At 55.9% G+C, this 50,255-nt stretch carries 45 protein-coding genes and 1 pseudogene (1 of these 46 running past the window's edge); 32 read left to right on the forward strand and 14 right to left on the reverse strand.

Features of this window, described 5'->3' with window-relative positions:
- The 7 genes in view from FHC51_RS06935 to FHC51_RS06965 are tightly spaced (at most 2 nt apart) and all read left to right on the forward strand, a layout consistent with a single transcriptional unit that may run on beyond the window.
- Positions 1-1,397, forward strand: the 3' portion of a protein-coding gene (locus FHC51_RS06935; protein ID WP_220435173.1) for a polysaccharide biosynthesis tyrosine autokinase. The gene continues 730 nt to the left of window position 1, outside the view; 1,397 of the gene's 2,127 nt are visible here — the last part of the coding sequence; the start codon falls outside the window, past its left edge; the stop codon is at positions 1,395-1,397.
- Entirely contained in the window at positions 1,394-2,605 is a 1,212-nt protein-coding gene (locus FHC51_RS06940) for a lipopolysaccharide biosynthesis protein (RefSeq protein WP_220435174.1), read from the forward strand. The genes FHC51_RS06935 and FHC51_RS06940 overlap by 4 nt, the downstream gene beginning before the upstream one ends.
- Complete coding sequence (locus FHC51_RS06945; protein ID WP_220435175.1) at positions 2,602-3,978, forward strand: capsular biosynthesis protein; 1,377 nt, start codon at positions 2,602-2,604, stop codon at positions 3,976-3,978. The genes FHC51_RS06940 and FHC51_RS06945 overlap by 4 nt, the downstream gene beginning before the upstream one ends.
- Entirely contained in the window at positions 3,975-4,973 is a 999-nt protein-coding gene (locus tag FHC51_RS06950; RefSeq protein WP_220435176.1) for a glycosyltransferase family 2 protein, read from the forward strand. Before FHC51_RS06945 ends, FHC51_RS06950 begins: the two co-directional genes overlap by 4 nt.
- Positions 4,973-6,184 carry a glycosyltransferase family 4 protein gene (locus FHC51_RS06955; RefSeq protein ID WP_220435177.1) on the forward strand — a complete coding sequence of 404 codons (1,212 nt, stop codon included), beginning with the start codon at positions 4,973-4,975 and terminating at the stop codon, positions 6,182-6,184. Before FHC51_RS06950 ends, FHC51_RS06955 begins: the two co-directional genes overlap by 1 nt.
- Position 6,185: 1 nt before the next feature.
- Positions 6,186-7,298, forward strand: a complete 1,113-nt coding sequence (locus FHC51_RS06960; RefSeq protein WP_103825459.1) for a glycosyltransferase family 4 protein — start codon at positions 6,186-6,188, stop codon at positions 7,296-7,298.
- Positions 7,299-7,300: 2 nt separating this feature from the next.
- Complete coding sequence (locus tag FHC51_RS06965) at positions 7,301-7,708, forward strand: hypothetical protein (RefSeq protein ID WP_220435178.1); 408 nt, start codon at positions 7,301-7,303, stop codon at positions 7,706-7,708.
- Positions 7,709-7,747: 39 nt separating this feature from the next.
- On the opposite strand, the gene galE is transcribed toward FHC51_RS06965, so the two are convergent.
- The gene (galE, locus tag FHC51_RS06970) at positions 7,748-8,764 is read right to left on the reverse strand and encodes a UDP-glucose 4-epimerase GalE (protein ID WP_220435179.1); all 1,017 of its coding nucleotides are present in this window, start codon (positions 8,762-8,764) and stop codon (positions 7,748-7,750) included.
- A 121-nt stretch (positions 8,765-8,885) separates the two neighbouring features.
- On the reverse strand, positions 8,886-9,812 hold the full coding sequence (locus tag FHC51_RS06975; protein WP_103177927.1) for a hypothetical protein: 927 nt from the start codon (positions 9,810-9,812) through the stop codon (positions 8,886-8,888).
- Positions 9,813-10,048: 236 nt separating this feature from the next.
- On the opposite strand from FHC51_RS06975, the gene FHC51_RS06980 reads away from it, so the two are divergent.
- Positions 10,049-11,467 carry a DUF4832 domain-containing protein gene (locus FHC51_RS06980; protein ID WP_375373816.1) on the forward strand — a complete coding sequence of 473 codons (1,419 nt, stop codon included), beginning with the start codon at positions 10,049-10,051 and terminating at the stop codon, positions 11,465-11,467.
- A gap of 395 nt (positions 11,468-11,862) precedes the next feature.
- Positions 11,863-11,961 (forward strand): annotated as a pseudogene (locus tag FHC51_RS06985) (IS1 family transposase); the annotation flags it as partial.
- Here the strand turns inward: FHC51_RS06985 and FHC51_RS06990 are convergent.
- The 3 genes from FHC51_RS06990 to rtcR all read right to left on the reverse strand — a co-directional run bounded on the left by FHC51_RS06990 (position 11,955) and on the right by rtcR (position 14,895).
- On the reverse strand, positions 11,955-12,197 hold the full coding sequence (locus FHC51_RS06990; protein ID WP_220435181.1) for a DUF3811 domain-containing protein: 243 nt from the start codon (positions 12,195-12,197) through the stop codon (positions 11,955-11,957). The pseudogene FHC51_RS06985 and the gene FHC51_RS06990 sit on opposite strands and share 7 nt — an antisense overlap.
- Before the next feature lie 62 nt (positions 12,198-12,259).
- Positions 12,260-13,204, reverse strand: a complete 945-nt coding sequence (panS, locus tag FHC51_RS06995; protein ID WP_220435182.1) for a ketopantoate/pantoate/pantothenate transporter PanS — start codon at positions 13,202-13,204, stop codon at positions 12,260-12,262.
- Positions 13,205-13,314: 110 nt separating this feature from the next.
- Positions 13,315-14,895, reverse strand: a complete 1,581-nt coding sequence (gene rtcR / locus FHC51_RS07000) for an RNA repair transcriptional activator RtcR (RefSeq protein WP_220435183.1) — start codon at positions 14,893-14,895, stop codon at positions 13,315-13,317.
- Positions 14,896-15,083: 188 nt separating this feature from the next.
- Here rtcR and FHC51_RS07005 point away from each other — a divergent pair, with 188 nt between their 5' ends.
- On the forward strand, positions 15,084-16,310 hold the full coding sequence (locus tag FHC51_RS07005) for an RtcB family protein (RefSeq protein WP_220435184.1): 1,227 nt from the start codon (positions 15,084-15,086) through the stop codon (positions 16,308-16,310).
- A 31-nt stretch (positions 16,311-16,341) separates the two neighbouring features.
- Here FHC51_RS07005 and lysC read toward each other — a convergent pair whose 3' ends face one another.
- The gene (gene lysC, locus FHC51_RS07010) at positions 16,342-17,691 is read right to left on the reverse strand and encodes a lysine-sensitive aspartokinase 3 (RefSeq protein WP_220435185.1); all 1,350 of its coding nucleotides are present in this window, start codon (positions 17,689-17,691) and stop codon (positions 16,342-16,344) included.
- A 304-nt stretch (positions 17,692-17,995) separates the two neighbouring features.
- Here lysC and pgi point away from each other — a divergent pair, with 304 nt between their 5' ends.
- Together pgi and psiE are read left to right on the forward strand one after the other, a co-directional pair.
- A complete protein-coding gene (gene pgi / locus FHC51_RS07015) occupies positions 17,996-19,645 on the forward strand; it encodes a glucose-6-phosphate isomerase (protein WP_114388198.1) in 1,650 nt (549 codons plus the stop codon).
- Positions 19,646-19,821: 176 nt separating this feature from the next.
- The gene (psiE, locus tag FHC51_RS07020) at positions 19,822-20,232 is read left to right on the forward strand and encodes a phosphate-starvation-inducible protein PsiE (protein WP_114316161.1); all 411 of its coding nucleotides are present in this window, start codon (positions 19,822-19,824) and stop codon (positions 20,230-20,232) included.
- Positions 20,233-20,326: 94 nt separating this feature from the next.
- Here psiE and malG read toward each other — a convergent pair whose 3' ends face one another.
- The 3 genes from malG to malE form a co-directional block, all read right to left on the reverse strand.
- Entirely contained in the window at positions 20,327-21,217 is an 891-nt protein-coding gene (gene malG, locus FHC51_RS07025) for a maltose ABC transporter permease MalG (protein WP_032615951.1), read from the reverse strand.
- A 14-nt stretch (positions 21,218-21,231) separates the two neighbouring features.
- Complete coding sequence (malF, locus tag FHC51_RS07030) at positions 21,232-22,776, reverse strand: maltose ABC transporter permease MalF (RefSeq protein WP_220435186.1); 1,545 nt, start codon at positions 22,774-22,776, stop codon at positions 21,232-21,234.
- 117 nt (positions 22,777-22,893) lie between these two features.
- The gene (gene malE / locus FHC51_RS07035; RefSeq protein WP_139157118.1) at positions 22,894-24,084 is read right to left on the reverse strand and encodes a maltose/maltodextrin ABC transporter substrate-binding protein MalE; all 1,191 of its coding nucleotides are present in this window, start codon (positions 24,082-24,084) and stop codon (positions 22,894-22,896) included.
- Between the two features lie 370 nt (positions 24,085-24,454).
- On the opposite strand from malE, the gene malK reads away from it, so the two are divergent.
- The 5 genes from malK to ubiA all read left to right on the forward strand — a co-directional run bounded on the left by malK (position 24,455) and on the right by ubiA (position 29,616).
- Positions 24,455-25,564: a maltose/maltodextrin ABC transporter ATP-binding protein MalK gene (gene malK, locus FHC51_RS07040; RefSeq protein ID WP_103825387.1), complete on the forward strand. Its 1,110-nt coding sequence runs from the start codon at positions 24,455-24,457 to the stop codon at positions 25,562-25,564.
- Positions 25,565-25,635: 71 nt separating this feature from the next.
- A complete protein-coding gene (locus FHC51_RS07045) occupies positions 25,636-26,979 on the forward strand; it encodes a maltoporin (RefSeq protein WP_220436661.1) in 1,344 nt (447 codons plus the stop codon).
- A gap of 113 nt (positions 26,980-27,092) precedes the next feature.
- Positions 27,093-28,055, forward strand: coding sequence for a maltose operon protein MalM (gene malM / locus FHC51_RS07050; protein ID WP_220435187.1), 963 nt, complete (start codon positions 27,093-27,095; stop codon positions 28,053-28,055).
- 181 nt (positions 28,056-28,236) lie between these two features.
- Positions 28,237-28,734: a chorismate lyase gene (gene ubiC, locus FHC51_RS07055; RefSeq protein WP_103825389.1), complete on the forward strand. Its 498-nt coding sequence runs from the start codon at positions 28,237-28,239 to the stop codon at positions 28,732-28,734.
- A 12-nt stretch (positions 28,735-28,746) separates the two neighbouring features.
- A complete protein-coding gene (gene ubiA, locus FHC51_RS07060; protein ID WP_220435188.1) occupies positions 28,747-29,616 on the forward strand; it encodes a 4-hydroxybenzoate octaprenyltransferase in 870 nt (289 codons plus the stop codon).
- 93 nt (positions 29,617-29,709) lie between these two features.
- Here ubiA and plsB read toward each other — a convergent pair whose 3' ends face one another.
- Positions 29,710-32,130 (reverse strand): glycerol-3-phosphate 1-O-acyltransferase PlsB, encoded by a 2,421-nt coding sequence (plsB, locus tag FHC51_RS07065; protein ID WP_103825391.1) that lies wholly within the window; start codon positions 32,128-32,130, stop codon positions 29,710-29,712.
- 155 nt (positions 32,131-32,285) lie between these two features.
- Here plsB and FHC51_RS07070 point away from each other — a divergent pair, with 155 nt between their 5' ends.
- The 4 genes from FHC51_RS07070 (at position 32,286) to FHC51_RS07085 (ending at position 35,106) form a co-directional block, all read left to right on the forward strand.
- Positions 32,286-32,654: a diacylglycerol kinase gene (locus FHC51_RS07070; RefSeq protein WP_103825392.1), complete on the forward strand. Its 369-nt coding sequence runs from the start codon at positions 32,286-32,288 to the stop codon at positions 32,652-32,654.
- 109 nt (positions 32,655-32,763) lie between these two features.
- Complete coding sequence (lexA, locus tag FHC51_RS07075) at positions 32,764-33,372, forward strand: transcriptional repressor LexA (RefSeq protein ID WP_103825393.1); 609 nt, start codon at positions 32,764-32,766, stop codon at positions 33,370-33,372.
- A 63-nt stretch (positions 33,373-33,435) separates the two neighbouring features.
- Positions 33,436-34,755 carry an MATE family efflux transporter DinF gene (gene dinF, locus FHC51_RS07080; RefSeq protein ID WP_103825394.1) on the forward strand — a complete coding sequence of 440 codons (1,320 nt, stop codon included), beginning with the start codon at positions 33,436-33,438 and terminating at the stop codon, positions 34,753-34,755.
- Between the two features lie 141 nt (positions 34,756-34,896).
- Entirely contained in the window at positions 34,897-35,106 is a 210-nt protein-coding gene (locus tag FHC51_RS07085) for a CsbD family protein (protein WP_103177846.1), read from the forward strand.
- A 68-nt stretch (positions 35,107-35,174) separates the two neighbouring features.
- Here the strand turns inward: FHC51_RS07085 and zur are convergent, their stop codons facing one another.
- Positions 35,175-35,690 carry a zinc uptake transcriptional repressor Zur gene (zur, locus tag FHC51_RS07090; protein WP_039031935.1) on the reverse strand — a complete coding sequence of 172 codons (516 nt, stop codon included), beginning with the start codon at positions 35,688-35,690 and terminating at the stop codon, positions 35,175-35,177.
- A 112-nt stretch (positions 35,691-35,802) separates the two neighbouring features.
- Here zur and FHC51_RS07095 point away from each other — a divergent pair, with 112 nt between their 5' ends.
- The 4 genes from FHC51_RS07095 (at position 35,803) to pspG (ending at position 39,226) form a co-directional block, all read left to right on the forward strand.
- On the forward strand, positions 35,803-36,291 hold the full coding sequence (locus FHC51_RS07095) for a cupin domain-containing protein (protein ID WP_220435189.1): 489 nt from the start codon (positions 35,803-35,805) through the stop codon (positions 36,289-36,291).
- A 164-nt stretch (positions 36,292-36,455) separates the two neighbouring features.
- Complete coding sequence (locus FHC51_RS07100) at positions 36,456-37,766, forward strand: conjugal transfer protein TraF (protein WP_220435190.1); 1,311 nt, start codon at positions 36,456-36,458, stop codon at positions 37,764-37,766.
- 80 nt (positions 37,767-37,846) lie between these two features.
- Complete coding sequence (gene dusA / locus FHC51_RS07105; protein WP_220435191.1) at positions 37,847-38,842, forward strand: tRNA dihydrouridine(20/20a) synthase DusA; 996 nt, start codon at positions 37,847-37,849, stop codon at positions 38,840-38,842.
- Between the two features lie 141 nt (positions 38,843-38,983).
- Positions 38,984-39,226 carry an envelope stress response protein PspG gene (pspG, locus tag FHC51_RS07110; protein WP_039031939.1) on the forward strand — a complete coding sequence of 81 codons (243 nt, stop codon included), beginning with the start codon at positions 38,984-38,986 and terminating at the stop codon, positions 39,224-39,226.
- A gap of 188 nt (positions 39,227-39,414) precedes the next feature.
- Here the strand turns inward: pspG and FHC51_RS07115 are convergent, their stop codons facing one another.
- Complete coding sequence (locus FHC51_RS07115; protein ID WP_103825397.1) at positions 39,415-40,398, reverse strand: quinone oxidoreductase; 984 nt, start codon at positions 40,396-40,398, stop codon at positions 39,415-39,417.
- 71 nt (positions 40,399-40,469) lie between these two features.
- Between FHC51_RS07115 and dnaB the strand changes: the two genes are divergently transcribed.
- The 5 genes from dnaB to FHC51_RS07140 all read left to right on the forward strand — a co-directional run bounded on the left by dnaB (position 40,470) and on the right by FHC51_RS07140 (position 45,709).
- Entirely contained in the window at positions 40,470-41,882 is a 1,413-nt protein-coding gene (dnaB, locus tag FHC51_RS07120; protein WP_103177851.1) for a replicative DNA helicase, read from the forward strand.
- A gap of 31 nt (positions 41,883-41,913) precedes the next feature.
- The gene (gene alr / locus FHC51_RS07125; RefSeq protein WP_220435192.1) at positions 41,914-42,993 is read left to right on the forward strand and encodes an alanine racemase; all 1,080 of its coding nucleotides are present in this window, start codon (positions 41,914-41,916) and stop codon (positions 42,991-42,993) included.
- Positions 42,994-43,570: 577 nt separating this feature from the next.
- Positions 43,571-44,764 (forward strand): aromatic amino acid transaminase, encoded by a 1,194-nt coding sequence (gene tyrB, locus FHC51_RS07130; RefSeq protein ID WP_220435193.1) that lies wholly within the window; start codon positions 43,571-43,573, stop codon positions 44,762-44,764.
- 172 nt (positions 44,765-44,936) lie between these two features.
- Positions 44,937-45,353 (forward strand): secondary thiamine-phosphate synthase enzyme YjbQ, encoded by a 417-nt coding sequence (locus FHC51_RS07135; protein WP_156237519.1) that lies wholly within the window; start codon positions 44,937-44,939, stop codon positions 45,351-45,353.
- Between the two features lie 2 nt (positions 45,354-45,355).
- Entirely contained in the window at positions 45,356-45,709 is a 354-nt protein-coding gene (locus FHC51_RS07140) for an MmcQ/YjbR family DNA-binding protein (RefSeq protein WP_103825401.1), read from the forward strand.
- On the opposite strand, the gene uvrA is transcribed toward FHC51_RS07140, so the two are convergent.
- A complete protein-coding gene (gene uvrA / locus FHC51_RS07145; protein WP_103825402.1) occupies positions 45,710-48,535 on the reverse strand; it encodes an excinuclease ABC subunit UvrA in 2,826 nt (941 codons plus the stop codon).
- 251 nt (positions 48,536-48,786) lie between these two features.
- Between uvrA and ssb1 the strand changes: the two genes are divergently transcribed.
- Positions 48,787-49,311: a single-stranded DNA-binding protein SSB1 gene (ssb1, locus tag FHC51_RS07150; protein WP_114316148.1), complete on the forward strand. Its 525-nt coding sequence runs from the start codon at positions 48,787-48,789 to the stop codon at positions 49,309-49,311.
- A gap of 85 nt (positions 49,312-49,396) precedes the next feature.
- Here ssb1 and FHC51_RS07155 read toward each other — a convergent pair whose 3' ends face one another.
- A complete protein-coding gene (locus tag FHC51_RS07155; RefSeq protein ID WP_103825404.1) occupies positions 49,397-49,678 on the reverse strand; it encodes a YjcB family protein in 282 nt (93 codons plus the stop codon).
- Positions 49,679-50,078: 400 nt separating this feature from the next.
- On the opposite strand from FHC51_RS07155, the gene FHC51_RS23210 reads away from it, so the two are divergent.
- Positions 50,079-50,174, forward strand: a complete 96-nt coding sequence (locus FHC51_RS23210; protein WP_220435194.1) for an IS1 family transposase — start codon at positions 50,079-50,081, stop codon at positions 50,172-50,174.
- Positions 50,175-50,255: the final 81 nt, after the last annotated feature.

Here is a 50,255-nt window from a genome sequence, read left to right on the forward strand (position 1 = left end):
TGGCGAATGCGACCGAGCGTCGGGTAGCGGCGGAGTCTGTTTATAACGAAATCCGCTCCGGTGGCTCGCGGGGGCAAGTCATTTCGCTGCCATCCATCTCAAATCACGCCCAGATCCAGGATCTACGCATTGCCCTGATCCAGGCCAACAGCGAGCTTTCCCAACTGGAGAAATCCTACGGTCCCCAGCATGACAAAGTGATCCAGGCCCGGGCGCGTATCAGTGCCATTCAGGCGCAAACGGCGATGACGCTCAGGGAGCAGGAGGCTGGAATACGCCAGACCTACGAGGCGGCGCTGGCGGACGAAAAAAATTACCAGAAGCAGCTGGAAGAGCAGAAAGCGAACTTCCAGAAGCTCTCCCTGAAGCGTGACGGCTACAACGATCTCAAGCTGGCGCTGGATAAAACCGAAGAGATGTACAAGATGGCCTATCAGCGCACGCAGGAGCTGGCACTACCCGGCTCTTATTCCGATGCGGATGCGGAGATCTACGATCCTGCCGTGCCCGCAGCGCAGCCAGCTAAACCGAACAAGCCGCTGCTGATGCTGATGATTGTGCTGCTGGTGATGCTCTTCTACGTGATGTACATCATGGTGAAAACGGCCACGGACAAGTCGGTGAACACCCTCAGCCAGATGCAAAAACGACTGAATCTGATGCCGCTGGGTGAGATCCGCCGCTTTAAAGGCGTGGGCGGACGCAGCAAAATCCGCGATCTGATGATGAGCGATCCGCTGAACGCGGACGTTATTCACAGCATGCGCACGCAGATCATGCTCAGCAGCCATCCGCTGCAGGTGATTACCGTGACGTCGGCGGAAGGCGGCGAGGGGCGGACGCTGCTGGCGAATCTGCTGGCGAGCTCCTTCAGCTTCGACCAGAAAACGCTGCTAATCGATATGGACTTCTTTAACAGCGACGGGCTGTCGGGCGAGCTGGGTTCACCGAAGGCGCCTGGCGTGGCAGAAGTGCTGCGCGGCGACAACGCGACCGACAACGTGCTGGTGAAGATCAACGATAATCTCGATTTTCTGCCGCGCGGCAATACGCCGGTCTCTGCGCTGCTGCTGCTGTCGCCTGAACGGTTAAAACCGCTGATTGATTCGCTGCGTAGCCGCTACCAGCGCATCATTGTCGATGTCGCCGCCGTGAATCAGAGCCAGGAAGTGCAGCTGGTTAACCAGGTGGCGGACGGCCTGATCTTTGTCCTCAAAGCGGGTCTGAACACCGCCGACACCACTGGACCGGCGATTGAGAAAGCGACCCACCACCACAATGTGATTATCGGCGGCGTGCTGAACCAGGTCGTGGATAAAAATCTGGAGAGTAAAGAGGGACTGCGTTCACTTAACTACCATACGCATGAACTGATGAATAACACAGGCCGGGCATGAGTCTTCTCAAGAGCGCCTCCACGATCGCAGGGTCATCAGTTATTTCACAGCTGATTGGTGCCCTGTCGATCTGGCTCATTTCGCATAAGTACGATCTTCGCGAAGTGGGGCTCTACGCGCTCAACTACAGTATTGCCCTGATTGGGGCCCAGGTCTGCACCTTTGCCTCGCAGCTGTTGATCCCCAGACAACAGGATGACGAGCTGGCCCAGAATGTGGTGTTTTGTCTCCTGCAAAGCCTGACCATCGCCATTCCTTATGCGGTGCTGACGGGCTGGCTGTTTCACCAGAATATGCTTTTTCTTTACCTGCTCACGCTCTCGAATACCTGGGTGCTGATAGCCGAGAACCTGTCGCTGCGTACGGCAAACTTTCGCTTTCTGGTGGTGCAACGCATCTCTGTCTCGGTGGTGGTGGTGGTCTCCGTGCTGCTCACCCACCAGGTGATGGCCTTTTACTGGATGTGGGCGATCCTGATGATGGCACTGACCAGCGCCTGCATCTTGCGAGCGTTTGATATTCGCACCGTCACCCTGCATCACCTGTGGCCCTCCAGTAACCTGGCGTTCCTGAAAAAAAATATTCACCACATTACCAAAGTGGGCAGTGCCGAAGTGCTGGCGATGGCTAATAACAACCTGCCGATCATGCTCATCAACTTCTGGTTCTCGGCCTTAACGGCGGGCTACTTCTCGGTGGTGAGCCGCTTCTGCCTGGCCCCGGTGGTGATTGTCGGCAATGCGGTGCGGAACACCATTTTCTCGAAATGGTCGATTGATTTCAGAAACAACGTCTTCAACTACGAAGAGTATACGAAGGTCCGCCTGCTGCTGTTGGTGCTGGGTGTGATCTGCACGTTGGGGGTCTTCATCTTCTATCCGATTGTGATGAACCTTGGGTTCAGCGAGGAGTGGATCGCCTCCGTGCCGACCTCGCGCTACATGCTGCCCTACCTCTTCCCGGCGCTGGCGGTTTGTCCGCTGACGGTGATTGAGCTGATTTTCGGCTCCCATCGCTATTTTCTGCGGATCCAGCTGGAGCAACTGGCGATCGTGGTCATCGCGTTTGTCATCGTGCCGTATGTCTACAATGACTATGCGACCTCCATCATCTTATTTTCGATTCTGACGTTCATTCGCTACGCCTTCATCTACCTGAAGGTGAATAAGCGCGCCGACATTCTGAAAAACGGGTCAGTGGCATCATGAATCTTAATACCGGACATTACTTACAAACCTTCACCCTGCTGACCCTCATCTTCATCGGGCTGGTGCAGTACTTCACCGGTGAGTTGGCGGTGCTGTGGCTCCCCTTCTTTATGACGATGCTGATGGCCGGTTTCCTTGTGCTTCAGACCCGCCATGAACCCGTGCGGCTGGATGCGCAGGAAGCGATTGTTCTGACGTTGTATCTCTCGTTTATCGTGCTGGCGGGGATTTCGACCCTGTTTCAGGGCGGGGCGCTGATTACCCTTATCGGGTTTAAGAATGAGATTGCGCTCTCGCTGGTGATGCTTTGTCTGCTGCTGGGCTTCTGCCGGGAATCGCAGATCTATCAGGTGACGCGCGGCCTGTACTGGATTTTTTATATCCAGTTCCCGGTTGCGCTCTACCAGCTCCTCTTTGTGGTGCCGCAGCGCGTGGCGTTACGCGGCGAAGAGGAAAAATGGGACTCGGTGGTGGGGACGTTCGGTGGCGACCCGATGGGCGGCGGCAACACCGCGGCGATGGGGTTGTTCTGTCTGCTGATCATGCTGCTGAAGGTTTCGGAGTATAAGCATGGGCTGACCAGCTTTAAAAACATGGCGTTGCATATCGCGCTGGGGTTTGTGATGTGCATTATTGGTGAAGTGAAATTCGTGATCCTGCTGTCGCCATTGTTGCTGGGCTGGGTGTGGCTTATGTCCTCCTGGGTCAAAGAGGCGAGTAAGGTGAATTTAGCCGTGCTGCTCTCCATTCTGGCGGCGATGGTACTGTTAATCGGGCTGGCCATTGTCATTCTCGCCTACAGCTATACCGCAGCCTATGGCATCGACATGTCAGAAAACCCGTTCACGGTTTTCTTTGGTTCACTCAGCTATATTTTCGATCCGAATTTCATCTTGCCAGGCGGGGAGATTGGGCGTTTTACCACCCTGACGTTCTGGCTCCAGCATAACGACCTGTCGGGGCTGCCAGGCACGCTGTTCGGCTATGGGCTGAATGCCACCAACAGCGGCAGCTTCCTCTCGCCAGGTTTCCTGAATCAGGTCTATAACCTGATCCTCGACAGTACCGCCATGAGTATGCTGCTCTGGGAAGTGGGCGTGGTGGGCACACTTATATTTATTGGGCTATTTATTTATATACTGAAAGTGGTTCAGCCTGAACCTCTGTTATCCGTTGACCAAATTGATAAACAAGATCTCCAGCTTCTGAGCTTTGCACCGGCATTTAATGTTTTTGCCATCGCCTGTCTGCTTAGTCTGCCCTACAGTCAGATACTGATGATCGTGCCAATGCTGCAATTCTTATTCTATTTATCTTTAGGTTCCAGCTTGATTATCCGCCGGACCGTACGCCGTTATACGGGGCTCTATTGATGTACAAACCGTTTATTACCGTAAGTATTAAAACGTTTAACGAAGCTGAATGTATTGAGAAGACCATCGACAGTATTCGCAGCCAGATTGTGGAGTATCCGCATAAAATTATCGTTGCCGACAGTCTTTCTACGGATAACACCCAGCAGCTGGCCAGCAATAAAGGGGTGATGGTGGTGTCGTTAACCGAACCGGCAGACCGCTGTTGCGGTGTCGGGCATCAGCTGGGCTACCTTCACAGCGAAGGGGAGTTCATTCTGCTGATGGATGGCGATATGGAGCTGGAGCGGGGCTTTATCGATCAGGCGGTGGCGTTTCTGCAGGAAAACCCTGAGTATGCTGGCGTGGCCGGTACGGTGGAGATGGACGACGCCTCAAACTATGAATTTACCTCCCGCAAACAGCGCATCAATAAGATCTATCCGCTGGGCGACTGCGACCATTTAGGCGGTGGCGGCCTGTATCGCCTGTCGGCGATTGCCGACATCGGTTATCTGACCAACCGCAGCCTGCACGCCTATGAAGAGGCGGAGCTGGGCATTCGCCTGCTGACCGCGGGCTATAAGCTGCATCGCCTGAACGTGCCCTATTTCCGCCATACCTCCTACACCATGCCGACCTTTAAAATGCTGCGCTATCGCTGGAAGAGCGGGTTTCATCAGGCGCCGGGAGAACTGCTGCGCAGCGCATGGGGCAAGCCCTGGTTTCGTGATGCGCTGATGCTGGTGAAAAACGAAGTTATTTTCGCAAGTTACATCTTTATCGTTCTGATTGTGTTCTTCACTTTCGACGTCAGCCTGATCGACATTGCGTTGCTGCCGCTTCTGGCCTTCATCCTGCTGAAAACCATTCGCAACCGCTCATTAAAAAACGGCCTCAACAGCGTGATCAATCTGGCGGTGCTCTCTGCCGGGCTGGTCAAAGGCCTTTTCCACCCCCTTCGCGATCCCAGGGTGCCACCGGGCAATAAAGTTATTCATGAGCAGGTAGAGTAATGAAAGTCTTACTGGTGAATAAGTTCTTCTTTATTAAAGGAGGAGCTGAAACGGTCTATTTTCAGGAACGTAACATGCTGAAAGAGGCCGGGGTGGAGGTAATTGATTTCTCAATGCAGCACGAGAAAAATTTTCCCTCTGACTATGCGGACTACTTCGTCACTAATGTGGATTACCACCAAGAGGGCGGCCTGCTGGCGGGAGCAAAAACCGCTATCAGCTTTATTCACAACCGGGAAGCGTGCAAAAAAATGCTGGCGCTGCTGCAACAGACGCGCCCGGAGATCGTCCATTTCCACAATATTTATCATCAGCTGACGCCTGCGCTGATTAAAGTCGCCCGGGATTTCGGCTGTAAGACGGTGCTAACCGCTCACGACTATAAAATTATGTGTCCCTCCTACTCCATGCTGCGTGACGGCAAGGTGTGTGATGCCTGCGTGACCGGCAGCGTGTTTAATGCGTTTCGCTATCGCTGCCAGGAGGGCTCGGCGGCGAAGAGTCTGCTGCTGTCGTTAGAAGCGACCTGGCAGTACATCGCGCAAAATTATCAGGCGCTGGACGTGATTGTCTCCCCGAGCGAGTTTCTGCGTAACGAGCTGAGGCGCTCGCTGCCGGACTCCCGTATCGATGTCATCGTGAACGGTATCGACGATAGTCAGCAGCCGGAAGAGGGCCCGGACGAAGGTTATCTGCTCTATGTCGGACGCCTGAGCCGTGAAAAAGGGGTGCCGACGCTGACCCAGGCGCATCAGCTGATGCGGAATAAAATGCCGTTAAAGGTGGTCGGCCACGGGCCGCTGTATGACGATATGGTAAAAACCTTTCCCCATGCGGAGTTCCTCGGCTATGTGCAGCAAGGGCCGGAGCTGGATGCGCTGATTAAACATGCCCGGGCGGTGGTGCTGCCCTCTGAATGTTATGAGAACTGCTCCATGGCGGTGCTGGAGGCGATGTCGTTCGCCCGCCCGGTGGTGGGGGCGCGCATTGGCGGCATCCCGGAGCAGATACGACACGGTATTGAAGGATTGCTGTTTGAACCTGGCAACGCTCAGGATCTGGCCGATGCGCTGGACGTGATAGCGGAAAATCCGCAGCAGGCCCGGGAGATGGGGCAGAAAGGCCGCGAACGACTTTGCCAGAAATACTCACTGCGTAAGCACATGGAGACGTTGCAGGCGCTCTACCGCGAGCTGCTCGACGGGCGATAACATGGCAAAAAAAATCACGGTGTTGGGTACCCGCGGCATCCCGGATGTCTTAGGCGGCGTTGAAACCCATTGTCAGAATCTCTACCCGGCTATCCGCCAGCAGTATGAGGTGGAGATTTGCGTCATTGCCCGGTCACCCTACGTACCCTACCGGCGCTCACGCTACAAAAACGTGGAGACCCTGGCGCTGTGGGCGCCCAAAAAACGCAGTTTTGAGGCCATTGTGCACTCTGTTATTGCTGCGTTGAGGACATTCGTCGATCGATCCGATATTGTTCATGTTCACGCTATCGGGCCGGGCCTCGTGGTGCCGCTGTTACGCCTGCTGGGTAAACGCGTGGTCTTTACCCATCACGGGCCGGATTACGATCGCCAGAAGTGGGGCAAGACGGCGAAAAAAATCCTCATGCTCGGCGAGAAAGTGGCGGTGAAGTATGCCAACGAAGTGATTGTGATCTCCGAGGTGATCAACCAGCTGATCCAGCAGAAATACCACCGTTATGATGCGCATCTGGTTTATAACGGGGTTAACGTGCCGGGCCCGCTGGATAAAGAGACAATCGATAAGATCCTCGGACGGTATGATTTGCAGCCAGGGCGCTACATTGTGATGGTCGGGCGTTTTGTTGAAGAGAAGGGGATGCATGATGCCATCGCCGCATACCAACAGTCGGGCCTGACGCTGCCGCTGGTGCTGGTGGGGGATGCGGATCATCCCTCTGAATACAGTTTGCGTTTGAAACAGCTCGCGTTTGACACGCCTGGCGTGGTGATGACGGGGTTTTTAAAGGGCGAGGCGTTGCAGGTGGTCTTCTCTCAGGCGTCGCTCTTTGTGATGCCGTCGTACCATGAGGGTTTACCCATTGCGCTACTTGAGGCGATGTCCTATTCCCTGCCAGTGGTGGTGAGCGATATTCTGCCGAACCTCGAGGTCGGTTTGCCGGATGAGACCAGTTTTAAGCTGGGAAACGTTGCTGATTTAGCAGCAAAAATGGCAAGTCAGGCGCATTTGCCCCGCGTTGATTACGGCGATTTTCTGAAGCGTTACAACTGGGATGAAATCGCCAGGAAAACCGTCTCCATTTACCACAGATTAGACAAATCAATAGGTTAAAATTGACCAGTAAGCCCAGAAACCCGATCGTTATCGATCGTTTTTACGAAGTGCTTGATAAGAACGTGACCGCTCAGCTGACGCCTGAGCAAAAAGAGGAGATCGAGAGCGCGATCGTCTCGATCACCCTGGCGTCGCGGCACCGGATCGATATCCGTAAAAGTTTCCCTTTCTTCGGCAAACGCCTCTATATGGTGTTTTTACTGGGGCGGGATCTCCGCACGCGTACGCGCCCGGAGTCAAAGCTGTCGCGTATCGTGGTCACTTTTCTCATTCTGTTTGCCACACTGTTCCTGCTGTGTTGCGTGCTGCTGACGCTCTATATGATCAAATCGGCGTTGGGGATAGACCTGTTCCAGCACTTTCACGTCGGGATCTGGGACTGGTGGCTTAACCTGAAGTATCAGTAATTAACAGGTGCCTTATGGCACCTGTTAGCTTGCAGGTAATTAGGTGTTATAGCCGCCGGGATTGTTCTTCTGCCAGTTCCATGCGTCGCGCATCATCTCATCTAGATTGCGCGTCGCCTGCCATCCGAGGAGCTGGCGCGCCAGCGATGAATCTGACCAGCACTCTGCCACATCGCCGGATCGCCTGCCAACGATGCGGTAATTGATTCTGGTCTGCGCCGCTTTTTCGAATGCTTTGATCAGGTCAATCACCGAATAACCGACGCCGGTACCGAGGTTGATGACCTTGAAGGCATCCCCTTCGTCTTTATGATCCAACGCCGCCAGGTGGCCGTGGGCCAGGTCCATCACATGAATATAATCACGAATGCCCGTTCCATCAGGCGTGGGATAGTCATTGCCAAAGACGGTCAGACACGGCAGCTTGCCGATAGCAACCTGAGAAATATAGGGTACAAGATTATTGGGGATCCCGTTTGGATCTTCGCCCAGGCGTCCGGAAGGGTGCGCCCCCACCGGATTAAAATAGCGCAGGCAAGTGATCCTGAATTGCGGTTGCGCCGCCGCGAAATCTCGCAAAATCTGCTCCACCATCAGCTTGGAAGTGCCGTATGGGTTAGTTGTACCGCCAGTAGGGGACTTTTCGCTTAAGGGAACGGTATCGGGATTGCCATAAACCGTGGCCGAGGAGCTGAAAATAAGGCTGGGCACACCCGCCTGCTGCATTTCCTGTAGAAGCACCATCGTCCCGGCCACATTATTTTCATAATAGGCGAGAGGGTGTGCAATAGATTCAGAAACCGATTTAAGACCAGCGAAGTGAATGACGTCGGTGATGCGGTGTTGAGTGAAAAGGGTTTTTAAAGCGTCGCGATCCAGAATGTCAGCAATACAGACTATTGGCCGTTTGCCCGTTAATTCTGCAACCCGGATTAATGACTCCTGCGAGGCATTTGAAAGGTTATCAATGACAACGACCTCTTCTCCCCGCTCGAGTAATGCCAGTACCGTATGTGAACCAATATAGCCTGCACCGCCCGTAACCAGAATCGCCATATTAACGCCCTCAAAAAGCCAGCAGTGGCCCGCGCACTGACGTGGCGGAGCAGGGGAGCTCTTTTACAGTGTTTTATCCTGTCACTCTGGTTAGATTAGTTCTGAATACCGATATTGTCACTTAGCTAAAAAGACGCTTTCGGTGATTCACCATCACTTTATAAGCCAGCTTTTTAAGGGTGGAAAGTAGGCTGAAAGTCAGGTGTTTTGTATCGTAGACAATATAGTTATCGGTAAAGTTTAACGTGTGGATACCGTCACTGTTATTAATCGAGGGGCTTATTTTACCGACCAATTTTTCTTCATATTTATGCGGCGTCAGATTGGTCAATTCCTTGATGAATATGGATTTTCCATAAAACCCAGCACTGCACTCCTGGGTAAAGAGGTAGGTTTTATCGTTGATCGAGTAGGGCTTTCCGGCGCCTCTGGCATGCATATTACAGATATCCAGGTCAGGAGAAATTTGCTGCCAGTCACCGAGAATAGCGTCTGAGGTGTGGATCACCAGTTCATTGTCCATGGTGGTGGAGGCCATGAAATTCACACCATTCAGCTCAAAGATCACGTTATCCGTCACGGCCATATCGGAAACCAGAACTTTCACCTTTTCCCAGCGCGCGGGAAAATCAACCGACTGGAACAAAATGACCTCTTTCCGCTCTGCCGATTCCGGGATCATAAACAGTTTGCCGTCGAGTTCGAACAGGAAGGGAAAGGAGAGGTGGCATTTTAAATCGTCAAACCCCTCGAGCTTAACGTCCTCTATCTCCTCCAGATCTTTATTAAGGACACGGCAGCGCAGTACCCCCTTTGAGGTGAGGAAGGAGAAAGCTTCATAAAAAACATACAGCCGCTCACCTTTATCGATAATAAAAGGATCGGCCTGGAAAATATATTTTTTATCAAGCTGCCGTGCTTTCGCATTACAGAGAATATCCAGCGTGTTTTCCGGGAAAACATGCTGGCCGTGACTGTTGATGACCATAATGTCCCAGGACTCATGGAAGAACAGCTTTTTGATTATTCTGTTATTTTTATTGAACATTTTACCATGGTACTCATGAGTAAATATGAATAAACTCAGAAATAAGCGGTGTCTTTAGTCCCAGAAGTATGAAAGGTGAATCATAACACTCGCTCTTCCCGCGCAGTAACATATCAACATTAGCCCAGCGTTTACGCATGGAAATAGTAATATTGGGTGAGTCCGGGAATATATCGTGTGAAATAAAATCTTCTCTGTTGGACGTAACACTCTGGGGAAAGGAGTATTTAATGTGCATTAACAAACTGCCACGCCGTAAAAAGCGGTTGTTACTTCTTGTCGCCGGAGCACTGCTATTCCTTTCAGGGGGCGCCTGGGCGGAGCGCGCAGACAGGTTACAAACGGTGAATCCGCCCGCCCTTAACGGCCCTTTGGCAAACCCGGGAAACGGTGTTGCCCGTTTTCACGATCAGGACTTAAGCATTGCCGACTACCCGGCGACGGGACTTGAGTATCGACGCTATTACTGGCGCGAAGTGGAGCCGCGAGAAGGGCAGTACAATTTTGCGCTGGTAGATGAGGGGTTTGTTGCTGCGGCCGCGCATCAGCCAGCCATGAATGTCGGACTGCGGTTTATGATCCTTGATGGGCCGGAGTCGGGCTCAGAGATCCCCCAATGGCTTATCGATAAAGGGATCAAAGGCACCTGGACACCGGATCACAAAACCTTTTCCCCCGATCTGGACGATCCCATCTATATGGCTTATGCCCGGCGCCTGCTGCAGGCATTTGGCGCGCGCTATAACAATAACCCGGAACTGGCGTTCATCGATATCGGGATGGTCGGCGCATGGGGAGAGTGGCACAACAGCAATTTCCCGAACCTGCCGCCGTTACAGGAGCGCTATCCGTCCGCGCTGCTCAACCAATACGTTGATATGCATTTCAGCGCTTTCCCTGACACACCTAAAATCATGCTGATTAACGGCTATGATTCCGTGGCCTATGCGGCAAAAAAAGGGGCTGGCTGGCGGGCGGACTGTTGGGGAGACTGGCGCAACTTCAGCCCCACCTGGAGTCACATGGCCACAGATTACCCGGAACGTATCGCGGCGGCGCAGTCAGCCTGGCCGGGGTTCAACGAGGCATGGAAAAAAGCGCCTGTCAGCCTGGAGATTTGCGGTCATATGGCGGAATGGCTGACCGAGCAGAAGTATACGCGTCAAGAGGTACAGGCCACCTTTGACTGGGCGCTGGCGCAGCATGCCAGCACTCTGAATATTAAATCTACCGAAATACCGAAGTCCTATCGCGATATCGTCGACAAGGCGCTGGCCAAAATAGGCTACCGCTTCCGGGTGGTATCGCTGACCCATCCGGCGAGCGTGCATGCAGGAGAGGCCCTGTCGCTCAATAGCCAATGGTCAAATGATGGCGTGGCGCCCGTTTATCTGCGTTATATCCTGGCCTGGCGGCTGCAGGATAATGGCGGGGGCACGGTTGCCCAGGGCAGCGCCGGGGATGACATCCGCCAGTGGCTGCCGGGGAGGCACAGTTCGGCTTATCAGCTGGCTACTCCGCGTAACCTTGCGGCGGGGCGCTATCAACTGGACGTGGCGCTGATGGATAAACACAACAAAGCGCGTATTCAGCTGGCTAACGAGGGGAAACTCAATGACGGCTGGTACAGGCTCTCGTCGATCGTGATTAACTGACCAGTTTCTTTCTATATAAAGAAAGCTTCTTCTATATAGAAAGCTTCTCCCGATGCGCTCAGGAAGCCCTTTCCCGCGCTTCCTGACGAAGAATATCGTTCTCTTTGTGGATAACTCTGTGGGCAAGCAGGTATAAGGCGGGCTTTTGCTGGGGAATGCAGCAGTCAGTCATTTTTATGACATTTAAGGGTTGCGGGCGCCGGAGAACTCCCTATAATGCGCCTCCATCGACACGGCGGATGTGAATCACTTCACACAAACAGCCGGGCCGGTTGAGGAAAAAAGCGAAAATAATCGCTTGACTCTGAAAGAGGAAAGCGTAATATACGCCACCTCGCAACGGTGAGCGAAAGCCGCGTTGCACTGCTCTTTAACAATTTATCAGACAATCTGTGCTGGCAAGGCTGGGACGGAAGTCACTGTCGTTCTCAAAATCGGTGGAGCTGCATGACAAGGTCATCGGGCATTATCTGAACATAAAACACTATCAGTAAGTTGGAGTCATTACCTTATCTACTTTATAAGCCTGCTCTTTTCGAAGTTTGCGGGCTTTTTTGGCGTCCAGCTCACGCTGCGCTATCAGTTTGTCGATGTACTCTTTTTTGAGGTGATTGGTTTCGGCGTTGGTCAGCAGACGGCCATGGGCGATACGCGCGCGGTCGAGCAGGGTTTTCAGTTCGCGCTGCTCGCTTTCCGTCATCTCTTTCTGGGTCAATCTTGGTGTGGACATACCTGAAGCCTCCTGTGAAAGAGGCTTCAGTGTAAAGCATGCCTTTGCTGCGGCGAAGTGAATTAACCTTCCTTCACCACATCGCTTTTCTTTTGCCCCTCGAGCGGCTTACCCGACCAGTAACCCGCCAGCAGCGAGCCGGAAAGGTTATGCCATACTGAGAAGAGCGCGCCCGGCAGCGCTGCCAGCGGCGAGAAGTAGATTTTGCCGAGAGCTGCGGCGAGCCCGGAGTTCTGCATCCCCACTTCAATCGCCAGCGTGCGGCAGGTGGATTCGTCAAAGCCGAACAGCTTTCCGCCCCAGTAGCCGCCCATCAGGCCAATAATGTTGTGCAGCACCACGGCGATAATTACCACAAAACCGACAGAGGCAATATGCGCCGCAGAACCGGCGACCACGGCGCTGATGATCGCCAGAATACATACCATTGAAAACGCGGGCAGAGCGGGCTCAACGGCTTTTACCACGCGAGGGAACAGGTGATGAATCACCAGCCCCAGCGCAATCGGGATCACCACGATTTGCAGAATGCTCAGCAACATTCCCATCACATCCACCTGAATGTGGGCATCCACATACAGACGGGTCAGTAGCGGGGTCGCTACCACGCCAACCAGGGTGGAGACGGAGGAGATAGTCACCGACAGCGCCACATCCCCTTTCGCCAGATAGATCATCACGTTGGAGGCGGTACCGCTGGCCACGCTGCCCACCAGTACCATCCCGGCGGAGAGGTCTGGCGGCATCTTAAAGGCGATAGCCAGGGCCCATGCCGCCAGGGGCATCATCAGATAGTGCAGAAAGATCCCCGCCGCAACCGGGGCGGGACGCGACAGGACGCGTTTAAAATCGTCGATTTTCAGGTGCACGCCCATGCCGAACATGATCAGCATCAGCAGCGTGGTGACCCACGGGCCGACAGGGGTAAACGTGGCGGGCGTATAATAGGCTATAACAGAGAGCAGCAGCGCCCATAACGGGAACAGCCGGGTGATGGCGGATAACATACGGATTCCTTGCGATTTGTTGTGTTGTTTCGTTATTAAAAAGCCGGGATCGAGCCCGGCTTAGAGATATTGTTTATCGTGCTAAGTAATTTTGTTCAATCAAATAATATTCATGATCGCTGACGTACGCTCTTCCAACTCAGGCCAAAGCGGGCCAGATATTTGCGGAGCCTGTCGGCATCGTTAGGATTCGCTTTTTTCAAACGCGAGACGGCAAAAAGTTCGCGTCCGGCCTCAGACATGGAGGCACTGCGGCGACAGACCTCCAGCACGGTTTCCAGTTGACGCAAATCGAAAAGGTCGATCGCCATTTCTGCCGTAGCCGGTAGCGAAACAGCCTGCCAGTCACTAAGCAGACGGGCAATTTCCTCCTCAACCAACGCCAGCGTGATGCGCCCCTGCTCGGCAAGCGTGGCCATTCGCGCCACAGAAGAGCCCAGTTCACGAAAGTTACCGCGCCATAACGCTTGCGGAGAGTCAGCAAAACGTAGATAACGCTCGCGCGCCTCTTTGTCGAAGCGAACCTGCGATTGTGCTTCGGTCGCAAAGCGTTGCAGTTCGTACTCCACGTTGGGGGCGATATCTTCCCGGCGCTGCGCCAGGCCGGGCAGGGCAAAACTCCACATATTGATACGGGCGTAGAGATCTTCGCGAAAACGACCTTCCGCCACCCACTGGCGCATATCCCGGTGCGTGCCGGCAATCAGCTGAAAATCGCTCCTGACCTCTTTATCGGAGCCAAATGGGAAGAAGGTTTTTTCTTCGATAGCTTTTAACAGCATGGCCTGTTCATCGAGGCCCAGTTCGGCAATCTCATCTAAGAACAGCACGCCGCCGTCGGCCTCACGCAGCAGCCCGGCGCGGGCGGCGACTGCCCCGGTAAAAGCCCCTTTGACATGGCCAAAAAGGGTCGACATGGCATTGTCGCCCCGCAGCGTGGCGCAGTTTACTGCCACCAGCCTGCCGGAAAGCTGATGACGGGATTGCTTAAGCTGGTAGATGCGGTTGGCGAGAAACGATTTTCCGGCCCCCGTTGGGCCAGTCAGCAGGAGAGGGGCGGTTGAGCGCAGCGCCACACGCTCAATCTGATCGATCAGGGTGTTGAAGGTGGCATTGCGGGTATCAATCCCGGCTTTCAGGAACGAAACGGATTCCTGCTGTTCACGCTGAAAGCGGCTGGTCAATGTGGCATAACGGCTTAAATCCAGGTCGATGATCGAATAACGTCCGACGGGGACGGCCTCTTCTGGCGCCTCCCTGCTGGCAGGGCCGGTCTGGATCAGGCTGGCGGGGAGATACCGCGCTTCGGTCAGCAAAAACCAGCAAATCTGCGCCACGTGCGTACCGGTGGTGATATGCACCAGGTACTCTTCATGCTCGGTGTCAAACTTATAGTGTGTGGCGAAGTCGAGGAAGGCGGCGTAGACCTCCTCAAAATCCCAGGGATCGGCGATGGTAACGGGACATGCGTGCACGGTGGTATGGGGGGAAAGCTGGCTGATATCTTCCGTTATCTGTTCCGCCATCCCCCGGTCCTGCGGCTGGTGGAGCAGCTCAAGCCTGTCGACGGGCAGATCGGGCTGGAGGCAAAGCGCGACCGTTGGGCGCCATTTACGTAAGCGGTTAGCCCGCTTGCCGCGCTTATCCATCACCGTACCCAGTACCCCAATAACCACTCGCCGCTTTTTCATGTTTATCCTGCAAGATAAAATCCGATATCAAAAGATAAAAAAATTCTGCGAGTCAGGCAACGCTTTAAGAGGGAAGATGAATAAAGAATAATACAATCAATGAGATATGTTTTTTATGTTGAGGGTGATTATTCTGGCACGCTTCTGGCAATACTTCTCAGTAATAGATAGCCCTGAGGGTGAGCATAATGAAACAGACTGATTTTGACGTTTTAACGACGCAGCACGGCGCACCGGTAAAAATGTGGACGCACGGGGTGCCCGTTGAGCCAGAGGCGCGCGAGCAGTTGCTCAATACCGCAAAGATGCCGTTTATTTTTAAACATCTGGCGGTGATGCCGGATGTGCATCTCGGAAAAGGCTCTACCATTGGCAGCGTGATCCCCACCAAAGGGGCTATCATTCCGGCGGCGGTGGGGGTGGATATCGGCTGCGGGATGATTGCCGTACGAACATCGCTTTTGGCAGGCGACCTGCCGGATAACCTTCACGGGCTGCGCAGCGCCATTGAACAGGCGGTGCCGCACGGGCGGACCAATACCCGCTCCCATCGCGATAAGGGAGCATGGGCAAAGACGCCGGATGAGGTGGATAACCACTGGGCCCGGCTGGCGCCGCGCTTCAAACGCCTGACGGATAAATATCCGCAACTGCTGAAAACCAATAACCATCAGCATCTGGGGACGCTGGGCACCGGGAACCACTTTATCGAGATCTGCCTGGATGAGCAGCAACGCGTCTGGGTCATGCTGCACAGCGGTTCGCGTGGCGTGGGTAATGCCATCGGCAACGTGTTTATCACGCTGGCGCAGAAGGATATGCAGCAGCATATTGCCAACCTGCCTGACAGAAACCTGGCCTATTTTCAGGAGGGGAGCCGGCACTATAACGACTATATCGAAGCCGTGGAGTGGGCACAGGATTTTGCGCGCCATAACCGCGAGGTGATGATGTCCCGCGTGCTGGCCGCGCTCTCGCGTATTGTGCCAAAGCCTTTCCTCACGCAGCAGGAGGCGGTGAATTGCCATCACAACTATGTCCAGAAAGAGCGTCATTTTGGTGAAGAGGTCCTGGTGACGCGCAAAGGGGCGGTGTCGGCGCAGAAGGGCGAGATGGGGATCATCCCCGGGTCAATGGGGGCGAAAAGTTTTATCGTGCGCGGCCTGGGAAATGAAGAGAGCTTCTGCTCCTGCAGCCACGGGGCAGGGCGGGTGATGAGCCGCACGGCGGCCAAAAAACGCTTCACCGTCGCCGATCAGGTTCGCGCAACGGCTCACGTCGAGTGCAGAAAAGACAGCGAGGTTATCGATGAGATACCGATGGCCTATAAAGACATCGATGCCGTCATGGCGGCGCAGGCCTCGCTGGTCGAGATCGTCCATACCTTGCGCCAGGTGGTATGTGTAAAAGGATAAAAAAGGGCCCGGTTGACCGGGCCCTTTTTTGTTATTCAAACAAGTTATGATGCAGTTTCTGCACGACCTGCTCGGCTTCATGGCCTGGTACCAGGAAGCAGAGGTTGTAGCTGGATGCGCCATAGCAAATCATGCGGATGTTAAATGGATCCAGCACGCCAAACACCTCTTTGCCCACGCCGCTGGCGCGGGACAGCTCGTTACCGATGATCGCCACCAGGGCGAGATCTTCTTCCACCTCGACGCGGCACAGCTCAGAAAGCTCCATCAGCAGGGACTGCGTCAGCAGGGTATCGCCGGTGGAGGTTGAGCCGGTGGTGTCCAGCGTCAGGGCGATGTTCACCTCTGAGGTGGTGACCAGATCAACCGAGATGCTGTGGCGCGCCAGAATGCTGAACACCTCGGCCAGGAAGCCGCGGGAGTGCAACATGCTCAGGCTGTGCAGGGTCAACAGGGTCTGTTTGCGACGCAGGGCGATGGCGCGAAACAGCGGCGGATTTTCGGTGGTGTTGCACACGATAGTGCCGCCCGCTTTTGGATCTTTGCTGGAGCCCACAAAGACCGGGATATCGCTGCGTACCGCAGGCATCAGAGTGGCCGGATGCAGCACTTTCGCGCCGAAGGTCGCCATCTCGGCGGCCTCTTCAAAGGCTATCACGTCAATACGTTTGGCGGCAGGCACCACGCGCGGGTCGGTGGTGTAGATGCCGGGCACGTCCGTCCAGATATCCACGCGGGAGGCGCGCAGAGCCTCACCCAGCAGGGCTGCGGTGTAGTCGCTGCCGCCACGGCCCAGCGTAGTGGTGCGGCCTTTGGCTTCGCTACCGATAAAGCCCTGGGTGATGACAATCCCTTCCGCCAGACGCGGTGCCAGCTGTTGGGTCGTCAGTTCGGCAATGGCTTCAATATCCGGCTCGGCACGACCGAAACGGTCGCTGGTGCGCAGCACTTTACGCACGTCAAACCACTGCGACTGAACGTTACGCTCGCGCAGCACTTCGACAAACAGCAGGGTCGACATCAGCTCACCGTGGCTGACCAGTTCGTCGGTCAGGGCGGTGGAAGTCGCCAGCGAGGCAGCTTCGGCCAGGGTGATGATATTTTCCAGCAGGCGCTCAATCTCTTCGCTGATGACGCTGGGATCGCGCAGGCGGCTAAGGATATCGAACTGAATTTTGTGCAGCGCTTCCAGCTTCGCCTGGCGCTCGCTCGCTTCCAGCCCTTCTGCCAGGGCAACCAGCAGATTAGTGACGCCCGCCGAAGCAGACAACACCACCAGCCGGGTATTCGGATCGGCCAGCACCACATCGGCGCTGCGGTTCATGGCATCAAAATCGGCCACGCTGGTACCGCCAAACTTGGCGACAACAAAACTCGTCATAACAACCTCGTGTCAGGGAAGGAAAAGAGCGACCATGGCACAAGGACAAAATAGTTTTATCGGTGCAGGCGCAAATACCGTGTGTATAAATAAAATGTGCAGAGGATCCTGTCAACGCCGGGATTATGCGGATTTTTCATGCTGCCTTCCATATGAGAAACAGGACTTATAACAGCTATACTTTTGGTGCTTTTGCACTGCACTTGATGCAGGCCAGGCCAATGGCATAAAAACCATCACAATTTTTGGCGACAGAGGCTACAATCGACCGAGGTCACAATTCTCAATTCAGAAGAGTATTGCTATGAAAAATATCAACCCAACGCAGACTGCAGCCTGGCAGGCATTACAGAAACACTTTGATGAGATGAAAGACGTCACCATCGCGGAGCTGTTCGCGAAAGACGGCGATCGTTTTAATAAGTTCTCCGCGACCTTCGACGATCAGATGCTGGTCGATTTTTCCAAAAACCGCATCACCGAAGAGACGCTGGCAAAACTGCAGGATCTGGCGAAAGAGACCGATCTGAGCGGTGCCATCAAGTCCATGTTCTCTGGCGAGAAGATCAACCGCACCGAAGATCGCGCCGTACTGCATGTTGCACTGCGTAACCGTAGCAATACTCCAATCATCGTTGACGGCAAAGATGTGATGCCGGAAGTGAACGCCGTGCTGGAAAAGATGAAAACCTTCTCGGAAGCGATCATCTCAGGCCAGTGGAAAGGCTACACCGGCAAACCGATCACCGATGTGGTGAACATTGGTATCGGCGGCTCCGACCTCGGCCCATTCATGGTGACCGAAGCGCTGCGCCCGTACAAAAACCACCTCAACATGCACTTTGTCTCTAACGTCGATGGCACCCACATCGCCGAAGTGCTGAAAAAAGTGAACCCGGAAAGCACCCTGTTCCTGGTGGCGTCCAAAACCTTCACCACCCAGGAAACCATGACCAACGCCCACAGCGCGCGCGACTGGTTCCTGAAAACTGCCGGTGATGAGCAGCACGTGGCGAAACACTTCGCGGCGCTCTCCACCAACGCTAAAGCGGTCGGCGAGTTCGGCATCGACACTGCCAACATGTTCGAGTTCTGGGACTGGGTTGGCGGCCGCTACTCCCTGTGGTCCGCGATCGGTCTGTCCATCATCCTCTCCGTGGGCTACGACAACTTTGTTGAGCTGCTCTCCGGCGCGCATGCGATGGACAAACACTTCTCTACCACTCCGGCAGAGAAAAACCTGCCGGTGCTGCTGGCGCTGATCGGCATCTGGTACAACAACTTCTTTGGTGCCGAAACCGAAGCGATCCTGCCGTACGACCAGTACATGCACCGTTTCGCGGCCTACTTCCAGCAGGGCAACATGGAATCCAACGGTAAATACGTTGACCGTAACGGCAACGCCGTGGATTACCAGACCGGCCCAATCATCTGGGGTGAGCCTGGCACCAACGGCCAGCACGCGTTCTACCAGCTGATCCACCAGGGCACCAAAATGGTACCGTGCGATTTCATCGCTCCGGCCATTACGCACAACCCGCTGTCTGACCACCATCCGAAGCTGCTGTCGAACTTCTTCGCGCAGACTGAAGCGCTGGCGTTCGGTAAAGCGCGTGATGTGGTTGAGCAGGAGTATCGCGATCAGGGTAAAGATCCAGCGACCCTGGATCACGTGGTGCCGTTCAAAGTGTTCGAAGGCAACCGCCCAACCAACTCCATCCTGCTGCGTGAGATCACCCCGTTCAGCCTGGGCGCGCTGATTGCCCTGTATGAGCACAAAATCTTCACCCAGGGCGCGATCCTGAACATCTTCACCTTTGACCAGTGGGGCGTTGAGCTGGGCAAACAGCTGGCTAACCGCATCCTGCCTGAGCTGGGTGATAACCAGGAGATTAGCAGCCACGACAGCTCCACCAACGGCCTGATTAACCGTTATAAAGCCTGGCGCGCATAATTCTGCTGCGGTCTGTCTGCCCGGTGGCGCTACGCTTACCGGGCCTACAAAACCCCCGTAGGCCGGGCAAACGGAGTGCCGCCCGGCAGATCTGCACAAAATATAAACAAAAAATATAGATCCCCGTCACATTTTTGCGTTATACAGGAATCTCGTCCCGGAGAATGAGGTGCTGTATGACATCCCTGACTCGCCCACGCGTTGAGTTTATCTCAACCATTCTGCAGACCGTGCTGAACCTGGGTCTGCTGAGCCTTGGCCTGATCCTGGTCGTCTTCCTCGGTAAAGAGACGGTGCATCTGGCTGATGTGCTTTTCGCCCCTGAGCAATCCAGCAAATACGAGCTGGTTGAAGGGCTGGTGGTTTACTTTCTCTACTTCGAATTTATCGCCCTGATCGTCAAGTACTTTCAGTCTGGCTTCCACTTCCCGCTGCGCTACTTTGTCTACATTGGTATCACCGCGATTGTGCGACTAATCATCGTCGATCATAAATCGCCCCTCGACGTGCTGCTCTACTCGGCGGCTATTCTGCTGCTGGTGGTCACCCTCTGGCTGTGCAACTCGAAGCGACTGAAACGGGAATAAAAAAAGGGCGGCCCGAGGGCCGCCGAATACAGTCACAAGTTTGGATCAAGACATCAAGGCAAAGTTGAGGGTTGCAGTGGAATAACAATGAAACTTAACCTTTCACGCCTCCCGCGGTCAGGCCGTTCACCAGCCAGCGCTGGGCCAGCAGGAAGACGACGGTGATCGGGATAGCGGAAAGCACAGCGGCGGCGGCAAAGTCGCCCCACAGGTAGTTTTGCGGGTTGAGGTATTGCTGCATCCCTACCGCCAGGGTGTAGCTGTTCACATCACGCAGCAGCAGTGAAGCGACCGGCACTTCGGTAATGGCGGCGATAAACGACAGAATAAAGACCACCGCCAGAATCGGTACGGAGAGCGGCAGCAGCACCAGGCGGAACGCCTGCCACGGGGTGGCGCCATCCAGCGACGCGGCCTCTTCCAGCGAGTTGTCGATGGTTTCGAAATAGCCCTTGATGGTCCAGACGTGCAGCGCGATCCCGCCGAGGTAGGCGAAAATCACCCCGCCGTGGGTGTTCAGACCGATAAACGGCACGTACTGGCCGAGACGGTCAAACAAGGCGTACAAGGCCACCAGGGACAGGACCGCCGGGAACATCTGGAAAATCAGCATCCCTTTCAGCAGCGTCGCTTTCCCTTTGAAGCGCATACGGGCAAAGGCGTAGGCGCAGGTGGTGGAGAGCGTCACGATACCGATCGCGGTGATGGTGGCGACTTTCACCGAGTTCCACAGCCACAGCAACACCGGGAACGGCGGCGGGGTGACGCGGCCATCGGCGTGCTCCACGCTGAAGCCCAGCGCTAGCTTCCAGTGCTCCCAGGAGATTTGCTCCGGGATAAGGCTACCGGTGGCGAAGTTACCCGAACGCAGGGAGATGGCGATAACCATCAGCAGCGGGAACATGATTGCCGCTATAAAAATCAGCAGACCCAGGTGGGTGATCAGTAAACGTAACTTTTGTGATTTGGGTTGGACCATAGCCATTTTCAGTACCCTCCTTAGTCAAACTTCATGCGGGTTGCTTTCAGGTTCACGATTGCCAGCGCGCCCACCAGCAGGAAGATCAGGGTGGCAATCGCTGCCGCCAGGCCGAAGTCCTGACCACCGCCGCCTTCGAAGGCGATACGGTAGGTGTAGCTCACGAGCAGGTCGGTATAACCGGCTGGCGTAGTGGTGCCGAGACGGTCCGGGCCACCGTTGGTCAACAGCTGAATCAGCACGAAGTTGTTAAAGTTAAAGGCGAAGCTGGCAATCATCAGCGGCGTCAGCGGCTTGATCAGCAGCGGGAGCGTAATCTTAAAGAAGTTCTGGAACGGGGTGGCTCCGTCCATGGCCGAGGCTTCATACAGGTCATCCGGGATCGCCTTCAGCAGCCCCATGCACAGGATCATCATGTACGGATAGCCGAGCCAGGTGTTGACGATAACAATCATGGTACGGGCGGTGGTCGGGTCGCTGAACCATGCCGGTTTGATACCAAACAGGCTGCTCAGCATCATGTTGATTTCACCAAAGCTCTGGTTGAACAGACCCTTGAAAATCAGAATCGAAATGAACGACGGTACGGCGTAGGGCAGGATCAGCAGGACGCGGTAAATCGCTTTGCCTTTCAGGGCTTCCCACTGCACCAGGCAGGCCAGCACCATGCCAACGGCCACGGTCAGGATCACGGTCAGTACCGAGAAGACCACGGTCCAGACAAAGATAGCGAAGAACGGTTTCTGGATGCCTTCGTCGGTAAAGACGCGGGTAAAGTTGTCCCAGCCGATGGTGACGGTATAGCCCGGGCTGAGCTTATCATCGCCCCAGGTGCCGTCAGCATTCACGGACTGGTAGAAGCCGATGTCGTTATTCGGGCGGTACTTCACGCCGGTCTGGTTGTTGGTGAGCGTGCTGTCATCGCCCAGCGTGTAGAGCGGGCGGGTACCGGAGAACTGGCGCAGCGAGCTCATGATCACTTTGCTTTCGTCCGGCAGCTCAGCGGTAATCTGGGTCAGCGCCTGACGGTTCTGGGTGATGACGCGCAGGTTGGCGCGTTCCCCTTCCGGCAGGGCATCAGCTTCTTTCAGGGCCAGTTTCTGCTCGCCGCCAAATTTAAAGGCGTCGGAGACGTAATATTTGCCTGCGGCATCGTCGGTCAGCGCCAGCTTCCACTCGTCACCTGCGGGATAGAGACCAAAGTTAAAGGTCTTACCGGCCTGATAGGAACGGTCCATCAGCACCTGCTGGGCGCGCTCTTGCGCGAGCTGATTGGTGCTGCTGTAGTTGGTGAAAGCGATGGCGATGGTGCAAATAAGCGGGAACAGGACAAACAGCCCCATCCCGGCAACGCCTGGATAGACATAGCGCCAGGCATAGGCTTTGCGGTTAGCAAAAATATAGAGGCCGACCGCGCTTAAGATCAGCGTCATGGCGGCAAACAGGTACTCCCCCTGGGCGTACATCAAAACAATAAGGTAACCCACCAGCAAGCCCAGCAGACCAATCACTGACCATTTCAGCGTGTCGCTTTGCCACCAGTGTTTCTTTTTAACGACATCCATGGGGTTCTTCCTCTACAACTGTGAAAACTTATTGTCAGGTGGCGCTCCGCTTACCTGACCTACGGCTCGAACCGTAGTTGTAGGGCGGGTAAGCGAAGCGCCACCCGCCGCTTTTACTTACTTAGTGATACGACCCTGAGCATCTTTCAGCGCAGCATCCACAGTCTGACGACCGCTGGCGGCGTTGATTACCGCGGTACGGGTGGCATACCAGAAGGCAGCCATCTGCGGGATGTTAGGCATGATTTCGCCCTTCTCGGCGTTGCTCATGGTGGCGGCGATGCGTGGATCTTTCGCAAGGGTTTCCTGGAAGGATTTCAGCGCGACGGCGCCCAGCGGTTTATCCTTGTTCACTTCTTCCAGACCCTGATCGGTCAGCAGGTAGTTTTCCAGGAACTCTTTCGCCAGCTCTTTGTTCGGGCTGGCAGCGTTGATACCGGCACTCAGCACGCCAACAAACGGTTTAGACGGCTTGCCATTGAAGGTTGGCAGCACCGCGACGCCGTAGTTGATTTTGCTCTTGTCGATGTTGGACCACGCCCACGGACCGTTGATGGTCATCGCGGTTTCGCCCTTGTTGAAGGCCGCTTCGGCGATGGAGTAGTCGGTGTCCGCGTTCATCTGTTTGTTCTTGATCAGGTCTACCAGGAAGGTCAGACCCGCTTTCGCGCCCGCGTTGTCCACGCCGACGTCTTTCACGTCATATTTGCCGTTTTCAAACTTGAACGCATAACCGCCGTCGGCTGCAATCAGCGGCCAGGTGAAGTACGGCTCTTGCAGGTTGAACATCAGCGCGCTCTTACCTTTCGCCTTCAGCTCTTTATCCAGCGCCGGGATCTCTTCCCAGGTTTTTGGCGGGTTCGGTACGAGGTCTTTGTTGTAGATCAGGGAGAGCGATTCAACCGCAACCGGGTAAGCAATCAGCTTGCCGTTGTAACGCACGGCGTCCCAGGTGAACGGGAACAGCTTGTCCTGGAAGGCTTTATCCGGGGAGATTTCGGCCAGCAAGCCAGACTGAGCGTAGCCGCCGAAACGGTCATGGGCCCAGAAGATAATGTCCGGGCCGTCGCCGGTCGCTGCAACCTGTGGGAATTTCTCTTCCAGTTTATCCGGGTGTTCAACGGTGACTTTAATGCCGGTATCTTTCTCGAATTTTTTACCCACTTCAGCCAGGCCGTTATAGCCTTTGTCGCCGTTAATCCAGATTACCAGCTTACCTTCTTCAATTTTGGCGAGCGCCGGTGCGGAAATCATCATTGCTGCAAGGGCGGACAATGCGAAAACGCGTGCGCCAGTCTTGATATTCATATCTGCCATCCTTTTTGGTGATGTGCTGTGGGTACATTGAGGTGGTTCAACGTCGCTCAGTCTCCTTATTTGACATCCTCTTTCCATCCTCCTGGCCCCTACGCCCCACCCCCGCTTTATGTGATCTGCGTTGCATAAATTTCAGTTATGTGTCCTGGCGCACACAAAAGAGCGATGAATTTTGCCGGTGACATCACGAATTTTGCCTCCGCCCCCGGGGGGCGCTGGCGGAGTCCACTCTCTCATCCTCCCGCCTCCTCCCCCATAAAAAAGGCTGGGGGTGGAGGATTCGCGAAACGCCCCGATACCGCATAGTCAGCCCATATTGAATGTTTCTGTTGATGACAGGCTGTAACGAAGGGAGTAGGGCATGGCGAGCGTAGAACTGCGTAACGTAACGAAAGCCTGGGGTGACGTGGTGGTATCGAAAGATATCAACCTCGATATCCAGGAAGGTGAATTCGTGGTTTTTGTTGGCCCGTCAGGCTGCGGTAAATCTACGCTGCTGCGTATGATTGCCGGTCTCGAAACCATCACCAGCGGCGATCTGATGATTGGCGATACCCGCATGAACGATATTCCGCCTGCGGAGCGCGGTGTCGGGATGGTCTTCCAGTCCTATGCGCTTTATCCCCACCTCTCCGTTGCCGAGAACATGTCGTTCGGCCTCAAGCTAGCGGGCGCCAAAAAAGAGACCATCAACCAGCGCGTGACCCAGGTTGCTGAAGTGTTGCAGCTGGCGCATCTGCTGGACCGTAAGCCGAAGGCCCTGTCCGGTGGTCAGCGCCAGCGCGTGGCGATTGGCCGTACGCTGGTGGCAGAGCCGCGCGTGTTCCTGCTCGATGAGCCGCTGTCGAACCTCGACGCCGCGCTGCGCGTGCAGATGCGTATTGAGATTTCCCGTCTGCACAAGCGTCTTGGCCGCACCATGATTTACGTCACCCACGATCAGGTCGAAGCGATGACCCTCGCCGACAAGATTGTGGTGCTGGATGCCGGTCGCGTGGCGCAGGTGGGTAAACCGCTGGAGCTCTATCACTACCCGGCAGACCGCTTTGTTGCGGGCTTTATTGGCTCGCCAAAGATGAACTTCCTGCCGGTAAAAGTCACCGCCACTGCCATCGATCAGGTTCAGGTTGAGCTGCCGAACCGCCAGCAGGTGTGGCTGCCGGTAGACAGCGTAAACGTCAACGTGGGGGCCAACATGTCCCTCGGGATCCGTCCTGAACATCTGCTGCCAAGTCACATCGCTGATGTGACCCTGGAGGGCGAGGTTCAGGTGGTTGAGCAGTTAGGTCACGAAACACAGATTCATATCCAGATCCCAGCCATTCGTCAGAACCTGGTCTACCGCCAGAACGACGTGGTGTTGGTAAAAGAGGGTGCCACATTCGCTATCGGCTTGCCGCCAGAGCGCTGCCATCTGTTCCGTGAGGATGGCACCGCATGTCGTCGGCTGCATCAAGAGCCCGGCGTTTAAGCAATCCCAATAATAAGCACGAAACCATCAGGTGAAGTGTTCAAAGAAAAGCAATGATCTCAGGAGATAGAATAATGATTACTCTGCGCAAAGTCCCTCTGGCACTCGCCATTGCGGCAGGCATCATGTCTGCCCAGGCCGGCGCTGTAGACTTCAAAGGTTATGCTCGTTCTGGCATTGGCTGGACCGGGAGTGGTGGCGAACAACAGTGTTTCCAGGCAACAGGTGCACAGAGCAAATACCGTCTTGGTAACGAATGTGAAACCTATGCCGAACTGAAACTGGGTCAGGAAGTGTGGAAAGAGGGCGACAAGAGCTTCTACTTCGACACCAACGTAGCCTACTCCGTTGCGCAGCAGAATGACTGGGAAGCGACTGACCCGGCATTCCGTGAAGCAAACGTGCAGGGTAAAAACCTGATCGAATGGCTGCCAGGCTCCACTATCTGGGCCGGTAAGCGCTTCTATCAGCGTCATGACGTTCACATGATCGACTTCTATTACTGGGATATCTCCGGTCCTGGTGCTGGTATCGAAAATATCGATCTGGGCTTCGGTAAGCTGTCTCTGGCAGCCACCCGTTCTCAGGAAGCTGGCGGTTCTTACACCTTCAGCAGCCAGGATATTTATGACACCTCCAAAGATACCGCGAACGACGTCTTCGACGTACGTTTAGCGCAGATGGAAATCAACCCAGGCGGTACCCTGGAGCTGGGTGCTGACTACGGTCGCGCCAACACGACTGACGGTTATGATCTTGCTGATGATGCGTCCAAAGATGGCTGGATGTTCACCGCAGAACATACCCAGAGCATGCTGAAAGGCTTTAACAAATTCGTTGTTCAGTACGCAACTGATGCCATGACCACCCAAGGCAAAGGTATTCCACAAGGTTCCTTCACTGGTGTTAATAAGCCAAGTGGTACACCGGGAACTGCGGATTATGTACCAGGAAGTGTAAATAACGACATCAACAACAACGGTTCCCTGTTCCGCGTAATTGACCACGGTGCAATCTCTCTGGGCGACAGCTGGGATCTGATGTACGTCGGTATGTATCAGGATATCGACCGTGACGACAACAACGGTACTACTTGGTACACCGTGGGTGTACGTCCAATGTACAAATGGACGCCAATCATGAGTACCTTGCTGGAAGTGGGTTACGACAACGTCAAGTCTCAGAAAACTGACGACACCAACAACCAGTACAAAATCACCCTGGCACAACAATGGCAGGCAGGTGACAGCATCTGGTCTCGTCCGGCTATCCGTGTCTTCGCAACCTACGCCAAGTGGGATGAGAAATGGGGTTACAACAATGGTATTGCAGCAAAAGATACCAGCACTACAACTTACAGCCGCGGCGACAACGATGAGTGGTCCTTCGGTGCCCAGATGGAAATCTGGTGGTAATAACGTCGTAATCTGACGTATGACCTGACTGGGGGGCGAAAGCCCCTCAGTTTCTTAAGGACGGCGCGCTATTGCCTGGCTACCGCTGACCTGTGATTTCTGAGGTAATAACAATGAAAATGAAGAAAAGTCTCGTTGCCCTTTGCCTGTCCGCGGGGCTGTTGGTCTGTGCGCCAGTAGTTGCGCTGGCGAATGTGAATTTTGTTCCGCAAAATACCAATACTGCACCGTCCGTACCGAATGCCGTGCTGCAGCAGCTCGTCTGGACACCAGTAGATCAATCGCAGCCGAAGACCACGCAGTTGTCGACAGGCGGCCAGCCGCTGAACGTGCCGGGGATTTCCGGTCCGGTTCTGGCCTATAGCGTACCGGCTAATATCGGTGAAATTACCCTGACGCTCTCCAGCGAAGTTAACAAACAAACCAGTGTCTTTGCGCCGAACGTTCTGATTCTGGATCAGAACATGACACCTTCCGCCTTCTTCCCAAGCGAATATTTCTCTTACCAAGAGCCGGGCGTGATGAGCGCTGACCGTCTGGAAGGGGTGATGCGCCTGACACCTGCTCTGGGACAACAAAAAATTTATGTGCTGGTCTTCACAACTCCGCAAGACCTGCAGAAAACCACCAAACTGCTCGATCCGGCGAAAGCCTATGCCAAAGGCATTGGTAACGCGATCCCGGACATTCCGGATCCAATTGCCCGTCATACCACTGATGGTACAGTGAAGCTGAAAGTCTCCACCAACAGCACCTCCAGCGTGCTGGTCGGTCCGCTGTTTGGCTCCTCCGGCCCTGGCCCGGTCACCGTAGGCAATACCGCGGCACCGGTCTATGCTGCGCCAGCGGTTGCACCTGCTGCGGCTCCGGCTGCTGCGCCAGCCGTTGCCCCGGCCCCGGCGAAGAAGAGCGAGCCGGTACTGACCGATACCGAAGCCTACTTTAATCAGGCCATTAAGCAGGCAGTCGCAAAAGGTGACGTCGACAAAGCGCTGAAACTGCTGGATGAAGCAGAGCGTTTAGGCTCGACCACTGCCCGTTCCACCTTTATCAGCAGTGTAAAAGGCAAGGGGTGACCGTCTCCCCACAATGCTGATTTTGTCAGTAGTTTGGTGCGCCCCTACGGGCGCACTTTTTTTGTGATTGACACCGCTGTTGCATCTCTGTTGCGATAATGTTCGCTAACTCACGTTTGCCCGCCCGCATTACGCGTTTCTGCGATACAATAGCTTTACGTTATGTATCGGAGAGTCTGGCATGTCACACCCCGCGCTAACGCAACTGCGTGCGCTGCGCTATTTTGACGAAATCCCTGCCCTGGAACCGGAGCAGCTCGACTGGCTGCTGCTGGAAGATTCCATGACCAAACGTTTTGAGCAGCAGGGCAAGAACGTCACCGTCACCCTCATTCAGGAGGGATTCGTCACGCCTGACGCGGTGGCGGATGAGTTACCGTTGCTGCCGAAAGAGGCGCGCTACTGGCTGCGGGAGATCCTGCTCTGCGCCGACGGCGAGCCGTGGCTGGCCGGGCGCACGGTGGTGCCAGAATCCACCCTCACCGGGCCGGAGATGGCGCTGCAGCAGATGGGCAAAACCCCGCTGGGACGCTATCTGTTCACCTCCTCCGAGCTGACCCGTGATTTTATTGAAATTGGACGCGATGCCGGATTATGGGGACGCCGTTCCCGCTTGCGCTTAAGCGGCAAACCCTTACTGCTGACCGAGCTGTTTTTACCGGCGTCACCGTTGTACTAAGAGGAAGAGAAAATGGAGAGGAGTCTGACGCAGAACAAGCTGCTGGCGTACCACCGGCTGATGCGAACGGATAAGCCGATCGGTGCGCTGCTGTTGCTGTGGCCGACCCTGTGGGCGCTGTGGGTTGCGACACCCGGGCTGCCGCCGCTGTGGATCCTGGCGGTATTTGTGGCAGGTGTCTGGCTGATGCGAGCCGCGGGTTGTGTGGTTAACGATTATGCCGATCGCAAATTTGACGGCCACGTGAAACGCACCGCGAATCGTCCGCTGCCGAGCGGCGATGTCACGGAGAAAGAGGCGCGGACGCTGTTTGTGGTGCTGATCCTGCTCTCGTTCCTGCTGGTGTTGACCCTCAACACCATGACCATCCTGCTCTCCGTGGCAGCGCTGGCCCTGGCCTGGGTCTACCCGTTTATGAAGCGCTACACCCATCTGCCGCAGGTGGTGCTGGGCGCCGCCTTTGGCTGGTCGATCCCCATGGCCTTTGCCGCCGTCAGCGAAAGCGTGCCGTTGAGCTGCTGGCTGATGTTCCTGGCCAATATCCTCTGGGCGGTGGCCTACGATACCCAGTACGCGATGGTTGACCGCGACGATGATCTGAAGATTGGCGTTAAATCGACGGCCATTCTGTTTGGTCGTCAGGACAAGCTGATCATCGGGATTTTGCAGGTCGCGGTGCTGGCGCTGATGGTGGCAATTGGTTACCTGAATCAATTGAACGGCGCATTTTACGCGGCGGTCGCGGCGGCGGGCGTGCTCTTTATCTACCAGCAAAAGCTCATTGCCAACCGTGAGCGCGAGGCCTGTTTTAAAGCGTTTCTGAACAATAACTACGTTGGTCTGGTGTTGTTTGTCGGGTTAGCGATTAGCTATTGGGCATAAAAAAGCCGGGTGGCGGCTTCGCCTTACCCGGCCTACGATTTGGCAGAATATGCAGGCCGGGTAAGCGTTAGCGCCACCCGGCTTTTTTACGCATTACTCGCCCTGCGTCGCGCTCTCAATCGTTAAGCGCACGTCAGAGGTGATCAGCTCTGCCAGCATCTGGTAAATCTTCATCGTCTCTTCCGGCTCGGCATCACCGCTGTCGCTGATATAACCCTCATCACGCAGCGTCAATACCAGCGAACTGAAGACCGCTTTGTCGAAGAACTCCGGCGCGTTGATGCCGTGCAGCATCGACAGACGCTGGGCCAGGGTACGGCTCTCTTTCTCCAGCGTACCGCGGTTGATCGACGGGTTGGCGCTCAGCAGCCAGAAGGTGATGGCGTAGCGCTGCACGGTCTCGCGCGCACCCGCTGCCAGCAGCTGTAGCGTGCGTGAGCGGGACGGGTTGATCACCAGAACGTCCTCTTTCTGCGTCATCAGCCCCTGGCGGACCAGCTCTTCAGTGTGCTTATCCAGCACCTCTGCCAGCTCGTCGCTGTTCCAGCGCAGGAACAACTCGGCTTTCAGCATCGGGTAGAGGGCAGTGACATGCTCCAGCAGCGCCTGACGGCTGATCTGGCGATGCTGGGTCACGATGGCGGCCATCAGTGACGGCAGCATCAGCATATGCGCGATGTTGTTGCGGTAGTAGGTCATCAGCACCGCCTGCTCGCGCGGCAGAATGATGATATCGCCGATTGTGTCTTTCTCGACCTCGAACTTGTTCATCTGCAATGCGTGATCGATGAGCTCGCTGGCGCTGGCCGTCGGCACCGTGGCATCCGCGGCATAGGGCACGTTGCGCATCAGGTTCAGGTAGCAGTCGATCTGCTCGGTCAACTGCTCGCGGGTGAGCGAGCGCTGGCGCGAAGCAAGCAGGGCGGTACAGCACAGGTTCATGGCGTTCGCCGCCCCGGCGTTGTTAATGCGCACCATCAGATCGGCAGCAATGGCGTTCACCGTCGGCGTCAGCCAGGCCGGACGCACCGCTTCGATCGGATCGATGGACTCACGCCACTCCGGTACACGGTGGTTGAGGTAGGTCATCAGCGGCATCGGCTCGCCGAAGTTAACATACCCCTGGCCGAGGTTGCGCAGCTTGCTCAGACCACGCAGCATCTGCAGCAGGCTCTCTTTCTCTTTGGTGGCGCCGCGCAGCTCTTTGGCGTAGGTCCCCACTTCCATCACGTGCTCGTAACCGATGTAGATCGGCACCAGGGTGATAGGACGCGTACCGCCGCGCAGCATCGCCTGGATGGTCATCGACAGGGTGCCGGTCTTCGGATCGAGAAGACGCCCGGTACGGGAACGGCCACCCTCCACAAAGTACTCGACGGAATAGCCGCGGCTGAACAGCTCGCCCAGATACTCGCGGAAGACGGTGGAGTAGAGCTTGTTGCCTTTGAAGGTACGGCGAATAAAGAACGCACCCAGACGGCGGAAGATCGGCCCTGCCGGCCAGAAGTTGAGGTTAATGCCCGCCGCAATGTGCGGTGGCACCAGCCCCTGGTGATAGAGCACGTACGAGAGCAGCAGGTAGTCCATGTGGCTACGGTGGCAGGGCACGTAGACAATTTCATGGCCGTCATGGGCCAGCTGGCGCACACGCTCGGCGTTGTGCACGTTAATTCCCTGATAGAGACGGTTCCAGGTGAAGCTCAGGATACGGTCGCTGAGGCGGATCATCTCGTAGGAGAAGTTGGCGGCAATCTCTTCCATCAGGGCGATGGCGTTTTGCTGCGCCTTCTCATGGGAGATCTTTTTGCTGCGCGCTTCGTCTTCGACGGCACGGGCAATGGCTTTCGACGCCAGCAGCTTATTGAACAGATCCTGGCGAGCAGGCAGGCGCGGGCCTACCGCAGCCAGACGCTGGCGGGCAAAGTGCATGCGCGCCACGCGGGCCAGCTTCTGGGCGATGGTTTTATCTGTGCCGTGCTCATCGGCCATGCGGCGCAGGGAGACGGACGGTGAAAAACGGACGAAGCTGTCGCGGCCCAGCCAGTTTACGGCAAAAAACTTCTGCACCCCGTTGAGCATGCGCAACGGCGGGTTCTCTTCGCCTTTATCGCGCCCCGGACGACGGCCAAACATCACCGATACCGGCACCATCTGCACATCCAGCAGCGGGTTGCTGCGGTGCAGGTCGAGGTAATCATGGAACAGCTTAATGGACTCTTCTTTCGGCGTGTACCAGGTGAATACGCGAGGTCCGCCGTGGATAAAGATGTAGCGTGGCAGTTGGGTGCCGTCGATCTCCAGCGGCTCCAGCGGATCCGGGAGATCGTGCGCCAGGCACTGGGCGCGCAGCGTCAGCAAGTCGGCCTTCGAGTTATAAGGCAAAACGTACATAATAGGACGCGAGGTATCGAGTCCCAATTCCAGCGTGGGAACCGCCGGAATAGACTTGCTTTTTACCAGGACGCTTAATGGTAAATTAAGTAATTTGTAGTAAATTCGTGGCCAGCCAGACATAAACGATGTAAAGCCTCTGGTTAAAAATGCAATTGCGGCGCAAGGATAACAGAAAGCGCGCAAAATTTCTGTTGTTACCCGTCATACTTCCGGCGGCAGCGCAGTGCGCTTAAGCCACCGTTTCTGACGCTATTTTCGAAGAAAGGTTTCTTTTAATGGCCAACAATACCACTGGGTTAACCCGAATCATTAAAGCTGCCGGCTATTCCTGGAAAGGCATTCGTGCTGCCTGGATCAATGAAGCCGCTTTTCGCCAGGAGGGGGTAGCAGTCATCGCGGCGATTATTATTGCCTGCTGGCTGGATGTTGATCCCATCACCCGTGTACTCCTGATTGGATCGGTAATGTTGGTGATGATAGTCGAAATTCTGAACAGTGCGATCGAGGCGGTGGTCGACCGCATTGGTAGCGACTTCCATGAGCTTTCGGGCCGGGCAAAAGATATGGGCTCTGCCGCTGTGCTGATGGCGATTATCGTTGCCCTGTTTACCTGGGTCACGCTGCTTTGGGAACATTTGCGATAAGCCTTCAGAAACCGAACAAGTCTCTGGTTTTTTATGCGGTTTGTGGTTCCAAAATCGCCTTTAGCTGTATATACTCACAGCATAACTGTATATACACCCAGGGGGCGGAATGAAAGCGTTAACGACCAGGCAGCAAGAGGTGTTTGATCTCATTCGGGATCATATCGGCCAGACGGGTATGCCGCCGACGCGTGCAGAAATCGCGCAGCGTCTGGGCTTCCGTTCTCCAAACGCCGCTGAAGAGCACCTGAAAGCCCTGGCGCGTAAGGGTGTGCTTGAGATTGTCTCCGGCGCGTCTCGTGGTATTCGTCTGCTGGTTGAAGCAGAAGAGGGCCTTCCGCTTGTCGGTCGTGTTGCCGCCGGGGAACCGCTGCTGGCGCAACAGCATATTGAAGGCCACTATCAGGTCGATCCGGGCATGTTCAAACCGAGCGCGGACTTCTTGCTGCGCGTCAGCGGGATGTCCATGAAGGATATCGGCATTCTCGACGGCGATCTGCTGGCGGTACATAAAACGCAGGATGTGCGCAACGGCCAGGTCGTTGTGGCGCGCATAGATGACGAAGTGACCGTTAAACGCCTGAAGAAACAGGGCAACACGGTACAGCTGCTGCCGGAAAACAGCGAGTTTTCCCCGATTGTTGTCGATCTGCGTGAACATAACTTTTCTATCGAAGGGCTGGCGGTAGGCGTCATCCGCAACGGCGAATGGTTATAACCTCTTTCTGACAGACTGCGGCAACCCCGCAGTCTGCTTTTCTTTTTTCTGCCGGTCATACACATGTCTCTGCTGACTGCTTCAGACAAGGCGTTGTGGCGTCTTGCCCTCCCGATGATCGTCTCCAATATCAGCGTCCCGCTGCTGGGGCTGGTGGATACCGCCGTTATCGGCCATCTCGACTCTCCGGTCTATCTGGGCGGTGTCGCCATCGGCGCCACGGCAACCAGTTTCCTGTTTATGCTGCTGCTCTTTTTGCGTATGAGCACCACCGGACTCACCGCTCAGGCCTATGGCGCGAAAGATCCGCTGCGTCTGGCCCGGGCGCTGGTGCAACCGCTGATCCTCGCGCTCGGCGCCGGGTTACTGATTGTGCTGCTGCGCACCCCGCTTATCGATCTGGCGCTGCATATCGTGGGCGGCAGTGAGGATGTCCTGCATCAGGCGCGGCGCTTCCTCGAGATCCGCTGGCTCAGCGCCCCGGCATCGCTGGCTAACCTGGTGCTGCTCGGCTGGCTGCTGGGGGTGCAGTATGCCCGGGCGCCGGTGATCCTGCTGGTGGTGGGTAACTTGCTCAATATCGTGCTGGATCTGTGGCTGGTGATCGGGCTGAAAATGAACGTGCAGGGGGCCGCTCTCGCGACCGCTGTCGCCGAATACGCCACCCTGTTGCTTGGCTTGTGGATGGTCTGGCGGGTGCTGGCTCTGCGCGGCATTTCCCTGGCGCTGCTGAAAGCGAGCTGGCGGGGCAATATCCGCAAGCTGCTGGCCCTGAACCGGGACATTATGCTGCGCTCGCTGCTGCTGCAACTCTGTTTCGGCGCGCTGACGGTGCTGGGCGCGCGTTTGGGGCCCGAGATTATCGCCGTTAACGCCGTGCTGATGACGCTACTCACCTTTACCGCCTACGCGCTGGATGGTTTTGCCTACGCGGTTGAGGCGCACTCCGGGCAGGCCTATGGCGCCCGGGAAAGCGGCCAGCTGCGTGAAGTATGGCGGGCAGCCTGCCGTCAGTCTGGCATGGTGGCGCTGGCCTTCGCGCTTGTCTATGCCCTGGCGGGCAACCCGATCGTGGCGCTGCTGACTTCGCTGCCAGAGCTGCGCGCGCTGGCGAGCCATTATCTTGTCTGGCAGGTGATTTTGCCGGTGGTGGGGGTCTGGTGCTATTTGCTCGACGGCATGTTTATCGGCGCAACCCGTGGCGCAGAGATGCGCAACAGTATGGCCGTCGCGGCCGCCGGGTTTGGTCTGACGCTGTTCACCTTGCCCTGGTTGGGTAATCACGGCCTGTGGCTGGCCCTGAGCGTGTTCCTGGCCCTGCGGGGGCTCTCTCTGGGCTGGATCTGGCACCGGCACTGGCGCAACGGCACCTGGTTTCAATAACGGCTTCACCTCACTGAATGGTAAAAGATTCCGAATAACAAACCCAACGCCGCACGCTTATCTATAATTATTATCACGTCCAGCACGAAATCTATTTCAGGACGAACTTATCCTTAACGACCGAGCGAAGAGGAATCGATGATGAATAAAGACCAAGTCGGCGGTAACTGGAAACAGATCAAAGGTAAAGTAAAAGAACAGTGGGGCGACCTGACTGACGATGACATGACCGTTATCGAAGGTAAACGTGACCAGCTGGTGGGGAAAATTCAGGAACGCTATGGTTATGAGAAAGACCAGGCGGAGAAAGAAGTTGGTGACTGGGAAACCCGTAACAACTATCGCTGGTAATTCAGCGCTACCCGCAGGTACACGGATGTACGCCCAGGGCGACCCTCAGGTCGCCCCTTTTTTTGTGCTCAGCGCGGCTTCTTTTTCAGCTGGATAGAGTGGTCATGCTGGCAATTTTCCTGATGGCGGCAGGCCTCGACTTCCACGCAGTTGCGGCACAGGCCGTGCGCTTCAATCACATTGTGACGCAGGGCAAATCCCATTTTCGCCGCCAGAGTATGCATGATGTCTTCTACCCCTTCCGCGCCTTCTTCCTTCACGCTGCCGCAGCGATCGCAGATAAACATCGCTGAGGTATGGGTAGGCTGATCGAACAGGTGGCACAGCACATAGCTGTTGGTCGATTCCACTTTATGCACAAAACCCTGCTCAAGCAGAAAATCGAGCGCCCGGTATACGGTAGGGGGCTTCGCCTGCGGCTCGCTTTCGCGCAGCAGATCGAGCAGGTCGTAAGCGCTGATGGCCCCATTTTGCAGGCTCAGCAGGCGCAACACTTCAAGGCGCTGCGGAGTCAGGCGCACATTGCGTTGCGCACAGAGCTTTTCGGCTTGCGCTAACAGTGCCTGCATTGTGGTCGTTTCCATTTTGCACCTCGAGTAACGTGGAATAACAAACCGCCAGTTTACCATGTTCTGGCCTAAACGCCGAGATCCAGCAGGTGTGCTACCCTGACGAAAAACCACTGGGGAGCAAAAGATGAAAAGACCGGACTGTATTCGACACTGGCGTGAGGTAGAAGGCGCCGACGACTCTACCTATCCCGACAGCACAGAGCGTTTCTCTATTGGCGCGCCCCTGGCTCGTGCGCTTGGTTTAGGCCGCCTCGGTATTCACCATGAACGCCTGCCGCCTGGGCGTCGTACCTCTTATCCACATGCCGAAAGCGATGAAGAGGAATTTATCTATGTGCTGGAGGGCTATCCCGAAGCCTGGATCAACGGGTATTTATGGAAGCTGGAGCCGGGAGACAGCGTAGGATTTCCGGCCGGGACGGGGGTTTGCCACACCTTTATTAATAACACCACTGAAGAAGTGCGGTTATTAGTGGTGGGCGAAGCCAATAAAAAATATAACCGAATTTATTATCCGCTAAATGCAGTATATGCCGCCACCCGTGAAGATCGCTGGATCGATCACCCGCCACAATTTTTTGGTCCGCATGATGGAAAACCCGGGCGAAAATAAATTCTTGTTCTATACCTATTTAAAGCCATAAGGAAATCAATAGCTTATCTAATACTAAAGTTTAAGACATATTTAGCTTCTAATACTTTTTTCACGGAGGACGTATTTCCCTGCGCGGCGTATAGCCGCCGGGGTTAATTTACCCAAAATAAGTCAGGTGTCCTGTGAAAATAAAACTCAAACTTTCTGTGGCTGGAATTGCCACCGGTATTCTTTTGTCTCATCAGGCTGGAGCCGCAAATACCTGGACGGAAGCACGCGGCGATGCAATGGGCGGAACAGGCGTTGCATCGGCCCATTATGGCAGCGGGGTATTCATTAACCCGGCGCTGTTGGCAAAATCAAAAGAGGAGGATGATGTCGCCATCATTTTTCCCTCCGTGGGAGCGCAAATTAGCGATAAAGACAATTTGCAGGATAAGATCGATGAAATCAGCGATGAGATCACCGACGATCGGCAGATGATCGACGATCTGACCGTGGCGCAGATCGCCGCCGATCCGCAAGGCACGCTCAGTGAGCTGCAGAGAGCCGCCGGCAACCTTGCCGATCAGCTGGAATTTCTTGATGGCAAAACGGCGCATGCCAACGCCGGCGGTGGGATAGCCGTGAGCATCCCGGGTTCCGGCCTGTCACTGGCGTTTGTCGCCAAAGCTAATGCCCATGCCCGCGTCAGCTCAGAAATCGATCCTCAGGACATCGATTTTTTACGCCGATTGCAGGGTAGCCCAGGAATGACCAACCAGATGGCGCTGAGCGCGGCGCGCAACGGCAGCGACGTGATTACCCGCAATCTTAACTCTGTTGCCATGGGCAGAGGGGCCATCGTCTCCGACTATGGCGTGGCGATTGCCCGTCAGTTTACGGTAAGCGGCCTGCCGGTTTCGGTGGGCGTCACGCCGAAATTACAGCAAACCTGGCTCTATAACTACACCACCTCCATTTATACCTACGACAGCGGCGACTTTAACAGCAGCCGCTACCGTAACGACGATACCAGTTTTAACGTTGATGTCGGCGTCGCGGTGGACTTTGGTGAGAACTGGTCGGTGGGCCTGAGCGGGCAGAACCTCTTATCACGTGATATTGATACCAACGACATCCGCATTCTCAACGGGCGTACCGGGCAAGTAGTGAGCTATCAGGACACATACCAGATCCGCCCGCTGGTCACGGCAGGTGTGGCCTGGCATACCGGCCTGCTTACCCTCAGCGCCGATGGCGATCTGACCGAAACCCGCGGCTTTAAGAGCGAAGAAGACGCGCAGTATGTCGGCGTGGGGGCAGAAGTGACCCCCCTGAGCTGGCTGGCGGTGCGCGCAGGCTTTCGCCGTGATGTGAGGGGCAACGACAGCAATGTCTTCACGGGCGGGTTAGGCTTTGCGCCGTTTAATACCGTGCATATCGATTTGACCGGTATTTACGGGGAAGATGAAACCTGGGGGGCCGGGGCCCAGTTGAGCCTGACCTTCTGAAGGCATCCGGAGGCGCTCGGCCTCCGGCGAATATGTGCTATAGTAGCGCCCCATTTTCACCAGATGCTTAAAACTTCGCCATGTCGTCAGAAAACTCGTCCCGCTATCCTGCCCACCGTTTTTCCATCGCGCCGATGCTCGACTGGACAGACAGACATTGCCGCTACTTCCTGCGTCTGCTGTCGCGCCACACCCTGCTCTATACCGAGATGGTGACCACCGGGGCGATCATTCACGGCAAGGGTGACTATCTCGCCTACAGCGAAGAGGAGCATCCGGTGGCGTTGCAGCTGGGCGGCAGCGATCCGGCGGCGCTGGCGCACTGCGCCAAGCTGGCTGAGGCGCGTGGCTACGACGAAATTAACCTCAACGTCGGCTGTCCTTCCGATCGCGTGCAGAACGGCATGTTTGGCGCCTGCCTGATGGGTAATGCGCGGCTGGTGGCCGACTGCGTGAAAGCGATGCGCGACGTAGTCTCCATTCCGGTGACGGTAAAAACCCGCATCGGCATCGACGATCAGGATAGCTACGAATTTCTCTGTGATTTCATCGGTACGGTGTCCGGCAAGGGGGAGTGCGAGATGTTTATCATCCATGCCCGCAAAGCCTGGCTCTCTGGCCTGAGCCCGAAAGAGAACCGTGAGATCCCGCCGCTGGATTACCCGCGCGTGTATCAACTGAAGCGCGATTTCCCGCAGCTGACCATGTCCATTAACGGCGGCATTAAGTCCCTTGAAGAGGCGAAAGGGCATCTGCAGCATATGGACGGCGTTATGGTGGGCCGTGAGGCGTACCAGAACCCGGGCGTGCTGGCGGCCGTAGATCGCGAAATCTTTGGTGTGGACGTTGCCGATCGTGACCCGGTGGCGGCGGTGCGGGCGATGTACCCTTACATTGAGCGCGAGCTGAGCAACGGCACCTATCTGGGCCATATCACCCGTCATATGCTGGGGCTGTTCCAGGGTATCCCGGGGGCGCGCCAGTGGCGTCGTTACCTGAGTGAAAACGCCCATAAAGCGGGTGCCGATATCGAGGTGCTGGAGCAGGCGCTGCGTCTGGTGGCAGACAAACGATAATTTTCACCAAAACTTCGTCAAATTCACCACGCCCGGCAACGCATTGCCGGGCGTTTTGTTTCAATATCAATAGGTTATTTTTGGCACGGATCTTGTAAATATCACATCAGCGTATCGTTGTGATGCATTTGGGAGAGAGCCATGCTGGAACTACTTTTTGTGATTGGATTTTTTGTCATGCTGTTGGCAACCGGCGTCTCGTTGCTGGGGATCATCGCCGCACTGGTGGTTGCGACAGTCGTGATGTTTATCGGGGGACTGTTTGCCCTGATGTTGAAACTGTTGCCGTGGTTGCTGTTAGCCGTGGCGGTGGTGTGGGCAATACGGGCGATTAAATCGCCAAAACTCCCACGCTATCAGCGCAATAACCGTTTTCGTTACTAAGGTATTGAGCGGTTCGTCACATCCTTGCAACTTTTACGGCATCATCACTTAGAACAGAATAGGATTTAGTTATCGAATCTGTCACTATGACCGCCGTTAAAGAATTCATCGCGCTGTACCCTACATACAGCCGAACTAAAAAAAAGCAAAGAAAGAAAAGGGCTTCCCACGGGAAGCCCAATTTTTTATCAAGGGATAAGCAAACTCGACCCCTGCGTCGCCCGACTCTCCAGCACTTCATGCGCGCGTTGCGCATCACTCAGCGGATACTTCTGCGCCTCGGCTACATCCACCTTAATCACGCCGCTGGCAATCAACGAGAACAGCTCGTTGCTGGCCTCGACCAGTTCGTCATGGTTGGTGATATAGCCCTGCAGCGAAGGACGGGTGGCAAACAGCGACCCTTTCTGGTTAAGAATGCCGAGGTTAACGCCGGTCACCGGGCCGGAAGCATTACCGAAGCTAACCATCAAACCGCGACGTTGCAGGCAGTCCAGCGAGGCTTCCCAGGTATCTTTCCCCACCGAGTCATACACTACACGCACCTTTTTGCCGCCGGTGATCTCTTTCACCCGCTCAACAATGCTCTCTTCACGGTAGTTAATCACCTGCCAGGCACCCGCCTGCAGCGCGCGCTGCGCCTTTTGCGCATTACCCACCGTGCCGATGAGTTTAGCCCCCAGCGCTTTTGCCCACTGGCAGGCGATCAGGCCCACACCGCCGGCGGCAGCGTGGAACAGAAACTGTTCGTCAGGTTTGATTTCATAGGTTTTGCGCAACAGGTAGAAGACCGTCAGCCCCTTCAGGAAGGAGGCGGCTGCCTGCTCATAGGAGATGGCGCCGGGCAGAATCGCTGCTTTATCTGCCGGGACGTTGTGGACCGAGCTGTAGGCCCCGAGAGCCGATTGCGCATACACCACGCGATCGCCCTCTTTAATATGTTTTACCGCACTACCGACTTTCACCACCACGCCCGCCGCCTCGGTACCCAGACCGCTCGGCAGAGCAGGGGGCGGATAGAGCCCGCTGCGGATGTAGGTGTCGATGTAGTTAATACCAATGGCTTTGTTTTCGACCTGGACTTCGTTCTCCCCAGGCGCGGTGGGAGTGAACTCTACCGCCCTGAGAACGTCCGGGCCGCCGTGTTTATGAAATTCAATACGCGTTGCCATGCTCCCTCCATTAGAATTAGAAAATATGGTAATCTTTCGACCCACTCTCTATCTCGGTAACTCCATTCACTATGGCAGGAAACAAACCCTTCAACAAACAGACTGAACCCCGGGAACGCGATCCCCAGTTAGCCGGATTAAAGGTTCCGCCTCACTCGATCGAAGCGGAACAGTCGGTGTTGGGCGGTTTAATGCTGGATAACGAACGCTGGGACGACGTCGCCGAACGCGTGGTCACTGACGATTTCTACACCCGACCGCACCGCCATATCTTTACCGAAATGGCGCGGTTGCAGGAGTCCGGCAGCCCTATCGACCTGATCACGCTCGCGGAATCGCTGGAGCGTCAGGGGCAGCTGGAGTCGGTAGGCGGCTTCGCTTATCTGGCTGAACTGTCGAAAAACACCCCAAGTGCGGCGAACATCAGCGCCTATGCTGACATCGTGCGTGAACGTGCGGTGGTGCGCGACATGATTTCCGTTGCCAACGAAATCGCCGAAGCCGGTTTCGATCCGCAGGGGCGTAACAGCGATGAACTGCTCGACCTGGCCGAATCCCGGGTATTTAAAATCGCCGAAAGCCGGGCCAATAAAGACGAAGGGCCGAAGAACATCGCCGACGTGCTGGACGCCACCGTCTCGCGTATTGAGCAGCTGTTCCAGCAGCCGCACGATGGGGTTACGGGCGTTAACACGGGCTATGACGATCTGAATAAAAAGACCGCCGGTTTGCAGCCGTCGGATCTGATTATCGTCGCCGCCCGTCCGTCGATGGGTAAGACGACATTTGCGATGAACCTCGTCGAAAACGCGGCGATGTTGCAGGATAAACCAGTTTTAATCTTCAGTCTGGAGATGCCCTCCGAGCAGATCATGATGCGTTCTCTGGCATCGCTGTCCCGCGTGGACCAGACCCGTATTCGTACCGGGCAGCTGGACGATGAGGACTGGGCGCGGATCTCCGGCACCATGGGCATCCTGCTGGAAAAACGTAATATCTATATTGATGACTCTTCCGGTCTGACGCCAACGGAAGTGCGCTCCCGCGCGCGCCGTATCGCCCGCGAGCACGGCGGCATTGGTCTGATCATGATCGACTACCTCCAGCTGATGCGCGTCCCGTCGCTCTCTGATAACCGAACGCTTGAGATCGCCGAAATCTCCCGCTCGCTGAAAGCACTGGCGAAAGAATTACAGGTACCGGTTGTGGCCCTGTCGCAGCTTAACCGCTCCCTGGAACAACGTGCCGACAAACGTCCGGTCAACTCCGACCTGCGTGAATCCGGCTCTATCGAGCAGGATGCCGACTTAATCATGTTCATCTATCGTGACGAGGTTTATCACGAGAACAGCGACCTGAAAGGGATCGCGGAAATTATTATCGGTAAGCAGCGTAACGGCCCCATCGGTACGGTGCGGCTTACCTTTAACGGCCAGTGGTCGCGTTTCGACAACTATGCTGGCCCGCAATACGATGACGAATAACTCTCCGACCTTCTTTTAACAAGGATTTGCAATGCAAGCGGCAACAGTAGTCATTAACCGCCGCGCTCTGCGACACAACCTGCAACGCCTGCGTGAACTGGCGCCCGCCAGCAAGCTCGTTGCAGTCGTGAAAGCGAACGCTTACGGACACGGTCTCATTGAGACCGCGCGAACGCTCCCTGATGCCGACGCCTTTGGCGTCGCCCGTCTCGAAGAAGCCCTGCGCCTGCGCGAAGGGGGGATCACCCAGCCGATTCTGCTGCTCGAAGGCTTCTTTAACGCCGCCGATCTCCCGACTATCGCCACGCAACGGCTGCATACCGCCGTACACAATCTGGAGCAGCTCGAAGCACTGGAAAATACGGTGCTCAGCGAGCCCGTCACCGTGTGGATGAAGCTCGACACTGGCATGCACCGTCTGGGCGTGCGCCCGGAGCAGGCGGAGGCGTTTTACCAGCGCTTAAGCCAGTGCAGGAATGTACGTCAGCCAGTCAATATCGTCAGCCATTTTGCCCGTGCCGATGAGCCTGACTGTGGTGCCACCGAGCAGCAGCTCGATATCTTTAACACCTTCTGCGAAGGCAAGCCGGGGATGCGTTCGATTGCGGCCTCCGGCGGTATTTTGCTCTGGCCGCAGTCCCATTTTGACTGGGCGCGTCCAGGGATCATCCTGTACGGCGTCTCGCCGCTGGAGGGTAAGCCCTGGGGACCGGACCTCGGTTTTCAGCCGGTAATGTCACTCACCTCCAGCCTAATTGCGGTGCGCGAGCACAAAGCCGGGGAGCCGGTCGGCTATGGCGGGACCTGGGTCAGCGAGCGCGACACCCGTTTAGGCGTGGTGGCGATGGGCTACGGCGACGGCTATCCGCGCGCGGCGCCATCCGGGACGCCAGTGCTGGTGAATGGCCGGGAAGTGACCATTGTTGGCCGCGTGGCGATGGATATGATCTGCGTCGACCTCGGGCCAGAGGCGCAGGAGAAAGCGGGTGATCCGGTGACGCTGTGGGGCGAAGGTTTGCCCGTGGAGCGAATCGCGGAAATCACAAAAGTAAGTGCTTACGAACTTATCACGCGGCTGACGTCGCGCCTGGCGATGCGGTATCTTGATTAATAATAACTTTCCCTCCCCCTGGAGGGATGAGATATCCGCACGGCCGTTTCCCTCTCAGAAAGGGCTGGGGTAAGGGGGAACATACGACTGAAGTGGTTGTTCCGTTCACCTTACGTTCGCTGCTTCTCTGTAAACCACGTCACCCGTGAACGTGCTAAGGGGGCTCGCCGCCGCCCCCTTAGCAATCCCGGCTCCCGGCAAAGAAAATCGCCGCTTCGCGGTGCCCTCAGCTTATTCCTTCAGGCTTTCGGGTCGGGCACCAGCCTGCATCCCTGCAGGCTATGCCCTCTCGGCGCGTCCCTGCGCCTCGCCCCGGCCTTCCGGAAACGCTTCGGCGATTTTCAGCCGGACCAGGGAGCCGCTGTAAGTTATTTATCTCCTTAGGATTCCGGCATGGCTTTAAGGGCAATAAAATTACTGGTGATTCCAGGGCCCTGCAGGACCAGGGTGAGGAGAAACAGGCCGCGCCGCAGGTTCTGTCGCCCACACCCCATCTTCATTAACATCCTCTCGATCTTCTGCCACTTCCGGTTTATTGTTGAATTCCCTGCCTCATTATTATCCGGAGAACCATCGCGTGTTCCAGAAAGTCGACGCCTATGCTGGCGACCCCATCCTCTCCTTAATGGAGCGTTTCAAAGACGATCCGCGTGGCGATAAAGTTAACCTCAGTATCGGTCTTTACTACAACGAAGCGGGCATCATCCCGCAGCTGCAGGCCGTTGCCAAAGCCGAAGCGCGTTTGAACGCCACGCCGCACGGTGCGTCGCTTTATCTGCCGATGGAAGGGCTTAACAGCTACCGTCACACCATCGCCCCGCTGCTGTTTGGCGCAGACCATCCGGTGCTGACGGAGAAGCGTGTCGCTACCATCCAGACGCTGGGCGGCTCCGGCGCGCTGAAGGTCGGTGCCGACTTCCTGCACAAATATTTCCCGGAATCGGGTGTCTGGGTGAGCGACCCGACCTGGGAAAACCACGTCGCCATCTTTGAAGGCGCGGGCTTCACGGTGAATACCTATCCGTGGTTCGATGACCAGACTAACGGCGTACGCGTTGGCGCCTTGCTGGAAAAACTGAGTACCCTGCCGGAACGCAGCATCGTGCTGCTGCATCCGTGCTGCCATAACCCGACCGGTGCCGATCTGACGAATGCGCAGTGGGATGCAGTTATCGAGGTGCTGAAGGCCCGCAACCTGATCCCGTTCCTCGACATCGCCTACCAGGGCTTTGGCGCCGGGATGGAAGAGGATGCTTACGCCATCCGCGCTATCGCCAGCGCAGGTCTGCCGGCGCTGGTCAGCAACTCCTTCTCCAAAATCTTCTCGCTGTATGGCGAGCGTGTCGGCGGCCTGTCGGTGGTCTGCGAAGATCAGGACGCCGCCGGGCGCGTGCTGGGCCAGCTGAAGGCGACCGTACGCCGTATCTACTCCAGCCCGCCAAACTTCGGTGCGCAGGTGGTGGCAACCGTGCTGGGTGATGACGAACTCAAAGCCGAGTGGCTGGCAGAAGTGGAAGCGATGCGCACCCGCATTCTCGCCATGCGCCAGACGCTGGTGGATGTGCTGAAGGATGCCGTTCCGGGGCACAACTTCGACTACCTGCTACAGCAGCGCGGCATGTTCAGCTATACCGGCTTCAGCGCACAGCAGGTAGACCGCCTGCGCGACGAGTTCGGCGTCTATCTGATTGCCAGCGGACGCATGTGCGTTGCAGGCCTGAATAGCGGCAACGTTCAGCGCGTGGCGAAGGCCTTCGTTGCTGTAATGTAAGCACTTACTCACGGCCTTCTTCTTTTGGCGAAGGGGGCCGTAAAGAGATAATCCCTCACTGGCTCCTGGCACAGACAGGAACACTTTTTAAGCAGATTTACCCGCTGCGGGTTTTACCTTTCGTCGTATTGCTGCACACTTAGAGGGATCAACCTGTAAAACGGAGCAGCACATGTGGTATCAGCAAACCCTGACCCTGCGCGCCAGGTCTCGCGGTTTTCACCTGGTGACAGACGAGGTCATCGGTCAGATTCGCGATCTTCCCCGCATCAACGTGGGTTTACTTCATCTGTTGCTGCAACACACGTCAGCCTCTCTCACTCTTAATGAGAACTGCGATCCCACCGTCCGTTCCGATATGGAGCAGCATTTTCTCAAATCCATTCCCGACAGTGCCCGCTGGGAACATGATGACGAGGGGCCAGACGACATGCCTTCCCATATTAAATCCTCCACGCTAGGCGTCTCTTTACTGCTGCCGGTCAATCACGGCCGCGTACAGCTGGGCACCTGGCAGGGGATCTGGCTGGGAGAACATCGTATCCACGGCGGTTCGCGCAAAATCATCGCCACGCTACAAGGGGAATAAAGATGACAATTTCGGAGATACTTCAGTACTGCATGAATAAGCCGGGTGCGGAGCAAAGTGTGCACAGCGACTGGAAGGCAACCCAAATCAAAGTCGCTGACGTGCTGTTTGCGATGGTGAAAGATGTGGAGGGGCGTCCGGCGGCCTCGTTAAAAACCAGCCCTGAACTGGCGGAACTGTTGCGCCAGCAGCACAACGACGTGCGTCCCAGCAAGCACCTGAATAAAGCGCACTGGAGCACGGTCTATCTGGACGGGTCGATTCCGGATTCGCAGATTTATTATCTGGTGGATGCCTCTTACAAGCAGGCGGTGGAACTGCTGCCGGAGATGACCCGGCAGCAGCTGTCAGTGTAACTACTTCAGAAGTGGTTTAAGGAAGCGGGCGGTGTGCGAGGCTTCGCACTCCGCGACGGTTTCCGGGGTGCCGGAAACCAGTATTTCACCGCCGCCGCTGCCGCCTTCCGGACCGAGATCGACAATCCAGTCCGCGGTTTTAATCACGTCCAGGTTGTGCTCAATCACCACGATGGTGTTGCCCTGATCTCTGAGCTGGTGCAGCACGTCGAGAAGCTGCTGGATATCGGCAAAGTGCAGACCGGTGGTCGGCTCATCCAGAATGTACAGCGTCTGCCCGGTGCCGCGTTTGGAGAGCTCACGCGCCAGCTTCACGCGCTGCGCCTCCCCGCCCGAGAGGGTAGTTGCCGACTGGCCCAGACGAATGTAGGTCAGACCGACATCCATCAGGGTCTGGAGCTTACGCGCCAGCGCCGGAACGGCATCAAAGAACTCGCGCGCCTCTTCGATGGTCATATCCAGCACTTCGTGGATGGTCTTGCCTTTGTATTTGATCTCCAGCGTTTCGCGGTTATAGCGCTTGCCCTTGCACTGATCGCACGGCACGTAGATATCCGGCAGGAAGTGCATCTCAACCTTGATCACACCATCGCCCTGACAGGCTTCGCAGCGCCCGCCGCGCACGTTAAAGCTGAAGCGGCCCGGCGTGTAGCCGCGTGAGCGCGATTCCGGCACGCCGGCAAAGAGTTCACGTACCGGCGTGAATACACCGGTATAGGTCGCCGGGTTAGAGCGCGGGGTACGACCAATCGGGCTCTGGTCGATATCGATCACTTTGTCGAAGTGCTCCAGACCGTGGATCTCGCGATACGGCGCCGGTTCAGCCAGCGTCGCCCCGTTCAACTGGGTCTGGGCAATCGGGAACAGCGTGTCGTTAATCAGCGTCGATTTACCGGAACCCGACACCCCGGTAATGCAGGTGAACAGGCCGACCGGCAGGGTGAGCGTCACGTCTTTCAGGTTGTTGCCGCGGGCGCCGGTGAGTTTCAGTACTTTTTCCGGGTTGGCAGGCACGCGCTGTTTTGGCACCTCAATCTTGCGTTGACCGCTCATGTACTGGCCGGTCAGGGACTCCGGCACCGCCATGATGGCGTCCAGTGGCCCTTCTGCCACCACCTGGCCGCCGTGAACACCCGCACCCGGCCCGATGTCGATCACGTGGTCGGCGGCGCGGATGGCATCTTCATCGTGCTCAACCACAATCACCGTGTTACCGAGGTTACGCAGGTGGATCAGAGTCCCAAGCAGACGTTCGTTGTCACGCTGATGCAGGCCGATAGACGGCTCATCCAGCACGTACATGACGCCCACTAAGCCCGCACCAATCTGGCTCGCCAGACGGATACGCTGGGCCTCGCCGCCGGAGAGCGTCTCTGCGGAGCGGGAAAGCGTCAGGTAGTTCAGGCCAACGTTCACCAGGAATTTCAAACGATCGCCAATCTCTTTCAGCACTTTCTCGGCGATTTTCGCCCGCTGGCCGGAGAGCTTCAGGTTGGTGAAGAAGTCCATCGCATGACCGATGCTCATGTCTGAGATGGCCGGCAGCGGCGTGTTTTCCACATACACGTGGCGCGCTTCACGACGCAGACGGGTACCGTCACAGGTGGCGCAGGAGCGGTTGCTGATGAACTTCGCCAGCTCCTCACGCACGGCGCTGGATTCGGTCTCTTTGTAGCGGCGCTCCATATTGTGCAGCACGCCTTCAAACGGATGGCGACGCACCGAGGTATCGCCGCGATCGTTCATGTATTTGAACTCGATGTTCTCTTTGCCGGAACCGAACAGGATCACTTTGTGCACGGTTGGGCTCAGGCTGCCCCACGGCGCTTCAACGTCAAATTTATAGTGCTCTGCCAGCGACTTCAGCATCTGGAAATAGTAGAAGTTACGCTTATCCCAGCCGCGGATAGCACCGCCCGCCAGCGACAGTTCCGGGTTCTGGATCACCCGGTCGGGATCGAAGTACTGCTGTACGCCCAGGCCATCACAGGTCGGGCAGGCGCCCGCCGGGTTGTTGAACGAGAACAGGCGCGGTTCCAGCTCGCGCATGCTGTAGCCGCACACCGGGCAGGCGAAGTTGGCGGAGAAGAGCAGCTCCTCCGCTTTCGGGTCGTCCATATCGGCAACCACCGCCGTACCGCCGGAGAGATCCAGCGCGGTCTCGAACGACTCCGCCAGGCGCTGGGTCATGTCGTCACGCACCTTAAAGCGGTCGATCACCACCTCTATGGTGTGTTTCTTTTGCAGCTCCAGCTTCGGTGGATCGGAGAGATCGCACACTTCCCCGTCGATACGGGCGCGGATATAGCCCTGGCTTGCCAGGTTTTCCAGCGTTTTGGTGTGCTCGCCCTTACGCTCTTTAATGATTGGTGCCAGCAGCATCAGGCGTCTGCCTTCCGGCTGCGCCAGCACGTTGTCCACCATCTGGCTGACGGTCTGGGCCGCCAGCGGGACATCGTGGTCCGGGCAGCGCGGCTCGCCTACGCGGGCATAGAGCAGACGCAGGTAGTCATGGATTTCGGTGATGGTCCCGACGGTGGAGCGCGGGTTGTGGGAGGTCGACTTCTGCTCAATGGAGATGGCAGGCGACAACCCTTCGATATGGTCGACGTCCGGTTTTTCCATCAGCGACAGGAACTGACGCGCATAAGCAGAGAGCGACTCAACGTAACGACGCTGTCCTTCGGCATAGAGGGTGTCGAAAGCCAGAGAGGATTTGCCTGAGCCTGAAAGCCCGGTGACGACAATCAGCTTGTCGCGAGGGATGACGAGGTTGATATTCTTGAGATTGTGGGTGCGGGCGCCCCGAACTTCGATCTTATCCATTCACCTTTCCCGGTAGGTAGATACACGGAATGCCTGGTTTGTTTGAAGGACAACCGGCATAAACGATTAATTATGACACAAATTGACCTGTCTGGATATACAGTATTGAGATGCAAATTCAGATTCGTTGTGCAAAAATAGACCACGAAAAGAGTTGGGTGGAATCTGCCTCGCAGCTATGAACATGCGGCATGGAAATGGTACACTCGCGCGTTTACACTATTTAGAAATTGTTTTCAGGAGACACGATCATGGCCAGCAGAGGCGTAAACAAGGTGATTCTCGTCGGTAATCTGGGCCAGGACCCGGAAGTACGCTATATGCCGAGTGGTGGTGCAGTGGCCAACATTACGCTGGCTACCTCCGAATCCTGGCGTGATAAAGCGACCGGTGAGATGAAAGAGCAGACCGAATGGCACCGCGTCGTGCTGTTTGGCAAACTGGCTGAGGTGGCCGGTGAGTATCTGCGTAAAGGTTCTCAGGTCTATATTGAAGGCCAGCTGCGTACCCGCAAATGGACCGATCAATCCGGTCAGGAAAAATACACCACTGAAGTGGTGGTGAACGTTGGCGGCACCATGCAGATGTTGGGCGGTCGTCAGGGCGGCGGTGCGCCGGCAGGTGGTGGCCAGCAGCAGGGCGGTTGGGGTCAGCCTCAGCAGCCGCAGGGCGGCAACCAGTTCAGCGGCGGCGCGCAGTCCCGTCCGCAGCAGCCGTCTGCGCCAGCGCAGTCCAACGAACCGCCAATGGATTTCGACGACGACATCCCGTTCTGATAGCCAGAACCTGCGATTCGCAAAAACAAAAAAACCCAGACGCATGTCTGGGTTTTTTTGTATTCAGCCTTTATGCCCGCGGGCATCAGGTGTACATCATCGGCCAGTCCGGCGGCGTATGGCTCATTGCCTCAACCATGATCGTTTTAACGTTATTCCAGACCGCGGCCATATCCAGCAGGGTGATGCCCAACAGGCCGGTGGCAAACCAGCAGGCCGCCGCCAGACCCAGACAGGTGCTGATCACCGCCAGCACCGCGTAATCCGATTTCTTGAACTGTATATTCAGCGTACTGGCCAGAAACATCAGCACCGCGCTCAACAACTCCCAGCGTGCAAAGACAACACCGGTGGTAATAGCTGCCATAAGACCGATTCTCAAAGATAACCGCCGCCGGGTGTAGCGCGACGTTGCCCGGACGTGGCAAACTGGCTACCGGCAAGCTCAGACTGACAAAATGAAACGATGTTTTTTGTTACATCAGATGTGTGAACTATATCACACTTGTTCTTTTATTCGCCAGTGGGCAAATGCATGAAAATGGCGTTTTTTAACCCGGCTTTTGTTGTATAAATAGCCCGAAGAAATATTTCTTTAGTCTGCTAAGTGCCCGTTTGCGACAACTTTATTGAAAATTCATTGAGATAAGAAAACATGTACAGGCAGCATGTCGATGTACAATATTTACAGCCTCAGGGCTATGGATTATGCGGTAATGCTGCCAACTTACTGATTTAGTGTATGATGGTGATTTTAAGGTGCTTGCGTGGCTTCCATTTCCATCAGATGTCCTTCCTGCTCCGCTACTGAAGGCGTGGTGCGTAATGTGATTCATGACTGGGGTGAAGTCGTAACAAGGTAACCGTAGGGGAACCTGCGGTTGGATCACCTCCTTACCTTAAAGAACCTGCCTTTGCAGTGCTCACACAGATTGTCTGATGAA

Origin of the sequence: Leclercia sp. EC_58, from assembly GCF_019584355.1 — a bacterium.
Lineage (GTDB): Bacteria > Pseudomonadota > Gammaproteobacteria > Enterobacterales > Enterobacteriaceae > Enterobacter.

Coding starts and splice junctions, on each gene's coding strand:
- FHC51_RS06955 (WP_220435177.1), top strand. CDS start 4,973: ATGAAAGTCTTACTGGTGAATAAGTTCTTCTTTATTAAAGGAGGAGCT.
- malM (WP_220435187.1), top strand. CDS start 27,093: ATGAAAATGAAGAAAAGTCTCGTTGCCCTTTGCCTGTCCGCGGGGCTG.
- FHC51_RS07135 (WP_156237519.1), top strand. CDS start 44,937: ATGTGGTATCAGCAAACCCTGACCCTGCGCGCCAGGTCTCGCGGTTTT.
- malE (WP_139157118.1), bottom strand. CDS start 24,084: ATGAATATCAAGACTGGCGCACGCGTTTTCGCATTGTCCGCCCTTGCA.
- malG (WP_032615951.1), bottom strand. CDS start 21,217: ATGGCTATGGTCCAACCCAAATCACAAAAGTTACGTTTACTGATCACC.
- FHC51_RS07140 (WP_103825401.1), top strand. CDS start 45,356: ATGACAATTTCGGAGATACTTCAGTACTGCATGAATAAGCCGGGTGCG.
- malF (WP_220435186.1), bottom strand. CDS start 22,776: ATGGATGTCGTTAAAAAGAAACACTGGTGGCAAAGCGACACGCTGAAA.
- malK (WP_103825387.1), top strand. CDS start 24,455: ATGGCGAGCGTAGAACTGCGTAACGTAACGAAAGCCTGGGGTGACGTG.
- lysC (WP_220435185.1), bottom strand. CDS start 17,691: ATGACGAGTTTTGTTGTCGCCAAGTTTGGCGGTACCAGCGTGGCCGAT.
- ubiA (WP_220435188.1), top strand. CDS start 28,747: ATGGAGAGGAGTCTGACGCAGAACAAGCTGCTGGCGTACCACCGGCTG.
- FHC51_RS07070 (WP_103825392.1), top strand. CDS start 32,286: ATGGCCAACAATACCACTGGGTTAACCCGAATCATTAAAGCTGCCGGC.
- FHC51_RS07095 (WP_220435189.1), top strand. CDS start 35,803: ATGAAAAGACCGGACTGTATTCGACACTGGCGTGAGGTAGAAGGCGCC.
- FHC51_RS06960 (WP_103825459.1), top strand. CDS start 6,186: ATGGCAAAAAAAATCACGGTGTTGGGTACCCGCGGCATCCCGGATGTC.
- psiE (WP_114316161.1), top strand. CDS start 19,822: ATGACATCCCTGACTCGCCCACGCGTTGAGTTTATCTCAACCATTCTG.
- FHC51_RS07155 (WP_103825404.1), bottom strand. CDS start 49,678: ATGGCAGCTATTACCACCGGTGTTGTCTTTGCACGCTGGGAGTTGTTG.
- ssb1 (WP_114316148.1), top strand. CDS start 48,787: ATGGCCAGCAGAGGCGTAAACAAGGTGATTCTCGTCGGTAATCTGGGC.
- lexA (WP_103825393.1), top strand. CDS start 32,764: ATGAAAGCGTTAACGACCAGGCAGCAAGAGGTGTTTGATCTCATTCGG.
- FHC51_RS06945 (WP_220435175.1), top strand. CDS start 2,602: ATGAATCTTAATACCGGACATTACTTACAAACCTTCACCCTGCTGACC.
- ubiC (WP_103825389.1), top strand. CDS start 28,237: ATGTCACACCCCGCGCTAACGCAACTGCGTGCGCTGCGCTATTTTGAC.
- dinF (WP_103825394.1), top strand. CDS start 33,436: ATGTCTCTGCTGACTGCTTCAGACAAGGCGTTGTGGCGTCTTGCCCTC.
- pgi (WP_114388198.1), top strand. CDS start 17,996: ATGAAAAATATCAACCCAACGCAGACTGCAGCCTGGCAGGCATTACAG.
- plsB (WP_103825391.1), bottom strand. CDS start 32,130: ATGTCTGGCTGGCCACGAATTTACTACAAATTACTTAATTTACCATTA.
- uvrA (WP_103825402.1), bottom strand. CDS start 48,535: ATGGATAAGATCGAAGTTCGGGGCGCCCGCACCCACAATCTCAAGAAT.
- FHC51_RS07085 (WP_103177846.1), top strand. CDS start 34,897: ATGAATAAAGACCAAGTCGGCGGTAACTGGAAACAGATCAAAGGTAAA.
- panS (WP_220435182.1), bottom strand. CDS start 13,204: ATGTTATCCGCCATCACCCGGCTGTTCCCGTTATGGGCGCTGCTGCTC.
- FHC51_RS06990 (WP_220435181.1), bottom strand. CDS start 12,197: ATGTCCACACCAAGATTGACCCAGAAAGAGATGACGGAAAGCGAGCAG.
- FHC51_RS06940 (WP_220435174.1), top strand. CDS start 1,394: ATGAGTCTTCTCAAGAGCGCCTCCACGATCGCAGGGTCATCAGTTATT.
- dusA (WP_220435191.1), top strand. CDS start 37,847: ATGTCGTCAGAAAACTCGTCCCGCTATCCTGCCCACCGTTTTTCCATC.
- galE (WP_220435179.1), bottom strand. CDS start 8,764: ATGGCGATTCTGGTTACGGGCGGTGCAGGCTATATTGGTTCACATACG.
- FHC51_RS07005 (WP_220435184.1), top strand. CDS start 15,084: ATGAAACAGACTGATTTTGACGTTTTAACGACGCAGCACGGCGCACCG.
- pspG (WP_039031939.1), top strand. CDS start 38,984: ATGCTGGAACTACTTTTTGTGATTGGATTTTTTGTCATGCTGTTGGCA.
- FHC51_RS06975 (WP_103177927.1), bottom strand. CDS start 9,812: ATGTTCAATAAAAATAACAGAATAATCAAAAAGCTGTTCTTCCATGAG.
- rtcR (WP_220435183.1), bottom strand. CDS start 14,895: ATGAAAAAGCGGCGAGTGGTTATTGGGGTACTGGGTACGGTGATGGAT.
- alr (WP_220435192.1), top strand. CDS start 41,914: ATGCAAGCGGCAACAGTAGTCATTAACCGCCGCGCTCTGCGACACAAC.
- dnaB (WP_103177851.1), top strand. CDS start 40,470: ATGGCAGGAAACAAACCCTTCAACAAACAGACTGAACCCCGGGAACGC.
- zur (WP_039031935.1), bottom strand. CDS start 35,690: ATGGAAACGACCACAATGCAGGCACTGTTAGCGCAAGCCGAAAAGCTC.
- FHC51_RS07115 (WP_103825397.1), bottom strand. CDS start 40,398: ATGGCAACGCGTATTGAATTTCATAAACACGGCGGCCCGGACGTTCTC.